Source organism: Microbacterium sp. UBA1097 (assembly GCF_002313585.1).
In the GTDB taxonomy this organism is placed as follows: Bacteria; Actinomycetota; Actinomycetes; order Actinomycetales; family Microbacteriaceae; genus Microbacterium.
In genome coordinates, this window is the sequence record NZ_DCBW01000038.1 from 111,099 (window position 1) to 152,342 (window position 41,244).

At 68.2% G+C, this 41,244-nt stretch carries 36 protein-coding genes and 1 pseudogene; 19 read left to right on the plus strand and 18 right to left on the minus strand.

Going from position 1 to position 41,244, the window contains the following annotated elements; translation table 11 throughout:
• The 4 genes and pseudogenes from B4F19_RS09335 to B4F19_RS09350 form a co-directional block, all read right to left on the minus strand.
• A pseudogene (locus B4F19_RS09335) lies at positions 1–1,532 on the minus strand (DNA-directed RNA polymerase subunit beta'); the annotation flags it as partial.
• Between the two features lie 46 nt (positions 1,533–1,578).
• Positions 1,579–5,073 (minus strand): DNA-directed RNA polymerase subunit beta, encoded by a 3,495-nt coding sequence (locus tag B4F19_RS09340; RefSeq protein WP_228177335.1) that lies wholly within the window; start codon positions 5,071–5,073, stop codon positions 1,579–1,581.
• A gap of 238 nt (positions 5,074–5,311) precedes the next feature.
• On the minus strand, positions 5,312–6,970 hold the full coding sequence (locus B4F19_RS09345) for an urea amidolyase family protein (RefSeq protein ID WP_292734400.1): 1,659 nt from the start codon (positions 6,968–6,970) through the stop codon (positions 5,312–5,314).
• The gene (locus B4F19_RS09350) at positions 6,967–7,722 is read right to left on the minus strand and encodes a 5-oxoprolinase subunit PxpA (protein WP_292726851.1); all 756 of its coding nucleotides are present in this window, start codon (positions 7,720–7,722) and stop codon (positions 6,967–6,969) included. Before B4F19_RS09350 ends, B4F19_RS09345 begins: the two co-directional genes overlap by 4 nt.
• Positions 7,723–7,755: 33 nt before the next feature.
• Between B4F19_RS09350 and B4F19_RS09355 the strand changes: the two genes are divergently transcribed.
• The 3 genes from B4F19_RS09355 to B4F19_RS09365 all read left to right on the plus strand — a co-directional run bounded on the left by B4F19_RS09355 (position 7,756) and on the right by B4F19_RS09365 (position 9,823).
• On the plus strand, positions 7,756–8,631 hold the full coding sequence (locus tag B4F19_RS09355; protein WP_228177338.1) for a spermidine synthase: 876 nt from the start codon (positions 7,756–7,758) through the stop codon (positions 8,629–8,631).
• A gap of 133 nt (positions 8,632–8,764) precedes the next feature.
• Positions 8,765–9,298 carry a tetratricopeptide repeat protein gene (locus B4F19_RS09360; RefSeq protein ID WP_228177339.1) on the plus strand — a complete coding sequence of 178 codons (534 nt, stop codon included), beginning with the start codon at positions 8,765–8,767 and terminating at the stop codon, positions 9,296–9,298.
• 36 nt (positions 9,299–9,334) lie between these two features.
• Positions 9,335–9,823 (plus strand): SprT-like domain-containing protein, encoded by a 489-nt coding sequence (locus B4F19_RS09365; protein ID WP_228177340.1) that lies wholly within the window; start codon positions 9,335–9,337, stop codon positions 9,821–9,823.
• 264 nt (positions 9,824–10,087) lie between these two features.
• On the opposite strand, the gene B4F19_RS09370 is transcribed toward B4F19_RS09365, so the two are convergent.
• Together B4F19_RS09370 and B4F19_RS09375 are read right to left on the minus strand one after the other, a co-directional pair.
• Entirely contained in the window at positions 10,088–10,465 is a 378-nt protein-coding gene (locus B4F19_RS09370; protein ID WP_292734403.1) for a hypothetical protein, read from the minus strand.
• A 337-nt stretch (positions 10,466–10,802) separates the two neighbouring features.
• Positions 10,803–11,342 (minus strand): phosphosulfolactate phosphohydrolase, encoded by a 540-nt coding sequence (locus tag B4F19_RS09375; RefSeq protein ID WP_228177343.1) that lies wholly within the window; start codon positions 11,340–11,342, stop codon positions 10,803–10,805.
• A 40-nt stretch (positions 11,343–11,382) separates the two neighbouring features.
• On the opposite strand from B4F19_RS09375, the gene B4F19_RS09380 reads away from it, so the two are divergent.
• Entirely contained in the window at positions 11,383–11,910 is a 528-nt protein-coding gene (locus tag B4F19_RS09380; protein ID WP_292726856.1) for a hypothetical protein, read from the plus strand.
• Positions 11,911–11,922: 12 nt separating this feature from the next.
• Here B4F19_RS09380 and B4F19_RS09385 read toward each other — a convergent pair whose 3' ends face one another.
• The 6 genes from B4F19_RS09385 to B4F19_RS09410 form a co-directional block, all read right to left on the minus strand.
• Positions 11,923–13,395: an ABC transporter permease gene (locus tag B4F19_RS09385; RefSeq protein ID WP_292734406.1), complete on the minus strand. Its 1,473-nt coding sequence runs from the start codon at positions 13,393–13,395 to the stop codon at positions 11,923–11,925.
• The gene (locus tag B4F19_RS09390; protein WP_228177346.1) at positions 13,392–14,180 is read right to left on the minus strand and encodes an ABC transporter ATP-binding protein; all 789 of its coding nucleotides are present in this window, start codon (positions 14,178–14,180) and stop codon (positions 13,392–13,394) included. Before B4F19_RS09390 ends, B4F19_RS09385 begins: the two co-directional genes overlap by 4 nt.
• Positions 14,181–14,307: 127 nt before the next feature.
• Entirely contained in the window at positions 14,308–14,976 is a 669-nt protein-coding gene (locus B4F19_RS09395; protein ID WP_292734409.1) for a response regulator, read from the minus strand.
• A complete protein-coding gene (locus B4F19_RS09400; RefSeq protein WP_292734412.1) occupies positions 14,973–16,193 on the minus strand; it encodes a sensor histidine kinase in 1,221 nt (406 codons plus the stop codon). Before B4F19_RS09400 ends, B4F19_RS09395 begins: the two co-directional genes overlap by 4 nt.
• A 70-nt stretch (positions 16,194–16,263) precedes the next feature.
• Complete coding sequence (locus tag B4F19_RS09405) at positions 16,264–17,382, minus strand: MFS transporter (RefSeq protein WP_292734415.1); 1,119 nt, start codon at positions 17,380–17,382, stop codon at positions 16,264–16,266.
• Between the two features lie 67 nt (positions 17,383–17,449).
• On the minus strand, positions 17,450–18,814 hold the full coding sequence (locus B4F19_RS09410) for an aminotransferase class I/II-fold pyridoxal phosphate-dependent enzyme (protein ID WP_292734418.1): 1,365 nt from the start codon (positions 18,812–18,814) through the stop codon (positions 17,450–17,452).
• A 115-nt stretch (positions 18,815–18,929) separates the two neighbouring features.
• Between B4F19_RS09410 and B4F19_RS09415 the strand changes: the two genes are divergently transcribed.
• The 9 genes from B4F19_RS09415 (at position 18,930) to B4F19_RS09455 (ending at position 28,938) form a co-directional block, all read left to right on the plus strand.
• Positions 18,930–19,778: a nitrilase-related carbon-nitrogen hydrolase gene (locus B4F19_RS09415; RefSeq protein ID WP_292727971.1), complete on the plus strand. Its 849-nt coding sequence runs from the start codon at positions 18,930–18,932 to the stop codon at positions 19,776–19,778.
• Positions 19,775–21,238 carry a dihydropyrimidinase gene (gene hydA, locus B4F19_RS09420; protein ID WP_228177352.1) on the plus strand — a complete coding sequence of 488 codons (1,464 nt, stop codon included), beginning with the start codon at positions 19,775–19,777 and terminating at the stop codon, positions 21,236–21,238. Before B4F19_RS09415 ends, hydA begins: the two co-directional genes overlap by 4 nt.
• 10 nt (positions 21,239–21,248) lie before the next feature.
• A complete protein-coding gene (locus B4F19_RS09425) occupies positions 21,249–22,265 on the plus strand; it encodes a TIGR03842 family LLM class F420-dependent oxidoreductase (protein WP_292734469.1) in 1,017 nt (338 codons plus the stop codon).
• Positions 22,266–22,295: 30 nt separating this feature from the next.
• Entirely contained in the window at positions 22,296–23,189 is an 894-nt protein-coding gene (locus B4F19_RS09430; protein ID WP_292734421.1) for an ABC transporter permease, read from the plus strand.
• Positions 23,186–24,004: an ABC transporter ATP-binding protein gene (locus B4F19_RS09435; protein ID WP_228177354.1), complete on the plus strand. Its 819-nt coding sequence runs from the start codon at positions 23,186–23,188 to the stop codon at positions 24,002–24,004. The genes B4F19_RS09430 and B4F19_RS09435 overlap by 4 nt, the downstream gene beginning before the upstream one ends.
• Positions 24,001–24,786, plus strand: a complete 786-nt coding sequence (locus tag B4F19_RS09440; RefSeq protein ID WP_228177355.1) for an ABC transporter permease — start codon at positions 24,001–24,003, stop codon at positions 24,784–24,786. The genes B4F19_RS09435 and B4F19_RS09440 overlap by 4 nt, the downstream gene beginning before the upstream one ends.
• Before the next feature lie 58 nt (positions 24,787–24,844).
• Complete coding sequence (locus B4F19_RS09445; protein WP_292734426.1) at positions 24,845–26,017, plus strand: ABC transporter substrate-binding protein; 1,173 nt, start codon at positions 24,845–24,847, stop codon at positions 26,015–26,017.
• A 66-nt stretch (positions 26,018–26,083) separates the two neighbouring features.
• Entirely contained in the window at positions 26,084–27,391 is a 1,308-nt protein-coding gene (locus tag B4F19_RS09450) for an aspartate aminotransferase family protein (protein WP_228177357.1), read from the plus strand.
• 47 nt (positions 27,392–27,438) lie between these two features.
• Positions 27,439–28,938, plus strand: a complete 1,500-nt coding sequence (locus tag B4F19_RS09455; RefSeq protein WP_292727964.1) for a CoA-acylating methylmalonate-semialdehyde dehydrogenase — start codon at positions 27,439–27,441, stop codon at positions 28,936–28,938.
• A 17-nt stretch (positions 28,939–28,955) separates the two neighbouring features.
• Here the strand turns inward: B4F19_RS09455 and B4F19_RS09460 are convergent, their stop codons facing one another.
• The gene (locus B4F19_RS09460) at positions 28,956–29,438 is read right to left on the minus strand and encodes an Lrp/AsnC family transcriptional regulator (RefSeq protein WP_292727962.1); all 483 of its coding nucleotides are present in this window, start codon (positions 29,436–29,438) and stop codon (positions 28,956–28,958) included.
• A 109-nt stretch (positions 29,439–29,547) separates the two neighbouring features.
• Here B4F19_RS09460 and B4F19_RS09465 point away from each other — a divergent pair, with 109 nt between their 5' ends.
• Entirely contained in the window at positions 29,548–30,972 is a 1,425-nt protein-coding gene (locus B4F19_RS09465; protein WP_292727960.1) for a DUF6421 family protein, read from the plus strand.
• Positions 30,973–31,015: 43 nt separating this feature from the next.
• Positions 31,016–32,080, plus strand: a complete 1,065-nt coding sequence (locus B4F19_RS09470; protein ID WP_292734430.1) for a threonine aldolase family protein — start codon at positions 31,016–31,018, stop codon at positions 32,078–32,080.
• 20 nt (positions 32,081–32,100) lie between these two features.
• Here B4F19_RS09470 and B4F19_RS09475 read toward each other — a convergent pair whose 3' ends face one another.
• A complete protein-coding gene (locus B4F19_RS09475) occupies positions 32,101–32,793 on the minus strand; it encodes an alpha-L-arabinofuranosidase C-terminal domain-containing protein (RefSeq protein ID WP_347425170.1) in 693 nt (230 codons plus the stop codon).
• On the opposite strand from B4F19_RS09475, the gene B4F19_RS09480 reads away from it, so the two are divergent.
• A complete protein-coding gene (locus B4F19_RS09480; protein WP_366768002.1) occupies positions 32,745–33,365 on the plus strand; it encodes a LacI family DNA-binding transcriptional regulator in 621 nt (206 codons plus the stop codon). The two genes, B4F19_RS09475 and B4F19_RS09480, sit on opposite strands and share 49 nt — an antisense overlap.
• On the opposite strand, the gene B4F19_RS09485 is transcribed toward B4F19_RS09480, so the two are convergent.
• From B4F19_RS09485 to B4F19_RS09500, 4 genes are all read right to left on the minus strand, one after another.
• A complete protein-coding gene (locus B4F19_RS09485; RefSeq protein ID WP_228177367.1) occupies positions 33,319–33,810 on the minus strand; it encodes a bifunctional nuclease family protein in 492 nt (163 codons plus the stop codon). The genes B4F19_RS09480 and B4F19_RS09485 overlap by 47 nt on opposite strands.
• A 30-nt stretch (positions 33,811–33,840) precedes the next feature.
• Positions 33,841–35,109, minus strand: coding sequence for a cell division initiation protein (locus B4F19_RS09490; protein WP_292734436.1), 1,269 nt, complete (start codon positions 35,107–35,109; stop codon positions 33,841–33,843).
• Between the two features lie 68 nt (positions 35,110–35,177).
• Entirely contained in the window at positions 35,178–36,020 is an 843-nt protein-coding gene (locus B4F19_RS09495) for a helix-turn-helix domain-containing protein (protein ID WP_228177369.1), read from the minus strand.
• Positions 36,021–36,034: 14 nt separating this feature from the next.
• A complete protein-coding gene (locus tag B4F19_RS09500; protein ID WP_292727775.1) occupies positions 36,035–36,703 on the minus strand; it encodes an NUDIX hydrolase family protein in 669 nt (222 codons plus the stop codon).
• A 22-nt stretch (positions 36,704–36,725) separates the two neighbouring features.
• On the opposite strand from B4F19_RS09500, the gene B4F19_RS09505 reads away from it, so the two are divergent.
• The 3 genes from B4F19_RS09505 to B4F19_RS09515 form a co-directional block, all read left to right on the plus strand.
• Positions 36,726–37,382 (plus strand): alpha/beta hydrolase, encoded by a 657-nt coding sequence (locus tag B4F19_RS09505; protein ID WP_292734439.1) that lies wholly within the window; start codon positions 36,726–36,728, stop codon positions 37,380–37,382.
• Positions 37,383–37,452: 70 nt separating this feature from the next.
• Positions 37,453–40,725: a DUF2126 domain-containing protein gene (locus B4F19_RS09510; protein ID WP_292727778.1), complete on the plus strand. Its 3,273-nt coding sequence runs from the start codon at positions 37,453–37,455 to the stop codon at positions 40,723–40,725.
• A partial coding sequence (locus tag B4F19_RS09515; protein ID WP_292734442.1) for a circularly permuted type 2 ATP-grasp protein occupies positions 40,722–41,244 on the plus strand: 523 nt, incomplete at its 3' end. The genes B4F19_RS09510 and B4F19_RS09515, both read left to right, overlap by 4 nt.

Consider the following 41,244-nt stretch of genomic DNA (forward strand, 5'->3'; position numbering starts at 1 on the left):
GCCTGGATGCCCAGACGGTGCAGGGTGGGTGCACGGTTCAGCAGCACCGGGCGCTCGCGGATGATCTCTTCGAGCACGTCCCAGACCTCGGGACGCGTACGCTCGACGGCACGCTTGGCGGCCTTGATGTTCTGCGAGTGACCGAGGTCGATGAGGCGCTTGATCACGAACGGCTTGAACAGCTCGAGGGCCATCTGCTTGGGAAGACCACACTGGTGCAGCTGCAGACGGGGACCGACGACGATGACCGAACGGCCCGAGTAGTCCACGCGCTTACCGAGCAGGTTCTGACGGAACCGACCCTGCTTACCCTTCAGCATGTCGCTGAGGGACTTCAGGGCACGGTTGCCGGTGCCGGTGACGGGGCGACCGCGACGACCGTTGTCGAACAGGGCGTCGACGGCCTCCTGCAGCATCCGCTTCTCGTTGTTGACGATGATCTCGGGGGCACCGAGGTCGATCAGGCGACGGAGACGGTTGTTGCGGTTGATGACGCGGCGGTACAGGTCGTTCAGGTCGGAGGTCGCGAAGCGGCCACCGTCCAGCTGCACCATGGGGCGAAGCTCCGGCGGGATGACCGGAACGACGTCGAGCACCATGGATGCCGGGCTCATGCCGGTCTGCAGGAACGAGTTGACGACCTTCAGGCGCTTGATCGCACGGATCTTGCGCTGGCCCTTGCCCTCGGCGATCTGCAGGTGCAGGCTCTCGGCCTCGGCTGCCAGGTCGAAGGCAGCAAGACGCCGCTGGATCGACTCGGCACCCATGTGGGCTTCGAAGTACTGACCGAACCGGTCCTGCAGCTCCTGGAAGATCTCGTCTTCAGCCTTGAGCGAGCCGACCTCGAGCGTGCGGAACTCTTCCCACACGCGCTCAAGCTTGGCGATCTGGTCGTCGGCCTGCTTCCGGGCCTGCGACATGTCCTTTTCGGCGGCGTCCTTGACCTTCTTCTTCTGGTCGGACTTCGCACCCTCGGCCTCGAGCGCGGCGAGCTCCTCCTCCAACTTCTGGAGGCGAGCGGCGATCCGCGCATCGCGACGGTCGGCGAGCGTCTTCAGCTCGAGACGGATGTTGTTCTCCTGCGTCGCGAGGTCGCGGTGACGAGCATCCTCGTCGACCGAGATCACCATGTACGCGGCGAAGTAGATGACCTTCTCGAGGTCCTTCGGCGCCATGTCGAGCAGGTAGCCCAGGCGCGAGGGAACGCCCTTGAAGTACCAGATGTGCGTGACGGGAGCGGCGAGCTCAATGTGGCCCATGCGCTCGCGCCGCACGGAGGACTTGGTGACCTCCACGCCGCAGCGCTCACAGACGATGCCCTTGAAGCGCACGCGCTTGTACTTGCCACACGCACACTCCCAGTCGCGCGAGGGGCCGAAGATCTGCTCACCGAACAGACCGTCCTTCTCGGGCTTCAGGGTGCGGTAGTTGATGGTTTCGGGCTTCTTGACCTCACCGAAGGACCAGCGACGGATGTCGTCAGCGGTGGCCAGGCCGATGCGAAGCTGATCGAAAGTTGTTGATTCGAGCACGAGTTCTCAGTTCTCCTGTATCGGAATTCTGTGTTGCCTGGCCGGGTCAGATCTCGTCGATCGACGAGGACTCGAAGCGGCTGGAGATGTTGATGCCGAGCTCCTCGGCAGCACGGAAGGCGTCGTCGTCGGTGTCGCGGAGGTTGACCGCGGTGCCGTCGGCCGAGAGGACCTCGACGTTCAGGCAAAGCGACTGCATTTCCTTCATGAGGACCTTGAACGACTCGGGGATGCCGGGCTCCTGGATGTTCTCGCCCTTGACGATCGCCTCGTACACCTTGACGCGGCCGAGGATGTCGTCGGACTTGATCGTGAGGAGCTCCTGGAGCGCGTACGCGGCGCCGTAGGCCTCGAGGGCCCACACCTCCATCTCACCGAAACGCTGGCCACCGAACTGCGCCTTGCCACCCAGCGGCTGCTGCGTGATCATCGAGTACGGACCGGTGGAGCGTGCGTGGATCTTGTCGTCGACGAGGTGGTGCAGCTTCAGGATGTACATGTAGCCGACCGAGATCGGTGCCGGGAACGGCTCACCCGAACGTCCGTCGAACAGCTGCGTCTTACCCGTCGAGTCGATCAGGCGGATGCCGTCCCGGTTGGGCAGTGTCGAGTCGAGCAGGCCTGCCAGCTCGGACTCGTAAGCACCGTCGAACACGGGGGTCGCGACCTTCGTGCCGGGAGCTGCCTCGCGAGCGATCTCGGGCAGACGCGCTGCCCACTCGGGGTTGCCCTCGATCTTCCAGCCCTGCTTGGCGATCCATCCCAGGTGAAGCTCCAGCACCTGACCGAAGTTCATGCGGCCGGGGATACCGAGCGGGTTCAGGATGATGTCGACCGGCGTGCCGTCAGCGAGGAAGGGCATGTCTTCGACGGGGAGGATCTTGGCGATGACGCCCTTGTTGCCGTGACGGCCGGCGAGCTTGTCACCCTCGGTGATCTTGCGCTTCTGGGCGATGTAGACCACGACGCGGCGGTTCACACCCGAGCCGAGCTCGTCGTCACCGTCTTCGGCGTTGAACTCCTTGACGGCGATGATCGTGCCCTGCTCACCGTGGGGAACCTTCAGCGACGTGTCGCGAACCTCGCGGCTCTTCTCGTTGAAGATCGCGCGAAGCAGGCGCTCCTCGGCCGACAGCTCGGTCTCACCCTTGGGCGTGACCTTGCCGACCAGGATGTCGCCGGGACGAACCTCGGCGCCGATGCGGATGATGCCGCGCTCGTCGAGGTCCTTCAGCAGGTCGGGGCTGACGTTGGGGAGATCACGGGTGATCTCCTCCTTGCCGAGCTTCGTGTCACGGGCGTCGACCTCGTACTCCTCGATGTGGATCGACGAGAGGGTGTCATCCTTCACCAGGTCCTGGCTCAGGATGATGGCGTCCTCGAAGTTGTGGCCTTCCCACGTCATGAACGCGACGAGGAGGTTCTTTCCGAGGGCCAGCTCACCGTTTTCGGTGGCAGGACCGTCGGCGATGACCTCGCCGGCCTCGATCCGCTCACCGGCCGAGACGATGACGCGCTGGTTGTAGGATGTGCCCTGGTTCGAGCGGTCGAACTTGCGCAGGAAGTACTCGTCGATCCCGCCCTCGTCGGTCTGGACGGCGACGACGTCCGCCGAGACCTCGATGACGACACCGGAGCGCTTGGCGGTGACCACGTCACCGGCGTCGATCGCGGCGAAGCCCTCCATACCGGTTCCGACGACGGGCGAGTCGCTGCGCAGCAGCGGCACAGCCTGACGCTGCATGTTCGCACCCATGAGGGCGCGGTTGGCGTCGTCGTGCTCGAGGAACGGGATGAGCGAGGTCGCCACCGACACCATCTGGCGCGGCGAGACATCCATGTAGCCGATGTCTTCGGCGGGAACGAGCTCCACCTCGCCGCCCTTCGAACGGGCGAGCACGCGGGTCTCTTCGAAGTGACCGTCGGCCTTCAGCGGCGCGTTGGCCTGGGCGACGATGTAGTCGTCCTCCTCGGCGGCAGTGAGGTAGTCGATCTGGTCGGTGACCCGGCCGTCGATGACCTTGCGGTACGGCGTCTCGATGAAGCCGAAGGCGTTGATCCGCGCGAACGATGCGAGCGAACCGATCAGACCGATGTTCGGGCCTTCCGGCGTCTCGATCGGGCACATGCGGCCGTAGTGCGACGGGTGAACGTCACGGACCTCGACGCCGGCGCGCTCACGCGACAGACCACCGGGTCCGAGCGCCGAGAGGCGACGCTTGTGGGTCAGCCCCGCGAGCGGGTTGTTCTGGTCCATGAACTGCGAGAGCTGCGAGGTTCCGAAGAACTCCTTGATCGCGGCAACGACCGGGCGCACGTTGATCAGGGTCTGGGGGGTGATCGCCTCGATGTCCTGCGTCGTCATGCGCTCGCGAACGACACGCTCCATGCGCGACAGACCCGTGCGGACCTGGTTCTGGATGAGCTCGCCGACGGCGCGGATGCGGCGGTTGCCGAAGTTGTCGATGTCATCGACATCCAGGCGGATGGTCGCCGGCTTGCCGCCGCGAACGCCCTCGAAGCTCGCATCGCCGCGGTGCAGGCGAACGAGGTACTTGATCGTCGCGACGATGTCGTCGACGGTGAGTACCGAGTCGCTGAGCGGGCCCGACAGGCCGAGCTTCTGGTTGATCTTGTAGCGACCGACCTTGGCGAGGTCGTAGCGCTTGGCGTTGAAGTAGAAGTTGTCCAGCAGCGCACGGGCGGCCTCAGCGGCTACCTGCTCGCCCGGACGGAGCTTGCGGTAGATGTCGCGGAGGGCGTCTTCCTTCGTGAGGATCGTGTCCTTGGACAGGGTCTCTTCGATGGAGTCGAAACCGGCGAACTCCTCGAGGATCTGCTCGCTGGTCAGGCCCAGGGCCTTGAGGAAGACGGTGACCGACTGCTTGCGCTTGCGGTCGATGCGCACACCGACCTGGTCGCGCTTGTCGATTTCGAACTCGAGCCAGGCGCCGCGGCTCGGGATGATGCGCGCCGAGACGATGTCCTTGTCGGAGGTCTTGTCAGGAGTCTTGTCGAAGTAGACACCGGGCGAACGCACGAGCTGGGAGACGACGACACGCTCGGTGCCGTTGATGATGAACGTTCCCTTGTCGGTCTGCAGGGGGAAGTCGCCCATGAAGACCGTCTGGGTCTTGATCTCACCGGTCTGGTGGTTCATGAACTCGGCCTCGACGTACAGCGGAGCGGCGTAGGTCTTGCCACGCTCCTTGCACTCTTCGATCGAGTACTTCTCGGGCTCGAGGTAGGGGTTGGTGAACGAGAGCTGCATCGTCTCGCTGAGGTCCTCGATCGGCGAGATCTCCTCGAAGATCTCCTCGAGGCCGCTCTTGACCGAGATGTCGGTGCGGCCGGCTGCCTGCGCTTCGGCGAGGCGGGCCTTCCAGGTTTCGTTTCCGACGAGCCAATCGAAGGACTCGGTCTGCAGCGCCAGCAGGTCGGGGACCGTCAGCGTGTCGGAGATTTTGGCGAACGAGAGGCGGGATGCTCCGCGGCCGTTCTTCGGGGATGTGGTGGTGGTTGCGTTGCGCGCAGCAGCCAAGGGGATTACCTCCGTGGGCCCGGGCGGGGCACTATCCTTGTCGTCAGGTGAAGCGTTCGGTCCTCCCCGAAAACCAGCGCGTCTCGCACCGCATCGAGCGGGGACACGCAGGCACAGCCGACCACCATATGAGGGCAGGGGGAATCCAAGAGCGCAACCACCAACTATACGCGTTCCGGCACGCCGTGTCCAGCGGGATTCTTGACGAGTCGAAATTCGTGCGGTATAACCAGCGATCTCAGTGCTGTGTCGCGTGTATGAAGCGGATCGTGGCGCCCGGCCCCGCCTGTGCGAGCAGGTCGAGATCGGCATCCAGAACCGTGGCGATCACCGGGTAGCCGCCGGTCACGGGACCGTCGGCCAGCAGGATCGTGGGAGAGCCCGACGGTGGCACCTGGATCGCCCCCGGAACCATCCCCTCGCTCGGCAACTCCCCGGCATCCGTGCGATCCAGCCGCGGCCCCTCCAGCCGCATCCCGACCCGGTCGGCAGCAGCGCCGACAGTCCACGTCGCTTCGAACAGCGCGGTTCCCGACGCCGGAGTGAAGGCATCCTCGCGGGGTCCGGGCACGAGGCGGACGACCAGATCGGCCGGCGGGGGACTCCAGGGCGCCAGATCGGATGCCGGGATCTCGTCGACCGCGAGCGCCCCGCCGGAGAGGACTGCGTCGGCGCGGAGGGGTTCTGGCCCGAGGCCGGCGAGGGTGTCGGTAGCGGCCGAGCCCAGGACGCGCCGGGCCTCGATGCCGCCGCGAACGGCGAGGTACGCGCGAACGCCGGCCGTGAACCACCCCATCCGCAGGCGCTCACCGCGCCGCCACAGCTGCGCCGCGCCGTGGTCGATGCCGCGTCCGTCGATGGTGAGCTCGCCCCACGCGCCGGCCACGGCGATCCACACGTCAGCGAGCGCGGTGGCTTCGAATCCGCCCGCTGTGATCTCCAGGCCCGCCGCGCCCTCGGGGTTCCCGACGAGGCGATTGGCGGTGCGCAGGGCCGCGCGGTCGAGGGCGCCAGAGACGGAGACGCCCAGCGACCCGTGTCCCGGGCGCCCGGCATCCTGGACCGTCGCGAGCAGCCCCGGCGCCTCGACCCGCAGCACGGGACCACTGCCGGCATCCGCCTCCACTCCGCCTCGCGCGTGTGCGGCGGTTTCGTGCGAGTGCTGCGCATTTATGCGCAGCGGACGCACAGAACTGCCGCGCTCGAGGGAGGAGCTGGCCGCGGGGAGGTCGGCGACCTCGCGGAATCGAACGCGCATGCCGGGGCGTAGGAGCGCGGGGGATGCGGCATCCGGGTCGAACAGCGGGGCGGAGGTGGTGCCGATCAGCCGCCATCCGCCCGGCGTCGATCGCGGGTAGGCACCCGAGAAGCTCCCGGCAAGTCCCACCGAGCCTGCCGGGACCCGCGTACGCGGCGACGCGAGGCGAGGCACGTCGAAGGGCCAGTCCTCGCTCACGAGATACCCGAAGCCAGGCGCGAACCCCGTGAAGGCGACCGTCCAGGTGGCCGCCAGATGAGCAGAGACGAGGTCAGCGGAGTGGATGCCGAGGAAGGCCGCGGTCTTGTCGAGGTCGGGTCCGTCATACCGGATGCCGATCTCGACATCCGTGTTCCCGTCCACGGCCGCACGCGCCGGTACGTCAGTCACCGCGAGGGCATCGGCGAGACTCTTCTCGATCCAGGCGCGCACGACCGAGGTGGCTACCTCGCGCGGTGCGAACCGCACGAGGACGGTGCGCGCGGCAGGGACGAGATCCACGACGCCCGCGGGCTGTGAACTGGAGAGTCGCTCGCGGAGCGAGATGACGACCCGCAGCGCCTCGGCGGGGCTGATGCTCTCGGGCACCTCAGCGAGCAGACCCGTGTCGCCGAAGACTCGGACCCCGGCGCTGCTCACCACGGCGCTCGCACTGATATTGACGCAGCATCCAGGGCCGCCCGCACCGCACGAGCCGCCGCAACCGACCCTGGCGAGTCGCCGTGCAGGCAGAGGGAGGCAGCGCTCACCGCGATACTCGTGCCGTCAACGGCGACGACGGTGCCCTGGCGTGCCAGGCGCACGGCCCGGATCGCGGCGGCATCAGGATTCTCGAGAACCGCGCCGGGCTCGCCGCGGGGGACGAGCTCTCCGCTCGGCGTGTAGCCGCGGTCGAGAAACGCTTCAGCTACGACCTCCAGACCGTGCTCTCGCGCCGCCTCGGAGATCTCGCCCGGCATAGCGAGGATCGGCAGTCTTCGGCCCAGCCGACCCGACAGATCTGCCACAGCGGCGGCGAGCGCCGCCGCGTGCGCGGCATCCGTGCGAACAGCGTGATACAGCGCACCGTGGGGTTTGACATACCGGATGTCGGCGCCGACGTCCGCGAGAGCATCCAGCTGCGCAGACACGGTGCCGCGAAGCTCGGCCGTCGCCATCGCGAGCGGCAGCCTGCCGAATCCGGGCCTGTCGGGGTAGGAGGGGTGAGCGCCGATCACCACCCCGAACCGGGCAGCCCGTTCGACAGCCTCAACCATGGAGTCCGGGTCTCCGGCGTGACCACCGCAGGCGATGTTTGCGCTGGAGATGACGGCGAAAAGCGCCTCGTCGTCAGCGGTAGGCACCCCGTCGACCGTTTCGCCGAGGTCGGCGTTCAGGTCGATGGTCGTCATGCGACCACGGTACGCCCGGTCTACGGTGGATGCGTGGCCCGAGCGCACGTCGAAGCCCCGCCGCCGCAGGTGCGGCTGTCGGACGGATCCGTGGCGCGCATCGTCCCGTCGGCATTCGCAAGCGGATGGGAACTCGAGGTCGGCGGCACCCCGCAGTCCCATGTCGACCTCGCCGATCCCACCCACCTGCACTTCGAGTACGTCGCACGGATGGGCGCCGTGATCGATCAGCTCGGAGAGCCGGGCGAGCCGCTCACCGCCATTCATCTGGGGGCCGGCGCCTATACGCTCCCCCGGTACGTCGAAGCGACCCGACCGGGGTCCCGGCAGCAGGTCATCGAACTCGAACCGGCTCTGGTTTCGCTCGTCCGCGAACATCTGCCGCTGCCGTCCAGTTCACGCGCCGGCGGCTCGATCCGCACGCGGACCGGAGATGCCCGGGCCGTGCTGGAACGGCTGCCAGCGGGCATTCGCGGTCAGGCCGACCTGGTGATCTCAGACATCTTCCACGGCGCGCGGACGCCGGCTCACGTCACGAGTCTCGAGTTCTACTGCCTCGTTGCGCGCTACCTCACGGAGACTGGCGTGCTGCTGGTCAACGTCGCCGACGGCGCGGGGCTCGCCTTTGCGCGGCGCCAAGCCGCCACCGTCCGCAGCGAACTCCCGCACGTCGCGCTGCTGGCCGAAGTGCAAGTCTTGAAGGGCAGGCGGTTCGGGAACATCGTGATCGCGGCATCCCGGACCCCGCTTCCCACCGCGTGGCTCCCGCGGCTGATGGCTGCAGGACCGCATCCGGCGAAGGTGGCGCAGGGCGCAGAGATCGACGCGTTCGTCGCAGGTTCGCGCCCTGTCACGGATGCCGACGCCGCGCCGTCGCCAGCGCCCTCGGCGACGCTGTTCGAGCGCTGACGGCGTGGGAAGCCGGCGCGATTCGCCGACGCCGTCACAATGAGAGCGCACCGCGTATGGGGCGAGGTGCGGCAAGGATGCGGAATCGGGCGGCCTGACCGCGGCGATCACCGCTCTGCGGGAAGGAGCGCGAGTGAGCTATATCCACGGCTACGACCCCGTCACGCTGCGCGAAGTAGTCAACCCCCGCGACTGCCGCGACCGCCTCGACGAACTCGGCGACCAGCGCTCGCTCCCCGCCCTGCTCGAGCGGGTGTGGCTTCTGAAGGTTCTGGACCGGCTCGACGACGCGCTCGAGATCGCCGACCAGACGGTGCGCACGGCCCGGATGGCGGGAACGCGCAAGGATCTGCTGCGCGCACGCATCCTGCACGCGACAGTGCTGCAGTTTCGCGGCTCGCTCGCTGCCGCCGCGCAAGAGCTCACCACCTGCGCCGTCGAGGCCGAGGGGGCAGGCTGGGCATCGATCGCCGCGTTCGCGTACCAGCACCGCGGCAAAGTGCACTACGACGCGGGAGACTTCGACGCAGCTCGCGCTGACTTCAAGCGCGCACTCTTCGCTCGCCAGAGCACGTCAGCCCCCGACGACCAGCTCGAGTCGACTCTTCTCGCGATCGACGCCGCCGAGCGCCGGCGGGCCGAGGCCGGCGCGGCAGTCGCCAGCTGACCGGCCGGTGTCTGAGGCCCGACTTACGCTGTCGTCATGTCCGAGTTGCACCGCGTTCGCCACTGGGCCGAGGCCCTGCTCTCGGTGCACCTGAGCCCGGAGTGGTCGTTCGGTTTCGACAACGCGAAGCGGCGCGCGGGCCTCTGTGACTTCACCCGCAAGCGCATCACGGTGTCCCGGTATCTCGCGGCCCGCCACGATGATGACACCAACCACCAGACGCTGCTGCACGAGGTGGCGCACGCCCTCGCCGGCGCGGCAGCAGGCCATGGGCCGCGCTGGAAAGCGATCGCGCGAGACCTCGGCTATGTGGGCGGGACCACGCACCACGGCGAGACAGCGACAGAACTCGCGCCCTGGGTCGGCGTGTGCCCCGCCGGTCACGTCGCCTACCGGCATCGCCGCGCGAGCCGGCAGACCTCCTGCGCCCGCTGCGCTCCCCGCTTCGACGAGCGCTACCTGCTCACGTGGACCAGGCGCGAGATCACGGCGTCCACGCGCCTGGCGGCGATGACCCCGCGCTGACGGCGGGGCTGCCGCCGGCGCCGCAACGCCCGAGCCCGCCTCCCACAGGTTACGGAAGGCGGGCTCGGGCTGAGAGCGCGATTCGTTAGCTCACCGTGCGGCGCCGACGCACGAGCCACAGCCCGCCGCCCACCAGGGCCGCAGCGAACGCGGCTAGCGCGACCGACACACCGATGAGGCCGCCGGTCGAGGCGAGGTCGCCGCCCTGCGAGGATCCACCAGGGGCCGCGCCGGGGTCGGCCGGGTTCGCCGGCGTCGCGGTAGCTACCGTGACCGACTGCCAACCGAGGAGCGTGCCGTCGCTGCTGTCGTGCGCCCGTCTGCGCGAGCGAGATTGTGGAGGTACACCTGGCCGGCTCCGGCGTCGACGACCTGCCATTGAGCGAGCGGGTCGGCAGCTGCCTCATCAACGGGCTCTGCGATCACCTGCAGGTAGCGCCAGAACTCATCGCTGTCGCTGCGGCGGGCAAGGACCTCGCCGTCGGCGTTGGTGAAGACGAACACGTCTTCCTTGCCGAGCACCGGGTATGCGAGGACCTCCTGCGCGGTGATCGCCGACGCGGTGTCACCGATCTCGAAGATGGCTGCGGCAGCCGGTGTGTCATCGGGATTGGTCAGCTGAGCCTGCTCGGAGCCGATCACGAGCACCTTGCCTGCGGCATGGACGTTCTCGATGAGAAGCGTCTCGGCGGGGCCGACGAGCTGATTTCCGTCTTCAGCGGTAGCGACAGCGGGAACGAGGAGAGCGCACCCGAGCGCGAGTGCAGCTCAGGCTGCAGCAGCGCTCCGAGTGACGCGTCGATCGACGGTCATGAACGGAGGATTCCTTTCCACGACGGCACCGGGCGATGCCGACGGGGGACGAACCTAACCGCGAAGGATGACAGAAGTTATCGCTAACATGGCCGCGACGTGAGCGCGACACAACGCCTCGCGAAACCCGCGTGTCGTTCGGTTTCGCCTCTCTCGGCGACGCAGTTCACCGAGCCGCGTCGACCTCGGCCGCGGCCAAAACCGCGTCGCGCCGACCCTCTTCGAGCCAGCACTGGCCGGTGACGCTGGCGGTGAGCAGGTGGCGAAGCGCGGGGCGCAGTCCCCGGAACGCCTCACAAGCGGCAGCAGCCTCGGGAGACGAATGATCGATCCCTCGCGCAGCGAGTGCGTCGATCACGGCCCCCGCCCCGAAGAGGTCCTCCACCGCGAACCTCAGTGCACCAGAACTGGCGTCGGTTTGCCCGACCGCGATCACCGCAATACTCGTGCGCGCCGCCCGACGGTGCTGTTCTGCGACGGCAGCGTCGGCTGCGGCGCTCGCTGTGCGCAGGTCAGCGCGGATCACGACGGCGCCGCGATCGGCGGCTCGTGAGGCGAGGAGCTCGGCATCCGTGCCCGAAGCCAGCACGTCGACCACGATCGTGATCTCGGCCGGCGCGACCCGGTCGAGGCCGGCAAGACCCCAATCGAAACGCACCTGGTACCGGGACTGTTCTTCGCGAGGCGCGGGCTCGACTGTCGGCATCCGTCCAGCGTAGGGCGAGACCGGATGCGAGACTTGCCGCATGCGCGTGCTCAGCAAGTTCACGATCGATTGCGACGCCGACGCCGCCTGGCGCGCTCTGCACTCACCGCGGGTACTCGCCGAGGTGTACGGACCGTTCCTCGACATGCAGCCGCTGGAAGCGATCCCGACGCAGTGGGAGCACGGCCAGAATGCCGCAGTCGGGCTCAGCGTCGCCGGGCTTATCCCGGTCGGCCGTCAGCTCATCTCGATCACGGATGCCGAACGTGAGGTAGGCGGGGTGCGCGTGCGGATCATCCGTGACTCCGGGATGCCGCTGACCGGCCCACTCGCGGTCCTCGACGTCTGGGACCACCAGATGGCGGTGTCTCCCCTTCCGGATGGCCGCACCCTGTGGCGAGAGCGCCTCGTGATCGGTGGCGCTGCTGCGCCCGCGCTGTGGCCGGGCCTCTGGGCGGTCTGGCAGTGGCGGGCAGCCCGCATCCGTCAGATCGCGCCGTCGTGGGCGCACGATCCGGATGCCGTGACGGCCGAGTCAGGAGAAGCCGACGCGGTCGCCACGGCCTGACCTCTGACCGGTCTACTCGCTGAGCGCCGCCACCGGCGCGACGCGGGTTGCCAGGCGCGTGGGGGTGACTGACGCAACGACGGTGAGGATCGCCGTCGCCGCCACGATCACCAGCAGCGGAACCATCGGGACCGCGGGGTAGACGATGCCGGCCTGGATGATCCCGTCCGGGTTCGTGGGAACGCTACCGAGCAGCGACTGCGCTCCGACCCAGCCGTAAGCGATGCCGAGCAGAATACCCAGGACTGTCGCGGTCACCGTCACGTGCAGAGCCTCCAACAGCACCATCACCCGGATCTGCCGGATCGAGACGCCGAGGGCACGGAGAAGCCCGAGTTCCCGGGTGCGCTGGATGACGCCGAGGGTCAGCAGGTTCACCAGCCCGACGCCCGCGATCACCGCCGAGATCGCAACCAGTCCCATCATGATTGCCGCGAACGTGTCCATGATGCTCGCGAGCTCGGGTTCGAGACTGCCTCCCGCGTTGGCCGTGAGCACTGCCTTCACCGACTCGATAGCCACGGCGAACATCGTGACGAGCGTCACGCCGATGACGATGCCGATCGATGTCCGGGCGGAGCGCTCCGGGTTCCGGTAGGCATTCTGCACCGCGAGCCGCGCAGGAGCGGAGCGCCCGAAAGCACGGCCGACCAGGCGCAGCGCCGGAGGCATGACCAGCGGAGCTGCCATCGTGATGCCGGTGAACGAGAGGACTCCACCGACGAAGGCGACGACCACGCCGAGCGGTGAGACAAGTCCCAGCAGGATGCCCGCGGCAAGCGCAACCGCGCCGAGGGCGAACAGGATGCCGGCAACCGCGTGCTTGCCTCGACGGGCGCCTACCTCATCGGTGGCGAGGGGAACCGAGCCCGACACTGCCTGCAGCGGGGTGACCGCGAGAACTCGCCGGGAACCGATCCACGCCGCGAGCCACGTGGTGAGTGCGACGATCACGGCGGGCAGCAGCATCGACGGCGTGACGGGCGCGACGTGCACGCCATCAAGCCCGAGGCGGACTATCGCGATCTGCGCTCCGGCGGCAGAGACGACGATGCCCAGCACCGTGCCGATCGTCGCGCCGAGCACGCCGACGATCAGGCCCTGGGAGGCCACGCGTGCTCGCTGCGACCGCGCCGACGCGCCGATCAGACGCAGCAGGGCGATCTGGCGCGATCGTCCGGCGACGACAGTCGCGAACGTGTTGGCCGTGACGATGCCGGCGACATAGACCGCGAGCGCGACGAGCAGGAGCGTGAGGAATCCGAGGATGAAGGCGAGGGTGCCGCTGTCGCCGATGTACGGGTCCGCCCGCAGCATCGCCGCCAGAAAGTCGGTCGTGGCGATGAGCACGACCCCGAACACGGTCGAGATTGCAGCGACCAGGATGCTCGCCCCCATCCCGCGTTCACGCAGCCACGCGACGTTAGCCCGGGCGCGCGGCACGCGCAGCGACGGCTTATCGACGGATGCCACGACCGCGCTCATGCGCCGACCTCCGCCCGACGAGTCTGCGCGCCGGCGTCGGCTGCCAGCATGTGAGCCGAAATCTGCTCGGCGGTCTGCGCGGGCTTGTCGGCGACGAGGCGCCCGTCGCCGAGGAACAGGACCCGGTCAGCGTGGCTGGCGGCGACGGGGTCATGGGTGACCATGGCGATCGATTGCCCCCGGGTGCGGCTCGCTTCAGCCAGCAGAGCGAGCACCTCACGCCCCGAGCGCGAGTCGAGGTTTCCCGTCGGCTCGTCGGCGAAGAGCAGGTCGGGCGCGGTCGCCAGGGCGCGGGCTATCGCAACACGCTGCTGCTGGCCACCCGAGAGCTCGTGCGGCCGGTGATTCAAGCGCGAGCGAAGCCCGAGGGTGTCGATCAGCCCGTCGATGCGCGAGCGTTCCAACACACTCGGCGTGCGGCCGTCCAGGTCGAAGGGCAACAGGATGTTGCCGAGCGCATCGAGGGTCGGCACGAGGTTGAAGGACTGGAACACGAAACCGACACGACGACGACGGAGGATCGTGAGTTCGAGGTCACCGAGATCGGTGATGTCAGTGTCGCCGATCCACACCCGCCCGGCAGTCGGGGCGTCGAGCCCAGCCATGATGTGCATGAGGGTCGACTTGCCCGAGCCGGAGGGACCCATGATCGCGGTGAACTCCCCGCGACGGATGCCGACAGTGACGTCATCGAGCGCCCTGACCGTTCCGCTGCCGGAGCCATAGGTCTTGCCGAGGTTCTCTACGCGGGCCGCCAAGCCCATCTGCGTCGTGGTGATTTTCATACCTCCGACGCTAGGAATCAGGCCCGTACCCCCGCGTCAGCCCGAAGTCGCGCCGTCATCCATCGGAAGGATGATTCCTCGGCATCCGTCTCGTGCGAGGCTGCGGCCAGCGGCCCCATGATCGGTGTCAGACCAGGCCGTGCTCGTAGGCGAAAACGACGAGTTGGACGCGATCACGCAGCTCGAGCTTGCCGAGGATGCGACTGACGTGCGTCTTCACCGTTGCCTCGGAAAGGTACTCTCGCGCCGCGATCTCGGCGTTTGACAGGCCCCGCGCGGCGAGACCGAAGATCTCGCGTTCTCTCTCGGTCAGCTCGCCGAACGCTCGCGGCGCCGGCCGGGTCTGTTCGTCCCGGAAGTGCGCGAACAGCTGCGCCGTGGCCGTTGCCGCGATCACCGCCGAACCGGAGTACACGCTGCGGATTGCGGCGAGCACGAACTCCGGCTCGGCATCCTTGAGCAGGAATCCGCTCGCGCCGCCGCGGATCGCGCGTGCGGCTGCCTCATCGAGGTCGAACGTCGTCAGCATCACGATCCGCGGCGCGCCAGGGTCCTGTAGCAAATGCGCCGTCGCCTCGATCCCGTCCATGACGGGCATCCGGATGTCCATGAGCACGACATCCGGACGCGTGTCTCGCGCCATCGACAGGGCCGCCTGGCCGTCTCCCGCCTCGCCGACGACAGCCATGTCGGGCTGGGAGTCGATCACCATGCGGATGCCGGCGCGAAAGAGAGCCTGGTCATCCACGAGCGCGACACGGATGACGGCCGGACCGGGGTTGCTCTGGTCGTTCATCGTGCCGCGGACCCGTGAGGTTGCGGTTCCGCGGCGAAGGGGAAGGTCGCCCGCACGACCCACAGCTCCCCGACCATCCCTGCCTCCACTGCCCCACCGACCAGCCGCGCCCGCTCGCGCATGCCGACGATACCGTGGCTCACTCCGGCGGGGTCAGTCAGGGGCGCGGCATCCGCCGCGGGCGGGTCGACGGGCTCCGCGACAGGATTCGATGCCCACAGGTGCAGACGGTCCGGGAGCCAGCGCATCGTCACCTCGACATCTCCGTTGCCGTGGCGGATGGCGTTCGTGAGCGCCTCCTGCAGCACGCGGTAGATGGCCAACTGCACGGCAGCCGGCACGTTCGCGGGAGGCATCGGTTCCACGTCTACGCGCACCGCGAGGCCAGCAGCTCGCACCTGGGAGTACAGACTCTCCAGATCGTTCAGCATCGGCTGCGGCGCCATCCCTTCGCTGTGGCGCAACTGCGCCAGCAGCAGCCGAACATCAGCGAGCGCGCTGCGCGCCGTCGTCGAGATCGTCGCGAGCGCGTCCTTCCCCGCCTGCGGATCGGCGTCGGCTGCGTAGCGAGCCCCATCGGCCTGGGCGATGATGACGGCCAGCGAATGACCGACGACATCGTGCATGTCGCGCGCGATCCGACCTCGCTCCTGCTCCTCGATGCGTTCCCGTTCGGCACGCTCGCGCTCACGCTGGGTGCGTCGAGCGCGCAGGGACGTTCGAACCAGAGCACCCACGGTCCAGGCCAGGAGCAACGCGAACCCCGCAGCGATGAGAACAGCGGCTGCCAGCGGAAGGACGCTCCACGACGCGGCACTGAGCAGCTGCGAACCGAAGAGATAGCCGGTGATGACGGTGGCCCCGACGATCGCCGACGAGAATCCGAGCCAGTACACCAGCGTGCTCCCGTAGGCAGCCGTCGCGTAGAGCACGGCGAAGATCGCGAGGTCGACGGGCGACGGTGGACGCAGCATCAGCATCTGCATCGTCGCGCCGACCCACGCCGTAGCGAGCGCGAGGGGCGGTGAGAGCCGCCGCAGCGCGAGCGCCGCCGCGAAGAGAAGGCACATGACCACGGTCGGCAGTGCCGACTCGGCTGCCCAGCCGCCGATCGTCAGCTCAAAGGGGAGACAGAGCAGCCCGAACACTCCCGCAACCGACACATCGGTTGCCACCTGGTACGGCAGGAGTTCACGAAAGTGTGCGGAGCGTCTCACCTCACCCACGCTACGGAACGCGCGCCCAGAGCGCGTCAGTCTGAAGATGTATGTGCGCCGGGCCGACCGCCTACGGTGCAGGCGTCCGCTCGGTCTCGGTCTCGGACTCGGTCTGCGACGGCGTCTCGGGCGCGGTCCGGTATTGCTCGGTGATGAGCCGGTACGACCGCGTCGCGAATGCGAGCAGGGCGATGACGACCATGGCGAGACCTGCGAAGACGAACACGAGCGCGATGCCGCGCGCCTCCCCGTCCCCAAGAAGCCATCCCCACGTCTGCTGGCCGCTCGGCGTTTCCATGTAGGGGATGACCCAGAACTCCGCGATCGGCGCGATCAGGAACGCGGTGATGGGGGCGGCTGCCGATTCGAAAGCCGCGGCGAACCCGAACACACGCCCCTGCGATCCGTACGGCACGACCTTCTGGATGACGGTCTGCTCGGCTGCCTCGACCGCGGGCACGAGGGCCATGTAGAGCCAGATCCCGACGGCGTAGAGCAGCCACCAGTCGCGGATCGTGAACAGCGCGCCCAGTAGCCCCATGCCCGCGACCACGAGCAACATCGTGCGAATCGGGTTGCGTCCGAGGCCGAACCTGGCGATCAGGACGCCGCCGACGATGAACCCCGTCGCGGCGACCCCGAACACGGTGCCCCAGGCTTCGACACTGAACAGGGTCAGCCCGTACGGGTCCATCAGGGCGATGTAGACCCCACCGATGAGGTTGTTGAACGTCGAGAAGATGATGAGTGCGAAGAGCCCGGGCGCCAGTCTCACAGCGGTGATCGCGCCGCGCAGGTCGACACCGCGTCCGACGGATGCCGCCGGCTGCTCCTCGGGAATCCGGAGCAGGAGCAGGTGAACACCCGCGATCGCGGTTGCGACGATGGCGATGAGCAGCGTCCACCCCATGCCGAGCGGGCCGACCGACAGGCCGCTGAACACGCTGGTGATGATGAAGGCGATCCCCTGCACTGTGCCGACCAGACCGTTGGCATTCGCGTGCCGCTCTTCGGGGACGAGGAGTGTCACGAGGTACACCCAGAAGGTCAGCGCGAACCAGAGGTAGCTCGTCGTGATGTTCGCGGCCGCAGTGTTCACGAGAACGTGGAGGAACACGCGCTCGTTCGGGGTACGGATCAACCGCGTGCGCGGCGCAACTGTGGGATCCGCCGGAGCGGGAGTCGTCATGCGGGGAAGCGCACTGCGCGGCTCGGACGTCGGGAACAGCCGGATGCCGCAACTGCGGCGGTGGCGCTCAGCCCGTCACGCGCACCGCACGCGCGAGCGAGGCAGCCACGGCATCGACGTCACCGCTCACGAGACCGACAGTGACGCGGATGAGGGGGCGAGCGGTGCGGTCTGAGAGGAAAAAGGGCGACCCCGCCGCCACACCGATGCCGGCCGCAGCGAGATGAAGGAGCGCCGCGCGCTCGTCCGAGACGTCCCAGGAGACGTTGAGGCCGTCACCGGCAACGGCTGAGACTCCTTGGCGGCGCAGTGCGCCGGCCAGCTCCCGCTGACGAGTCCGGTAGCTCTCGCGGGCGCGAACCACAGCCTCGATCGATACGGGGTCTGACAAGAGATCGAAGAGTACGGCCTGGATGGTACGTGAGGTCCATCCCGGCCCCAGCAGCCTGCGCGCCACGACGCGGTCGACGATGCGCGATGGGCCTCCGAGCGCGGCGATGCGCAGATCGGGACCGTGGGATTTCGAGAAGCTGCGTACGTGCACGACCTGCTCTGGCAGCCACCGGGCGAGCGTCACCTCGGGCGCTGCGGCTACGAGCCCGGAATGGTCGTCCTCGATGATGACGACCCGCGCTCCGTTTCGCGAGGCGCGTACCAATCGCGCAAGCTCAGCCGCGCGCTCGGGGCTCGTCGACACACCCGTGGGGTTGTGTGCGCGCGGCTGCAGAAGCACCGCGGTCGGCCTCGTCGCGAGCGCACGCGCGAAGCTACTCGGCGCGATCCCCTCGGCGTCGAGTTCTACGGGGATCGGCTGCGCCCCCAGGTGCTCGATGAGGTCGAAGAAGTACGGGAAGCCGGGGTTTTCGACCACCACGCGGTCTCCGAAGCGCACGACCTGTTCGAGCGCACGACCGACGCCGTCCAGGGCACCGTCGACGACAGTGATCGCCTCCGCATCGCTCGGCCACACCCGGCGGAGCAACGTCTCCAGTTCGGGTAGCACGGGCGACTCGTGGTATCGACCGGTGTGAGCGCGCGGCGACACCCGCGAGAAGGCACGCGCGAGGTCGGGGAGCAGGTCGGCATCCGGAGTCCCTCCCGAGAGGTCGAGCCGCGGCGATCCCGGATGCTGGGCAAGGCCCTGCACGCGCGGCGACATCCACTCCTGCCGTTCCTCGCGCACGAACGATCCTGCCCGCCCACGCGAGACGATCAGCCCGGCCTGCGAGAGCGCCTTCCACGCAGCGCTCACTGTCGCAGGGCTCACACCGAGCCGTCCCGCGACCTCGCGCACGGTCGGCAGTCGCTCACCGGCGGCCAGATCTCCGGCCGTGATCAGGCGGGCAAGCTCTGCCGCGATAGCGCGCGGCGTGGGATCGGTGAAGTGCGCACGATCGATCACCGTGGTCATCGCCCACCCAATCTCGATCACACCAACATTTACGGTCGCGACACGGGACGAAACCGAAGGGAAATGTTCACGCCGAACAATAACAGACACGCCACGGCGCTTCGTGGCCCCTTCGACCGGACGGAGAGTGCACGAGATGACGACGGTGAGAGCGGCCATCACGCAGACGACGTGGACCGGCGACAAGGCATCCATGCTCGACAGGCACGAGCAATTCGCGAGGGATGCCGCCGCCGACGGCGCGCAGGTGGTGTGCTTCCAGGAGCTCTTCTACGGGCCCTACTTCGGCATCACACAGGACAAGAAGTACTACCGCTATGCCGAGCCGGTCGACGGCCCGATCGTGGAGCGCTTCGCCGCGGTAGCGAAGGAGCTCGGCACTGTGATGGTGCTGCCGATCTACGAGGAAGCGCAGACCGGGGTCTACTACAACACGGCGGTTCTCGTGGATGCCGACGGCACCGTGCTGGGGGCGTATCGCAAGAACCACATCCCCCACGTCGAGAAGTTCTGGGAGAAGTTCTACTTCCGTCCGGGCAACCTCGGCTACCCCGTCTTCGACTCGGCGGTCGGAAAGGTCGGCATGTACATCTGCTACGACCGCCATTTCCCGGAGGGATGGCGCGAGCTCGGCCTGAACGGCGCGCACATGGTCTTCAACCCCAATGCGACCAAGCCGGGCCTGTCCAACCGCCTGTGGGAGGTCGAGGGGCCGTGCGCGGCTGTTGCCAACGGCTACTTCGTCCTCCAGCCCAATCGCGTCGGCCGCGAGGACAACGAGTACGGCGACGAGGCTGTCAGCTTCTACGGCACGAGCCAGGTGATCGACCCGCGCGGCAATTTCGTCGGGGCGCTGGGCTCGAGCGAGCACGAGGAGGTCCTCATTCGCGACCTGAACCTCGACATGGTGCAGGAGATGCGCGACGACTGGCAGTTCTACCGCGACCGTCGCCCCGACAGCTACGAAGGGATCTCCGCACCGTGAGCACGACACTGATCACCGGCGGCACCGTCGTCTCCGCCACCGGGCGGGCTCCGGCCGATGTCCTCGTCGACGGCGAGAAGATCGTCGCCGTCCTCGCGCCCGGCTCGGAACTGCTCGGCACGAACCTGGCGGCATCCGTCGACACTGTCGTCGATGCGAGCGCCAAGTACGTCATCCCCGGCGGCATCGACGCCCACACGCACATGCAGCTGCCTTTCGGGGGCACGTTCGCGAGCGACACGTTCGAAACCGGCACGCGCGCGGCAGCGTGGGGCGGTACGACGACCATCGTCGACTTCGCCGTGCAGACGTACGGCACGAAAGTGCCCGACGGCCTTGCGAAGTGGCACGAGTTGGCAGCGGGAAACTGCGCGATCGACTACGGGTTCCACCAGATCGTCGGCGGCATCGACGACGAATCGCTCGCGTTCTTGCCGACCCTCGTTGACGAAGGCATCACGAGCTACAAGCTGTTCATGGCCTACCCCGGCGTCTTCTACTCGGACGATGCCCAGATCCTGAAAGCGATGCAGGTCGCCGCCGACACGGGGCTGCTCACGATGATGCACGCCGAGAACGGCCCCGTCATCGACGTGCTCGCCCAGCAACTCGTCGATGCCGGCAAGACCTCACCCTTCTTCCACGGCAAGGCCCGCGTTTGGCAGGCCGAAGAAGAGGCCACCCACCGCGCGATCATGCTCTCGAACATCACCGGGGCGCCGTTGTACGTCGTGCACGTCTCGGCGAAACAGGCTGTCGCGCAGCTCGCGGCCGCTCGCGACAACGGATTCAACGTATTCGGCGAGACCTGCCCGCAGTATCTCTACCTGTCGCTGGAAGAGCAGTTGGGCGCCTCGAGCGAGCAGTGGGGCCAGTTCGAGGGCGCCAAGTGGGTGTGCTCGACGCCGCTGCGCTCGCGCGCCGAGGGCCACCAGGACCACATGTGGCAGGCCCTGCGCACCAACGATCTGCAGATGGTCTCCACCGACCACTGCCCGTTCTGCATGAAGGATCAGAAGACCCTGGGCCTGGAGGACTTCCGTAAGATCCCCAACGGCATCGGCTCAGTCGAGCACCGGATGGATCTCATGTACCAGGGCGTCGTCACCGGCGAGATCACCCTGGAGCGGTGGGTCGAACTCACGAGCACCACCCCGGCGCGCATGTTCGGCATGTACGGCAAGAAGGGTGTCATCCAGCCCGGGGCGGATGCCGACATCGTCGTCTACGATCCGAACGGTCACACCTCCATCGGCCTCCCGGTCGACGACCTGGGTCATAGCACCGGCAAGTCCCACCACATGAACATGGACCACTCCGCCTGGGAGGGGTTCGAGATCGACGGGCACGTCGACACCGTGATCTCCAAGGGCAAGGTGATCGTCGACGCAGGCCAGTACCTCGGACGCAAGGGCGACGGCAGCTTCGTCAAGCGCGGCCTGAGCCAGTACCTGGTGTGAGGCGATGACGATGGACTTCGGTGTCGTCCTGCAGACGAATCCTCCCGCGTCGCGCGTGATCCAGCTGTCGAAGCTGGCCGAAGCGCACGGTTTCAGCCACGTCTGGACCTTCGACTCCCACCTGCTGTGGGAGGAACCGTACGTGATCTACTCAGCGATCCTCGCCGAGACCCGCAAGGTCGTCGTCGGCCCGTTCGTGACGAACCCCGCGACACGGGACTGGACCGTCACGGCATCCGTGTTCGCGACCTTGAACGAGATGTACGGAAACCGCACGATCTGCGGCATCGGGCGCGGCGACTCGGCGGTGCGGGTCACCAACGGCAAGCCGTCGACGCTGGCCGAACTGCGGGAGTCCATCCACGTGATCCGGGAGCTCGCGAACTCTCGAGCCGTCGAGTACAAGGGATCGACGCTGCAGTTCCCGTGGAGCCAGGGGTCCGAGCTGGACGTCTGGGTCGCAGCGTACGGGCCGCTCGCGCTGAAGCTCACGGGCGAAGTGGCCGACGGATTCATCCTGCAGCTGGCGGACCTCGACATCACGGCCTGGATGATCAAAACGGTCAAGGATGCCGCAGCGGCAGCCGGCCGCGACCCCGAGTCGATCGACTTCTGCGTCGCGGCCCCCATGTACATCGGCGAGGACTGGGAGCACATGCGCGACCAGTGCCGGTGGTTCGGGGGGATGGTCGGCAATCACGTCGCCGACATCGTCGCGAAGTACGGCACCGACGGCAGCGTGCCGCGTGCTCTCACCGACTACATCGCGGGACGCACCGGGTACGACTACAACTCCCACGGCAAGAGCGACAACGACCACGTGGACTTCGTTCCCGACGAGATCGTCGACCGATTCTGCGTCCTCGGCACCGCCGAAGAGCACATCGCCAAGCTCGGGGCGCTACGGGAGCTCGGCGTCACGCAGTTCGCGGGGTACCTGCAGCACGACAACAAGGAGGAGACCCTCCGCGTCTACGGCGAGACCGTGATCCCGGCCCTGCGCGAGAAGGTCACGGCCAAGTCGTGAGGCGTGACGGCGAGTGAAGCGGCTGCAGACATGAGCCGGAGGGCGACGGGACTGGGCTGGGGCATCCTCGGCGTGCTCGCGATCGTGCTGCTCTGGGAGGCCTACAAGTTCCTGGGGCCCGCGGAGGGTGTCGTGATCGGCGCCGTCGAGGGTCAGACGGGCTCGGGGGTCATGATCCTGCCCCGCACCCACGACCGTGCGATGCCGCACGTGTGGGACATGCTCGCGCGACTGTTCGAGCCGACCAGCGGGGGGGAAACCCCGCCGCTGATCGCGACAGTCGCGATCGCGGCCGTCACGACGCTGGGAATCGCCGCCGTCGGGTGGGTGCTCGGCGTCATCGTCGGCGGCGCACTGGCACTCGTGATGCAGCGCTGGCAGCTGCTGGAGTGGGGGCTGCTGCCCTGGATCGTCGTAAGCCAGACGGTCCCGCTCATCGCCTTCGCCCCGGTCATCAACGCGATCGGCAACCAGATCGACCGCGGCGGGACGAGCTGGCCGCAATGGCTGTCGGTCGCCGTCATCGCGTCGTATCTCGCGTTCTTCCCCGTCGCTGTCGGCGCTCTGCGCGGACTCGAAGCCCCCGACCGGATCCACGTCGACCTCATGCGCACCTACGCCGTCGGGTACTGGTCGACGCTGCGCCACCTGCGGCTGCCCGCCGCCGTGCCCCACCTGCTGCCCGCGCTGCGCCTGGCGGCAGCGAACGCCGTGCTCGGTGTCGTCGTCGCAGAGGTCTCGATCGGGATGCGCGGCGGAATCGGGCGGATGCTGATCCAACTCGCCGGCCAGGGATCCAGCGATCCGGCCGCCCCGTGGGGACCCATCGTCGGCTCGATCGTGCTGGGTCTGATCGCCGCCGGGTCCGTCGCGCTGATCGGGGTCGGACTCCACCGCTACCGACGAGGAGAGGCCACCGCATGACCCCTCAGACACCGACCGCGCCGACCGCGACCGCCGCCGTGCACGCACGCGACGTGGGCAAGTTCTTCCCGACGAAGGCGGGCGATGTCACGGCGCTGACGGGCGTCGATCTCGAAGTCGCGGCCGGCGAGTTCGTCTCGCTGATCGGGCCCTCGGGATGCGGAAAGTCGACGCTGCTGCGCCTGATCGCCGATCTCGATTCGGCCACGAGCGGGGATCTGCAGATCTTCGGCAAACCCGCGGCGCGCGCCCGGGTCGACCAGGACTACGGCATCGCGTTCCAGCAGGCGGGACTGCTGCCGTGGCGCACTGTGGCCGCGAACATCGCCCTGCCGCTCGAGCTTCACGGCACCGCCAAGCCGGAACGCGCCGCGCGGGTCGCGGAGCTCGCCGAACTCGTGGGGTTGTCGGATTTCACCGAACGCTATCCCGACCAGTTGTCGGGCGGGATGCAACAGCGTGTCGCAATCGCGCGCGCCCTCGCGACCCGTCCGCGCCTGCTGCTGATGGACGAGCCGTTCGGGGCGCTCGATGAGATGACCCGCGAGTACCTGCAGTCCGAGCTGACCCGCATCGCCGCCGAGACCGGCGCCGCGGTGGTGTTCGTGACGCACTCGATCCCCGAGGCGGTGTTCCTGTCTGACCGTGTCGTCGTGATGAGCCCGCGACCGGGCCGCATCACCGAAGTCGTCACGGTGGGACTCGGCGACGCGCGTGACGACGACCTGCGCGAGTCCCCCGCCTATTTCGAGCGGGTCACGGCTGTACGCGAAGCGTTGCACGGCTCGAAGATCGAGAGGGCGAACGAACGATGAGCCTGCGCGAACCCACCGCTCCCGCGCTGCCGTCGTGGGTGCGCACCGCCGCTCCCGTCGGGGTCGGCATCCTCGGGCTCGTGGCCTGGGTGCTGTACGTGGACGTCGCAGCCGCCGCGCCCCGGATGCTGCCGAGTCCGATCGCGATCGCGCAGGAGTTCGTGCTGCGGTGGAACATCATCGCCGAGGGGATGGCCGTCACCGCGACCAACGCCTTCGTGGGGCTCATCGCGGGATCGCTCATCGCCATCGCGCTGGCCGCGCTCGCCGCGGCGATCCGGCCGATCGACGGGATGCTGGCCCCCCTCGTCGCGGCGCTCGCGGTGATTCCGATCGTCGCGATCACGCCGGTGTTGAACACGATGTTCGGGGCGTCCAGCCAGTTCGGGAGGCAGGCGGTTGCAGGTCTTGCCGCGTTCATCCCGGTGTTCGTCAACGTGTTGCGGGGCCTGCGGCAGAGCCGGCCCGTGCACCGCGACCTGTTCCGCGCGTCGGCTGCCACGTCGGCGCAGACTTTCCGACTGCTGACCCTGCCGACGGCCCTGCCCTACCTCATGACGGGTCTGCGGATCGCAAGTTCGCTGGCGGTCATCGCGGCCCTCGTCGCGGAGTACTTCGGCGGGCCCGCTGACGGCATCGGCACCGCGATCGCGACGTACGCCAAGTCGGGGCGGGCCGCGCTCGCCTGGGCCTTCGTCCTCGGCGGAATCATCATCGGCCTCTTCTTCTTCCTGGTCACCTCGCTGCTCGAGCGGCTGGCGACCCGAAGGATGCCGGTCTAACCGGCATCGAGCACCACCCGTACCACCGAGAGAGCACCCCACAGATGAAGGGAACACCGTGAGACACAGCACCAGACGCGGCCTCGTGGCCGCATCCACCCTCACCGTCGCCGCACTCGCACTGGCGGCGTGCGCGGGATCATCCGAACCCGCAACGACCGAAGACAGCGGCGAGTTCGAGCCGCTCACGTCCGTGAGTTTGCAGCTGCAATGGCTGCCGCAAGCACAGTTCGCGGGCTACTACGTCGCCCTCGACCAGGGCTACTTCGCCGAAGAGGGCTTCGACGATGTCGAGATCGTCCCCTCGGGCGGTGACATCGTGCCGCAGGACGCGCTGATCGCCGGCGACGTGGACTTCGCGATCGCCTGGGTCCCGAAGGTGCTCGGCAGCCTCGAGGCGACCGGTGCGGAACTCACCGACATCGCGCAGGTCTACCAGGAATCGGGGACGACCCAGGTGTCGTGGGCCGACTCGGGGATCGAGAGCGTCGCCGACTTCGAGGGCAAGCGGATCGGCTCGTGGGGCTTCGGCAACGAGTGGGAGATCTTCGCGGCGATGGCCGCCGAGGACCTCGACTCCAGGACGGTGTCGATCACGACGCAGGACTTCAGCATGAACGCGCTGCTGGACGGAGACGTCGACGCCGCCCAGGCGATGACCTACAACGAACTCGCGCAGGTGCTCGAGACCGTCAACCCCGAGACCGGTGAGCTCTACACTCTCGAGGACCTCAACGTCATTTCGTACGAAGAGACCGAGGGCGCGATGTTGCAGGACGCGATCTGGGCCGACACCGAGCGCCTGGCCTCCGACCCGGCATACGCCGATGCGGCAGTGCGGTTCCTGAAGGCCATCGCCAAGGGCTGGATCTACGCCCGCGACAATCCCGTCGAGGCAGCCGCCATCACCTACGACTACGCGATCAACGCCGAAGCTGCCTTCCCGGTGGGACCCGTGCACCAGGAGTGGATGATGAACGAGGTCAACAAGCTCATCTGGAACGGTTCGGAGTTCGGCGTGATGGACCCGGCGGCCTGGGACAAGACTGTCGCCGGGGCCCTGTCGGCTGTCAACCAGGACGGACTGAACCTCATCACGGCCGAGCCGCCGGCGTCGGCGTACTCGAACGAGTACATCGAGCAGGCGCTCGCGGAACTCGTCGAGGAGGGCTACGACGTCTCGGCGACGTACACCCCGATCGAGGTCACCCTCACCGAGGGCGGCCAGTAACTCCCGCGCCGGGTCGGTCGGCATCGCCGGCCGACCCGGCATCACCCCCCCCACGAAGCAGGGCTCATGACCACCGACAGCGAAGCATTTGATCTCGATCGTGCGCACGTGTTCCACTCGTGGTCGGCGCAGGCGGCGCTGTCACCGCTCGTGTTCGCGGGCGGCTCCGGCACCGAGCTCTGGGACGAGTCGGGTAAGCGATACCTCGACTTCTCGAGCCAGCTCGTGAATGTGAACATCGGACACCAGCATCCGGCGGTCACGTCGGCGATCGCGGCACAGGCCGATGTGCTGACGACCATCGCGCCGACCGCTGCGAACCTGGCGCGCGGTCGTGCCGCGCAGCGCATCGTGGCGCACGCACCGGATGGCTTCGAGAAGGTCTTCTTCACCAACGGTGGGGCCGACGCGAACGAGAACGCGATCCGAATGGCACGCCTGGTCACGGGACGCGACAAAGTGCTCTCGACGTACCGCTCGTATCACGGCAATACCGGGGCGGCGATCGTGTCGACCGGCGACTGGCGACGGATGCCGAACGAGTTCGCTCGCGGCCACGTGCACTTCTTCGGCCCATACCTGTACCGCAGCGAGTTCTGGGCCGACAGCGTCGAGCAGGAGTGCGAACGCGCCCTCCACCATCTCCGGCGCGTGATCGAAGCCGAGGGTCCGTCGACGATCGCGGCGATCCTGCTCGAGTCGATCCCCGGAACCGCCGGGGTCCTCCTGCCCCCGCCCGGTTATCTCGCGGGGGTGCGGGAACTGGCCGACGAGTTCGACATCCTGCTGATCCTCGACGAGGTGATGGCCGGGTTCGGGCGAACGGGTCGCTGGTTCGCCTTCGAGGGCCACGAAGTCGTGCCCGATCTGATCACCTTCGCGAAGGGCGTCAACTCTGGCTACGTCCCGATCGGCGGCGTACTGATCAGCGCCCCCATCGCTCACGCGTTCGACGATCGCGTGTTTCCCGGTGGCCTCACCTACAGCGGCCACCCGTTGGCGGCCGCGTCGATCGTCGCCACGATCGACGCCATGGAATCGGAGGGCATCGTCGAGAACGCGCGGCGCATCGGCTCGGACGTGCTCGCCCCCGCGCTCACCGACCTCGCCGAACGCCATCCCGTGGTCGGGGAAGTGCGCGGCGAGGGTGTGTTCTGGGCCCTCGAGCTCGTCGCTGACCGCGACACCCGCGACCCGCTGCGCGCGGGCGAGATCGCGCGGGCGAAGTCCGAGATGCTCGCCCGCGGCCTGCTCCCATTCACCGTCGACAACCGCATCCATGTCGTGCCGCCGTGCACCGTCAGCGCTGACGAGGTCGCGCGCGCCGTCGAGATCTACGACGACGTGCTCGCCCTGTTGGATGCCGCTCTCTGACCCCCTCCGGCGCGGCCGAGACCGCCCGCCTCACGAAAGGCACTCCGATGTCCGATCTTCCCGTCCTCGATCACTGGGTCGGCGGCGCCGCCTGGCCCGGCACCTCGACCCGTACGGCGCCGGTGTACGACCCGGCGCGCGGCGAAGCGCAGCGCGAGGTGCGCCTGGCCGGAGCCGACGACGTCGCCGCCGCCGTCGCGTCCGCGACCGCCGCGGCACCCGCCTGGCGTGACGCGAGCCTCGCCAAGCGGCAGGGCGTCATGTTCGCCTTTCGCGAGATCCTGAACGCCCGCAAGGAGGAGCTGGCCCGCATCCTCACGTCGGAGCACGGCAAGGTGCTCGCCGACGCTCACGGCGAGATCGCCCGGGGCCTGGAGGTCGTCGAGTTCGCCTGCGCCGCACCGCACCTGCTCAAGGGTGAGTACTCCGAGAGCGTGTCGACGGGCGTCGATGTGTACACTCTGCGCCAACCCCTCGGGGTGGTCGGTGTGATCAGTCCCTTCAACTTCCCCGCCATGGTTCCCTTGTGGTTCGTGCCGATCGCCCTGGCCGCCGGCAACGCGGTCGTCCTCAAGCCCAGCGAGAAGGACCCCTCGGCGGCGAACTGGATCGCAGAGCGCTACGCCGAGGCGGGGCTGCCGGCGGGAGTGCTCTCGGTCGTGCACGGCGACAAGGAGGCCGTCGACGCGATCCTCGAGCACCCCGACATCGCGTCGGTGTCGTTCGTCGGCTCGACCCCCATCGCGAAGTACATCTACGAGACCGCGAGCGCGCACGGCAAGCGCGTGCAGGCTCTGGGCGGAGCGAAGAACCACATGCTGGTGCTGCCGGATGCCGACCTCGACCTCGCGGCCGACTCGGCGGTCAATGCCGGTTTCGGTTCGGCGGGCGAGCGGTGCATGGCGGTGTCCGTCGTGCTCGCGGTCGACTCGATCGCGGACACCCTCGTCGACAAGATCGCCGAACGCATGGCGACGCTGCGCACCGGTGACGGTCTGCGCGGGTGCGACATGGGCCCGCTCATCACGGCGGCGCACCGCGACAAGGTGGCCTCGTACATCGGGGTCGCCCGCGACGACGGTGCGACGGTCGTGGTCGACGGCGCGGGTGTCGAGGTCGACGGCGAACCCGGGGGCTTCTGGCTCGGTCCCACCCTGCTCGACGCCGTGCCGACCTCGTCTGCCGCGTATCGCGACGAGATCTTCGGGCCGGTCCTGTCGGTCGTGCGCGTCGGCGCGTACGACGAGGCGATCGAGATCATCAACGCGAGCCCGTACGGCAACGGCACCGCGATCTTCACGAACGACGGCGGCGCAGCGCGACGGTTCCAACGCGAGGTGAGCGTCGGAATGGTCGGCATCAACGTGCCCATCCCGGTGCCGGTCGCGTACCACTCGTTCGGCGGATGGAAGGCGTCGCTGTTCGGCGACGCGAAGGCGTACGGACCGCAGGCCTTCTCGTTCTTCACGCGAGAGAAGGCTGTCACGTCTCGCTGGCTCGACCCCTCGCACGGCGGCGTCAACCTGGGGTTCCCGCAGAACACGTGACCCGCAGCTGCCGCGCGTCAGGTGCGGGCAGCGGGCGCGACCGGCCTGTTCTCGTAGAACGTCTGGAGCACGACGGTCGTTCGCGTGCTCACATTGGCTGCCGCGCGAACCTCTCGCAACAGCGACTCGAGGTGCCGCGGAGTGGCGACCCGCACCAGCAGGAGGTAGCTCGCCGCTCCCGCAACCGAATGGCACGCCTCGATCTCCTCGAGGTGGGCGAGCAGCTCGGGGGCCGTGTCGGGCTGAGCCGGGTCGAGCGGGGTGATCTCGACGAACGCGGCGAGGGGCTTCCCGACCGCCTCGGGATCAACGACGACCCGGTAACCCGCGATGATCCCGCGGCTCTCCAGTCGGCGCACCCGCGCTTGCACCGCCGACACCGACAGACCGACTGCCCCTGACAGGTCGGCGAGAGTCGCACGCGCATCCACCGATAGCGCGCGCAGGATGCGGGCATCGGTGTCGTCATCGAGCCGAGGGAGCAGCGTTTCCGGAACCATGCGAACGAGCCTATCGACCGCAACGGCCGAAAGCCGGAAATATTCCTGCCCAAACGCATTAGGAACGGAGAAAATCTAGACTCGCGACGACCCTACGTTCGGAGGCCTCATGTCGACCCTGTCGTCCCCCGCACCCCTCACTCCCCTCGCGCCCGCCGAGATCGCCGCCTCGGTCGAGGTGTCCGCGGCCTGGCTTGCGTTGAAGTCAGCAGCCGAGGCGCTGCACCCGCTGCAGGCTGCCGACGGCTCGATTCCGGATGCCGCGCATCACGCCGCCGCCCGCGAGCACGTCGGGGCGATCATGCGCGCCGTCGAGGAGCTGGCACCCGCATTCCCGCACGATAGCGACTACCTCAACGCCCTCACCCGGGACTTCAACCGCTGGGTCGAGAGCGGATTCGGCATCCCGGACTTCCTCGACTCGCTCGTGGAGTTCCAACCGCAGCGGCAGCGCGTGGACGGCATCCGTCACCTCGTCGTCTTCCCGATGTACACGCAGAACGGATCGCGCCAGCGCCACGTCGAAGCCGTGCTGGTCGAGGCCATCTGGCCAGAATTCGTCGCCGAGCTCGAGAGCACCGACTACGGCAATGCCCTCTTCGTCTCGCTGCGCCTGATCGATTTCACGTCGGGCTATGACACGAACTCTGCTGTGCTCTTTCCCGAGACCGTGGCGATGCGCGAGATCCCGACCTTCACGTGGGGAGGGATCTTCCAGGACCGCGAGGCTGCCCGCTACCGCCGGGTCGTCCGCGCGGCGGCCGAGATCACGAAGCTCGACCTTCCCGCCGACGCGGCTCGAATGCTGGATGACGCCGCCCTCGCCGAGCGCACGTTCGTGATGTGGGATCTCATCCACGACCGCACCCACATGCGGGGCGATCTGCCGTTCGACCCGTTCATGATCAAGCAGCGGATGCCGTACTTCCTGTACGCCCTCGAGGAACTGCGCTGCGATCTGACCGCCTTCCGCGAGAGCGTGCGGATCCACGAGCGGCTGCAGGCTCGGCTCGAGGGCGGAGAGCCGCTGAGCGGGACCGAGGAGGAAACACTCGAACACGCGCGACTGGTCCAGTACGCCGTCGTGTTCGACCGCATCTTCCGCTTCGCGATCACGGGCTCCCGGGTGCGCAATTACGACGGGCTGGGCGGGCAGTTGCTGTTCGCCTGGCTGCATCAGCGCGGCGTGCTCAACTGGACCGATACCGCCCTGTCGATCGACTGGGACGCCGTCCCTGCCGCCGTCGTTGCGCTCGCCGACAGCATCGACGAGTTGTACTGGGCCTCGATCGACCGCCCCAAGCCCGTGCACTGGTTGGCCGCCTACGACCTCATCCGCCAGACGCTGCCGCCCCACCCCGCCTCGCGGTGGAACCGGGGACTCCCCGACGACGTGCTCGCTGGCCCCCTCTCGGGCTACACGGATGCCGTGCTCGACGACGAGTTCCCGCTGTCGATGTTCTACGAAGCACTGGAGAAGAAGATGCGCCCGGTGATCGCCTCGACGGCCGGCATCCGGGCTGGCGACGCATGACGGCCTCGCGAGTGCACGCCTGCGCGAACCGTAGGCTGAGACGGTGACCAGCACCCCCGTCCACGCCCGCGGCTTCGCCTCCGACAACTATTCCGGCATCCATCCCGAGGTGCTCGCAGCGATCGCCGCCGCGAACGTCGATCACGAGCCCGCGTATGGCGCCGATTCGGTGACCGAACGGCTCCACGGTGTGTTCGCTGGTCACTTCGGCAAGCCCGTCGAGGTGTTCCCGGTCTTCAACGGCACGGGCGCGAACGTCACGGCACTGCAGTCGATGCTGCCCCGGTGGGGGGCGGTGATCGCGGCATCCACGGCACACGTCAACAGCGACGAAGGGGGCGCGCCCGAGAAGGTCGGCGGCATCAAGCTCCTGACGATCCCGACTCCCTACGGCAAGCTGACGCCCGAGCTGATCGACACCGAGGCGTGGGGGTGGGGTGATGAACACCGCGCTCAGCCGCTGGTTGTCGCCATCACGCAGTCGAGCGAACTCGGCACGCTCTATACGCCGGCCGAGATCCGGGCGATCGCGGACCACGTCCACGAGCGCGGAATGCTCCTCTACATGGACGGCGCTCGGATCTCGAATGCCGCCGCGGCCCTGGGCCTCCCCCTGCATGCCTTCACGACGGATGCGGGTGTCGATGTGGTCAGCGTCGGCGGCACCAAGAACGGGGCGCTTGCCGCTGAAGCGATCGTGGTGCTCAACGAGTCGGCATCCGTGGGGCTGCACTACCTGCGCAAGATGAACATGCAGCTGGCCTCGAAGATGCGGTTCGTCTCAGCCCAGCTCGTCGCGCTGTACGAGGGCGACCTGTTCCTGCGTAACGCACGCCATGCCAACGCGATGGCAGCGCGGCTGCGGCGTGGGCTCGAGGAAGCGATCGCCGCGGGCACCATCACCGGGGTCGGCTTCACACAGCAGACGCAGGCCAACGGCATCTTCGCCACCCTGCCGCCGGGAGCTGCCGAGCGCGTGCGCGAGAGCTTCCGGTTCTACGACTGGGATGCCTCGGTCGGCGAGGTTCGGTGGGTGTGCAGCTTCGACACCACCGAGTCCGACATCGACGCCCTGATCGAGGCGATCGCCCGCGCGACAAACGCCTGAGGCACCTCGCGCGGGCTCCCTCAACCCAGATTGAGCTCGACGGTCGCGAAGGAGTGCGCCGGGAGCCGCACCGAGAGCATGCCGTCCTCGATCCGCGTCTCCAGCGACACCGGCGCCACCCGATCGGGTGCACTCGGGTCGTTGAAGTCCGACGCGCTCTCGGCGGTGAGTACCCGGGCACGGACAACGGTGGCAGCACGACCGCGCAGGTCGATGCGGACATCGAGGTCGTCGTGTGCCGAGAGGTGCGTCAACGACACCAGGGCGGTCTCGTCCTTGACGGATGCCGAGAGCGACAACAACGGTAGGTCCTCATCCCCCACCGTCTCGCTCGGCACCTCGAGGACGTGAGCGCCCAGCTGCAACGCATCCTGGTGACCCTTGTTCATCTCGAACACGTGGTAGGTGGGTGTCAGCACGAGGCTCTCGCCGTCGGTGAGGATCATGGCCTGCAGCACGTTGACGGCCTGGGCGATGTTGGCCATCGTCAGCCGGCGCGCGTGCCGGTGGAAGATATCGAAGTGCAAGCCCGCGACCAAGGCATCGCGCACGGTGTTCTGTTGGAACAGGAACCCGGGATTCGTTCCTTCCTCGACGTTCCACCAGGTGCCCCACTCGTCGCAGACGAGGTCGATGCGCCCGCGAGGGTCGTAGGCGTCCATGAGTGCGACGTGGGAAGCGAGAATCCGCTCGATGCCTGCCGCGTACGCCATGGTCGGCCGCAGAGCACCTGCTCGACGCCGGAGCCGAGCAGTTCATCGTCGTGGATGCCGCACCGTCATACCGCTTCGGACGTGCACGCGTGGACGGCTTCGAGACCACGGTGCGTTCCCGGCATCCGACCGCCACCATTCACCGGATCCGCGCGGACTGGAGCTCCCCGGGCGCCTGGCGCGCAAGCCTTCCCGCGCTGCGCGAGGCCGCGGCATCCGGGCCGATCGGCGTCTTCGCGATCTCGGACGAGATGGCCATCGGGGTGTATCGCGCCGCCGCCGACCTCGGCATGCGGGTGGGACAGGACGTTCTCGTGGTCGGGTTCGATGACGTGCGGGGAGCGAAGTGGGTTCAGCCCGCCCTGACGACGGTTCGCCAGCCGATTCGTGAGATGGCGGCGGCCGCTATCGATGAACTCGTCGCCATCGCCCACGGCGCCGACCCACAAGCGCGCATCATCGAATTGCCGACGACCCTGGTGGTACGCGGCTCGACCGGCACCTCAGGCGCCGGCCCCGAGACGCTCAGCCGCGAAAGTCCTCGGGATCGACCTCGTCGAGAAAGCGTTTGAACTCGTCGACTGACACTTCAGCGTCATCCTCGTCGAGCATGTCGGGCATGCCGGCTTCCTCGAGAACCGCGTCTGCCACCCAGATCGCGGCCCCCGTTCGCGACGCCAACGCGATCGCATCCGATGGTCGCGCGTCGATGACAAGAACCTGGTCGCCGTGGACGATGGTGATCTCGGCATAGAACGTGCCGTCCGTGATCCGGGTCACCTCGACGCGCGTCACCTGGGCGTGCAACTGCTTCAGCATCACCGACATGAGGTCGTGAGCAAGCGGTCGCGGTGTCACCGCGTGTTCGACGGCGACGAGGATGGATGTCGCCTCCTGGGCACCGATCCAGATGGGAACGATCGACCCGGTCCCGGGAGCATCACCCAGCGGTTTGAGCAGGATGACGTGCTGTGCCATCGAGTCCATCGCCACCCCGGCGACGCGTACCTGGACCATGCCGAACCTCCCTCACGGGCTCCGGCCAGACTACGCGTGCTCGGCGGCACCGTCTCCGGTCGGCGCGATGTCGGCACCCGCGGCGGCGTCGCGGTACTCGGATGGCTCCCACTCGGATGACGGGGGCTGCGCGCTCACACCGTCCGGACGGATCATCTCCTTGACCTCGGCCATGAAGCTCGTGAGCTGGTGCTGCTGCCAGCGCAGCTGCCGGGTGCGATCCTCCGCGTCGCGGAGCACCGTGTCGGCCTGGGCCGTCACCGCGTCGATGATGCGCTGCGCCTTCTCGCGTGCGCGTTCGAGGTGCTCGGACGCCCGCATCCTCGCGTCGGCCTCGATCTGCTGCGCCTGCGATCGCATGAGCTTGTCGAAGTCGTCGGCCTTGGCGGTAATACGCTGCGAATGCTCGAGGGCTGCCGCGACCTGCGCGTTGGCGTCGGTCGTGATGCGCTCGGCGTGCGCGACCGCCTGATTGTGCAGCACCAGGAACTCCTGCTGCGCGTCATCCTGACGGCGGGTCAGCGACTCCTCGAACTCAGCAGCCCGCATCCGCAGCTCGCGCACCGCCTCTTCAGCGGCGGCCCGCGACTGCTCGGTCTCCCGCGCGACAGCGGCGCGAGTGGTAGCCGCAGCCTTCTCCGCCTCGGTACGGATCGCTGCCGCCTCCTGCTCGGCCTGGACGACAGCATCCGCCGACGCTGCGGCCTCACGCTCGAGGCGAGCAGTGTGAGCGGTCAGCTCCGTCTGCATCCGCAGCCGGACCTGCTCGGCCTCGCTGTTCGCCCGCGCGATGATCTGCGCGGCATCGGCCTCGGCCTCGGCGCGACGACTGTCGCCTTCGGCGCTTGCAGCCTGGAGCAGTTTGTCGGCCTGGTTCGTGGCGTTGTGGATGATGGTGCTCGCCTGCTCTTCGGCGACCCGCAGCACCTCTTCGAAATGGCGCCGGTTCGGCGAGGCTGCCGAACCGTCGGCGAGTTCCTCGGTGAGCGCAGCGATGCGACTCTCGGCTTCTGCCAGTTGGGCGCGGACGGCGGTGAGATCCCCCTCGAGGCGGGCAACGCGTTCTGCGGCGGCGTCGGCGCGCGCGGCGCTCTCGACGGCGCGCTGTGATTCAGTCGCAAGGTTCGCCGTGAGCCGCGAGACCGCGGCATCCACGTCGTCGCGGTCGTAGCCACGGAAGACAGTGGCAAATCCGGTGCCGCCCGTCGAGAACCTGGAATCCGGCGCAGCATTCATGAGCTCATCGAACGGAGTCGACAGCGATGCGTCGGTGTGAGCAGATGGGGCGTTGTCGGGCATCCGGTCCTCCGGGACGTGCGGGATCAATCTCCCCCGAGCGCACACACCGTACCGCGCCCAGATGACGATCAGGTAGCGGGATGCTTGGGATCGGCCGTGCGTCGCAGCACGCCCCGACGAGCCCAGTGCCGCGCAACGTACTCGACAGCCTCGTCGACCGCGAAGGAGCGCGTGGAATTGCCCACCCGAACCCACAGTTCCGTCGAGGATCCGTCCTTCGCCTGCGTCACGAAAACGGGTCGTGGCGAGGGCGGACAAACGATCGCGCAGACCATCTCCCCGTTCGGCGCCGTGGGAAACCTCACGATCGGCAACGCCGCCGCGTTGCGCCCCAGGAGCGTGGAGAGCATGTCGCGCAACCACAGCTCGAAGCGGTCGGCATCGGGAGTGCGAAGGGTCGCGAGATCGCGGCCAAGCCCCAGAGCCTCGCCATCGTCGCTGGCGCCCACGACCAGAGTTCCGCCGCCACTGTTGAGGAAGGCGGCGACGGTCTTTGCGACCACCTGCTCCATCCGCGCGTCCTTCTTGTTCTCCCGCACGTTCCACCGCGCCGTCTCTTTGAACTCGACGCGATCGGACTCTCCGGCAGCCAGCAGCGCGCCGATGTCGACCTTGCCGGGGTCACGCCGCAGACCGACGAACAGCCCCGAAACGGCGAAAGTGACCAGGATGCTGGAACCGAACGCGATCAGCAGGGTCAACGGCGTCCACAGGCGGGCGTCCACGACGAACCATCCCGCGATGAACAGCCCGATCGCGGTCCCTACCACGGAGGTGAGGATCATCACCGGGAGCGACAGGGGGAGGCGCTCTCGGAACAGCCGCCGCATTGCGAGCGCGATGAGGTACGAGATCCCTAGAGCGATCGGGAGTCCGACGGCGAACTCGACGAGCTGGACGTTGGTAGGCATCGACTCTCCGGGAGTCAGCGCAGCGCGCCGACGCTGGCCAGCGCAAGGCGCACGAGCGTTCCCCTGCCACCTTCCATCTCGTCCGCCAGCGAGTCGGATGCCGCTTCCTCCGGCGACATCCACGTGACCTCGAGCGCGTCCTGGCGCGGTTCGCACGTGCCGGTCACGGGCACGACGAACGCGAGCGAGACCGCGTGCTGACGGTCATCGAAGAACGGACTGACGCCCGGAATCGGGAAGTACTCGGCGACCGTGAACGGCACGGGCTGTGGGGGCAGCAGCGGGAACGCCATCGGTCCGAGGTCGTTCTCGAGGTGGCGGAACAGCGCGTCGCGAACAGTCTCGCCGTAGCGGACGCGCCCCGAGACGAGCGAGCGGGTGATCTCACCGAGGGGGGTAGCGCGAAGCAGGATGCCGACCTCGGTGACCAGGCCCACACCGTCAGTGCGCACCGGGAGCGCCTCGACGTAGAGCATGGGCAGGCGCCGTCGCGCCTCGGCGAGTTCGATGTCGGTGAGCCAACCCGGATTGGAGGCGTTGCCGGGGGCGGGAGATCCGAAGCTTCCGTCGCCGACGGGATGACCGGCGCGACCGAACGAGGAGCCGATCCCGCCCAGCGGATCGCGGGGCGCTCCCTCGTCATCGCGCTCGTTGGGGTCAGGGTCTGGGGTCCGTACCGGCATGTCTCTTGTATACCCTGAGGCCATGAGCGAGATCGACACGCCGGCGCTCGCCGACGATACGGTCCTCTGGTCGAGCGACCCCGAGGACCGCGCCGGGCGGCCGCTGCTCGTGCTGCTGCACGGCTACGGGTCCGACGAACACGATCTGTTCGGGCTACGGCCGTACCTTCCGGCGGACGTCACGGTCGCCGCCGTTCGCGCACCCCTCACGCCCCCGTGGCCCGCGCCGGGATACTCCTGGTATCCGATCGAAGGACTGGATGGCCGCGACCCGTCGCGGGTGACGGACGCCGCGCGTCGCCTCATCGAGTGGGTCGACACCCTCGCGGGCGACGACCCGGTCGGGCTTCTCGGTTTCTCGCAGGGTGCGGCGGTCTCGATGCAAGCGCTGCGGCTGGAGCCGCACCGGTTCGCGTTCGCCGTCAACCTCAGCGGCTACGTCACCCCGGGCGACCTGGAGGGCGATGCGGCGATGGCCGAGCGAAAGCCGCCGGTGTTCTGGGGCCGCGGAACCCACGATGACGTCATCCCCCAGGCGCTCGTTGAGCACACGATGCAGTGGCTGCCCGCCCACGCCACGCTCTCGGGCGGCGCGTACCCGGGACTGACGCACAGTGTCTCGGAGCAGGAACTCGCCGACGTCCGCGAGTTCCTCGACGCACAACTCGCCGCGCTCTGAGGGTCGGGACAGGTCGGACTGGTCGGCAAACCGTAACCCGCGCGCAACAGTTCTCCGCCACGCTGTGTGCATGTCGATCAAGGTGGCTCTCGAGCACCGCACCGCGTACGAGTTCGCCCGGCCGATCTCGGTCGCACCCCACCTCGTTCGACTGAGGCCGGCCCCGCACTCACGGACCCCCATCGAGGCGTACTCGCTCGAGGTCAGTCCGAAGAACCACTTCGTCAACTGGCAGCAGGATCCCTTCGGTAACTGGGTGGCCCGCCTGGTCTTTCCCGAGAAGGTGGACCGGCTCGAGATCACGGTAGGCCTGGTCGCCGACATGATGGTCATCAATCCGCTCGACTTCTTCATCGAGGAGTACGCGGAGCGGTTCCCCTTCGAGTACCGCCCGGACCTGGCATCCGATCTCGCCCCCTACCTGCGTTCTGTCCCCGGCAGCGGTCGCGCCCAAAGATGGCGCGAGACCCTGCCGCCGCTGCCCGAGGACGGAGTTCCGACCGTCACGTTCCTCGCCGACCTGAACCGCGCCGTGCAGCAGCGGGTCTCATACAGCGTGCGGATGGAAGCCGGAGTGCAGACCCCGAACCACACGCTGCGCAGCGGCATCGGCTCATGCCGCGACAGCGCGTGGCTGCTCGTCAGCCTGCTGCGTCAGTACGGTCTGGCCGCGCGCTTTGTCTCGGGCTACCTCATCCAGCTCGCCCCCGACCAGGCGTCGCTCGACGGGCCCAGCGGGCCAGCCGCCGACTTCACCGACCTGCACGCCTGGGCTGAGGTCTACGTGCCCGGCGCCGGCTGGATCGGACTGGATGCCACGAGCGGCCTGTTCGCGGGCGAGGGCCACATTCCGCTGAGCGCCACACCCGAACCCTCGTCGGCTGCCCCCATCTCGGGTGCTACCGAGGCTGTCGAGGTGGAGTTCTCGTTCCACAACGAGGTGCGCCGCATCCACGAGGACCCCCGCACGACCCGCCCCTACACCGACGCGCAGTGGCAGCGCATCGACGAGCTCGGCGAGGCCGTCGATGAACGGCTGACCGCCGCGGATGTGCGCCTGACCATGGGCGGCGAGCCGACGTTCGTCTCGGTCGATGATGCGACGGCCCCCGAATGGAACACCGACGCCGACGGCGACCACAAGCGGGAGCTCGCAGACACGCTCGCCGAGAAGCTGCGCGAGCGGTACGCGGGCGGCGGCATCGTGCACCGCGGCCAGGGCAAGTGGTACCCGGGCGAGCCGCTGCCTCGCTGGAACATCGCGCTGCAGTGGCGCAAAGACGGGGTGCCGCTGTGGAACGACCCGTCCCTGTTCGCCGACCCGTGGTCCGATGAACCCCAGCCAGGCGCGACGACGGATGCCGAAACCCTGGCCCGGCGCGTCACCCAGACCCTCGGCATCCCGAATAGCCGCCTGCTGCCCGCCTACGAAGACCCGCTCGCGGCGCTGGCGGCGGAGGTGCGCAAACCCGCCGGTGAACCCACCGACGTCGAGGGATTCGACGAGCACGACCTCGCCGCCCTCGACCGTGATGTCGACACCCCCACCGGCTGGGTCTTGCCCCTCACGACCGACGGGCACTGGACGAGCCCCGTGTGGACGTTCCGTCGCGGCCGGCTCGTACTCAGCCCCGGCACGAGCCCCATCGGCCTGCGCCTGCCGCTGGATTCGGTGTCGTGGACACCCCCGGAGCTGACGGCAGAACCCTCGTATCTCGAAGAGTCACCGCTTCGCGAGCCCGAGATCCCGGACGTGTCGCTGCAGGGTGTGGCAACCACCGCGACCACCGCTGTCGCGTTCGAGGCCCGCGATGGTCAGGTGCACGTCTTCCTCCCCCCGGTCGCGCACCTCGAGGACTACACCGACCTGCTGCACGTCCTCGAGCAGGCGGCCTCTGCCACCGGCATCCGTCTCGTGATCGAGGGGTATGCGCCGCCGCCCGACACGCGGCTCGAGCAGCTCGTCGTGACCCCCGATCCCGGCGTCATCGAGGTGAACGTGCAGCCGGTGTCGTCGTGGGCGCAGCAGCGCGAGCTGACCACATCGCTCTACGACCTTGCCCGGCGCAGCCGCCTGTCCACCGAGAAGTTCGACCTCGACGGCCTGCACACCGGAACCGGCGGCGGCAACCACATCACGATCGGCGGCATTCAGCCCATCGACTCGCCGCTGCTTCGTCGCCCCGACCTGCTGGCAAGCCTGATCACCTACTGGCAGCGGCATCCGAGCCTGTCCTACCTCTTCTCGGGGCGGTTCATCGGCCCCACGAGCCAAGCTCCGCGTTTCGACGAGGGCAGGCCCGAGGCTGTGTACGAGATGGAGGTCGCGCTGCGCGAGCTGCGGCGGCTGGATGCCGAGGCTGCAGCCGCCGGCGGCAGCGCCCGCCCCTGGATCGTGGACCGGGCCCTGCGCCACCTCTTGACCGACCTGACCGGGAACACCCACCGGGCCGAGTTCTGCATCGACAAGCTGTACAGCCCCGACTCCAGCCGGGGACGCCTCGGGCTGCTCGAACTCCGCGGATTCGAGATGCCGCCGCATCCCGAACTCGCCCTCGTCCAGGCTCTCCTGGTGCGCAGCCTCATCGCCTGGTTCTGGGACACGCCCTACGACGAGCCGCTCGTGCGCTGGGGAACGCGCCTTCACGACGAATTCCTCCTCCCTCACGGGACGCTGCTCGATATCGAAGGCGTCGTCGACGACCTGAACCGCGCGGGCATCCCGTTCGAGCAGTCCTGGCTCGACGCCTTCGCAGAGTTCCGCTTCCCGCGCATCGGGCTGGCTCGGATCTCGGCGCCCGGAGCACGCATCGAACTCGAACTTCGGCAGGCGATCGAACCGTGGCACGTGCTCGGCGAAGAAGCCACGGGATCGGGAACCGCGCGCTACGTGGACTCCTCTGTGGAGCGCATTCAGGTCACGGTGCGCGGCATCGACGAGCGCCGACACCTTGTGACGTGCAATGGTGTACCTGTGCCTCTCACCTCGACCGGCACGCTCGGCGAGTTCTACGCGGGCGTGCGCTATCGCGCCTGGCAGCCGTGGTCGGCGCTGCATCCCTCGATCGAGGTGCACTCGCCGCTGACCGTCGACGTGATCGACACGCGTGCCGAGGCGAGCCTCGGCGGCGCTACCTACCACGTCGTCCACCCGGGCGGACGGGCGTACGAGCACCCGCCGGTGAACGCGTTCGAGGCTGAGGCTCGCCGTGCGAGCCGCTTCGAGGCCCACGGACACACTCCCGGGCACGTCGATGTGGGCGCCCTCCGCGAGCGCGGCCGCCACGCGGCATCCGCCGACTATCCGCACACCCTCGACCTGCGCAGGATCGCCCCGGCGTGAGCGTCCTCCGCGACTATGCCGCCGCGGTCACCCAACCCACGCTGCCCTTCGCTTCACCCCGGGGATCCTCGGCGCGCTTCGACGAGGTCATCGCACCCGACGGCACGTTGCGACCCGCGTGGCGCGCGATGGCCCCCGGAGCACTCACCCTCACCATCGACGACCTGTCGCGACTGAACCGCGAAGTCGGGGCACTCCTGGCCGATGACGGCGTGACCTACAACCCGGCCGACTCCGAACCCGAGCCGTGGCGCCTGGATCCCGTGCCCCTCGTGCTCGACAGCAGCGACTGGGCCAAGCTCGATGTCGGACTCGCGCAGCGCGCCGAACTCCTCAACGCTCTGCTCGTGGACGTCTACGGCGAGCGCCGGATGCTGCGCGAAGGCATCCTGCCTGCAGCGACAGTGCTGGGGCACGCCGGCTACATCCGGGCGGTCGCCGGAACCGGATCCACCGACCCGCACCCCCTGCTGTTCAGCGCCACCGATCTCGGGCGCGACGGCGACGGCGAGTGGCGGG

What these genes read in the sequence shown, in the direction of transcription:
- B4F19_RS09350 (WP_292726851.1), bottom strand. Translation starts at nt 7,722, where the DNA reads ATGACGACCATCGACCTGAACGCCGACCTCGGCGAAACGGTCGACGGG.
- B4F19_RS09365 (WP_228177340.1), top strand. Translation starts at nt 9,335, where the DNA reads ATGTCCGAGTTGCACCGCGTTCGCCACTGGGCCGAGGCCCTGCTCTCG.
- B4F19_RS09375 (WP_228177343.1), bottom strand. Translation starts at nt 11,342, where the DNA reads ATGCCGACAGTCGAGCCCGCGCCTCGCGAAGAACAGTCCCGGTACCAG.
- B4F19_RS09380 (WP_292726856.1), top strand. Translation starts at nt 11,383, where the DNA reads ATGCGCGTGCTCAGCAAGTTCACGATCGATTGCGACGCCGACGCCGCC.
- B4F19_RS09385 (WP_292734406.1), bottom strand. Translation starts at nt 13,395, where the DNA reads ATGAGCGCGGTCGTGGCATCCGTCGATAAGCCGTCGCTGCGCGTGCCG.
- B4F19_RS09390 (WP_228177346.1), bottom strand. Translation starts at nt 14,180, where the DNA reads ATGAAAATCACCACGACGCAGATGGGCTTGGCGGCCCGCGTAGAGAAC.
- B4F19_RS09395 (WP_292734409.1), bottom strand. Translation starts at nt 14,976, where the DNA reads ATGAACGACCAGAGCAACCCCGGTCCGGCCGTCATCCGTGTCGCGCTC.
- B4F19_RS09405 (WP_292734415.1), bottom strand. Translation starts at nt 17,382, where the DNA reads ATGACGACTCCCGCTCCGGCGGATCCCACAGTTGCGCCGCGCACGCGG.
- B4F19_RS09415 (WP_292727971.1), top strand. Translation starts at nt 18,930, where the DNA reads ATGACGACGGTGAGAGCGGCCATCACGCAGACGACGTGGACCGGCGAC.
- B4F19_RS09425 (WP_292734469.1), top strand. Translation starts at nt 21,249, where the DNA reads ATGGACTTCGGTGTCGTCCTGCAGACGAATCCTCCCGCGTCGCGCGTG.
- B4F19_RS09430 (WP_292734421.1), top strand. Translation starts at nt 22,296, where the DNA reads ATGAGCCGGAGGGCGACGGGACTGGGCTGGGGCATCCTCGGCGTGCTC.
- B4F19_RS09435 (WP_228177354.1), top strand. Translation starts at nt 23,186, where the DNA reads ATGACCCCTCAGACACCGACCGCGCCGACCGCGACCGCCGCCGTGCAC.
- B4F19_RS09440 (WP_228177355.1), top strand. Translation starts at nt 24,001, where the DNA reads ATGAGCCTGCGCGAACCCACCGCTCCCGCGCTGCCGTCGTGGGTGCGC.
- B4F19_RS09450 (WP_228177357.1), top strand. Translation starts at nt 26,084, where the DNA reads ATGACCACCGACAGCGAAGCATTTGATCTCGATCGTGCGCACGTGTTC.
- B4F19_RS09455 (WP_292727964.1), top strand. Translation starts at nt 27,439, where the DNA reads ATGTCCGATCTTCCCGTCCTCGATCACTGGGTCGGCGGCGCCGCCTGG.
- B4F19_RS09460 (WP_292727962.1), bottom strand. Translation starts at nt 29,438, where the DNA reads ATGGTTCCGGAAACGCTGCTCCCTCGGCTCGATGACGACACCGATGCC.
- B4F19_RS09465 (WP_292727960.1), top strand. Translation starts at nt 29,548, where the DNA reads ATGTCGACCCTGTCGTCCCCCGCACCCCTCACTCCCCTCGCGCCCGCC.
- B4F19_RS09475 (WP_347425170.1), bottom strand. Translation starts at nt 32,793, where the DNA reads ATGGCGTACGCGGCAGGCATCGAGCGGATTCTCGCTTCCCACGTCGCA.
- B4F19_RS09485 (WP_228177367.1), bottom strand. Translation starts at nt 33,810, where the DNA reads ATGGTCCAGGTACGCGTCGCCGGGGTGGCGATGGACTCGATGGCACAG.
- B4F19_RS09490 (WP_292734436.1), bottom strand. Translation starts at nt 35,109, where the DNA reads ATGCCCGACAACGCCCCATCTGCTCACACCGACGCATCGCTGTCGACT.
- B4F19_RS09495 (WP_228177369.1), bottom strand. Translation starts at nt 36,020, where the DNA reads ATGCCTACCAACGTCCAGCTCGTCGAGTTCGCCGTCGGACTCCCGATC.
- B4F19_RS09500 (WP_292727775.1), bottom strand. Translation starts at nt 36,703, where the DNA reads ATGCCGGTACGGACCCCAGACCCTGACCCCAACGAGCGCGATGACGAG.
- B4F19_RS09505 (WP_292734439.1), top strand. Translation starts at nt 36,726, where the DNA reads ATGAGCGAGATCGACACGCCGGCGCTCGCCGACGATACGGTCCTCTGG.
- B4F19_RS09510 (WP_292727778.1), top strand. Translation starts at nt 37,453, where the DNA reads ATGTCGATCAAGGTGGCTCTCGAGCACCGCACCGCGTACGAGTTCGCC.